This is a genomic window from Parabacteroides sp. 20_3 (assembly GCF_964238835.1).
Lineage (GTDB): Bacteria > Bacteroidota > Bacteroidia > Bacteroidales > Tannerellaceae > Parabacteroides > Parabacteroides distasonis.
In genome coordinates this window covers 115,344-173,014 of record NZ_CAXSNO010000004.1, presented here as the reverse complement: position 1 = coordinate 173,014, position 57,671 = coordinate 115,344, and the positions used below count along the sequence as shown (strand labels likewise).

General features: G+C 43.6%; 60 protein-coding genes and 2 pseudogenes (2 of these 62 cut by a window edge). 49 read left to right on the top strand and 13 right to left on the bottom strand.

What is annotated here, in order from left to right; all coding sequences use genetic code 11:
• The 7 genes and pseudogenes from ltrA (ACESPU_RS09845) to ACESPU_RS09815 all read right to left on the bottom strand — a co-directional run.
• Window positions 1-478: the 5' portion of a group II intron reverse transcriptase/maturase gene (gene ltrA, locus ACESPU_RS09845; protein ID WP_008777829.1), read on the bottom strand. 1,178 nt of this gene lie to the left of the window's left edge; the window shows 478 of its 1,656 coding nt (coding positions 1-478); it begins with the start codon at window positions 476-478; its stop codon lies off the left edge, out of view.
• A 630-nt stretch (window positions 479-1,108) separates the two neighbouring features.
• Window positions 1,109-3,133, bottom strand: a pseudogene (locus ACESPU_RS09840) (TraG family conjugative transposon ATPase); the annotation flags it as partial.
• Window positions 3,130-3,462 (bottom strand): DUF4133 domain-containing protein, encoded by a 333-nt coding sequence (locus tag ACESPU_RS09835; RefSeq protein ID WP_008777826.1) that lies wholly within the window; start codon window positions 3,460-3,462, stop codon window positions 3,130-3,132. The pseudogene ACESPU_RS09840 and the gene ACESPU_RS09835, both read right to left, overlap by 4 nt.
• A gap of 1 nt (window position 3,463) precedes the next feature.
• Window positions 3,464-3,685 (bottom strand): DUF4134 family protein, encoded by a 222-nt coding sequence (locus ACESPU_RS09830; protein ID WP_050776220.1) that lies wholly within the window; start codon window positions 3,683-3,685, stop codon window positions 3,464-3,466.
• On the bottom strand, window positions 3,682-5,349 hold the full coding sequence (gene ltrA / locus ACESPU_RS09825; protein ID WP_008777825.1) for a group II intron reverse transcriptase/maturase: 1,668 nt from the start codon (window positions 5,347-5,349) through the stop codon (window positions 3,682-3,684). Before ltrA (ACESPU_RS09825) ends, ACESPU_RS09830 begins: the two co-directional genes overlap by 4 nt.
• Before the next feature lie 630 nt (window positions 5,350-5,979).
• A pseudogene (locus ACESPU_RS09820) lies at window positions 5,980-6,174 on the bottom strand (DUF4134 family protein); the annotation flags it as partial.
• Between the two features lie 198 nt (window positions 6,175-6,372).
• The gene (locus tag ACESPU_RS09815) at window positions 6,373-6,570 is read right to left on the bottom strand and encodes a hypothetical protein (RefSeq protein ID WP_117616063.1); all 198 of its coding nucleotides are present in this window, start codon (window positions 6,568-6,570) and stop codon (window positions 6,373-6,375) included.
• Between the two features lie 15 nt (window positions 6,571-6,585).
• On the opposite strand from ACESPU_RS09815, the gene ACESPU_RS09810 reads away from it, so the two are divergent.
• Both ACESPU_RS09810 and ACESPU_RS09805 read left to right on the top strand, forming a co-directional pair.
• Entirely contained in the window at window positions 6,586-7,101 is a 516-nt protein-coding gene (locus ACESPU_RS09810; RefSeq protein ID WP_008777822.1) for an SLOG family protein, read from the top strand.
• A 253-nt stretch (window positions 7,102-7,354) separates the two neighbouring features.
• Complete coding sequence (locus ACESPU_RS09805; protein ID WP_008777821.1) at window positions 7,355-7,858, top strand: hypothetical protein; 504 nt, start codon at window positions 7,355-7,357, stop codon at window positions 7,856-7,858.
• A 116-nt stretch (window positions 7,859-7,974) separates the two neighbouring features.
• On the opposite strand, the gene ACESPU_RS09800 is transcribed toward ACESPU_RS09805, so the two are convergent.
• The 5 genes from ACESPU_RS09800 to ACESPU_RS09780 all read right to left on the bottom strand — a co-directional run bounded on the left by ACESPU_RS09800 (window position 7,975) and on the right by ACESPU_RS09780 (window position 10,768).
• Window positions 7,975-8,301 carry a hypothetical protein gene (locus ACESPU_RS09800; protein ID WP_008777820.1) on the bottom strand — a complete coding sequence of 109 codons (327 nt, stop codon included), beginning with the start codon at window positions 8,299-8,301 and terminating at the stop codon, window positions 7,975-7,977.
• Between the two features lie 229 nt (window positions 8,302-8,530).
• Window positions 8,531-8,665: a hypothetical protein gene (locus ACESPU_RS09795; protein ID WP_256163387.1), complete on the bottom strand. Its 135-nt coding sequence runs from the start codon at window positions 8,663-8,665 to the stop codon at window positions 8,531-8,533.
• 132 nt (window positions 8,666-8,797) lie between these two features.
• Window positions 8,798-9,586 carry a DUF4122 family protein gene (locus tag ACESPU_RS09790; protein ID WP_008777818.1) on the bottom strand — a complete coding sequence of 263 codons (789 nt, stop codon included), beginning with the start codon at window positions 9,584-9,586 and terminating at the stop codon, window positions 8,798-8,800.
• Between the two features lie 2 nt (window positions 9,587-9,588).
• Entirely contained in the window at window positions 9,589-10,008 is a 420-nt protein-coding gene (locus ACESPU_RS09785) for a DUF3408 domain-containing protein (RefSeq protein WP_008777817.1), read from the bottom strand.
• A 7-nt stretch (window positions 10,009-10,015) separates the two neighbouring features.
• Window positions 10,016-10,768, bottom strand: a complete 753-nt coding sequence (locus tag ACESPU_RS09780) for a ParA family protein (RefSeq protein ID WP_005644302.1) — start codon at window positions 10,766-10,768, stop codon at window positions 10,016-10,018.
• A 608-nt stretch (window positions 10,769-11,376) separates the two neighbouring features.
• On the opposite strand from ACESPU_RS09780, the gene mobA reads away from it, so the two are divergent.
• The 8 genes from mobA (at window position 11,377) to ACESPU_RS09740 (ending at window position 17,279) form a co-directional block, all read left to right on the top strand.
• On the top strand, window positions 11,377-11,835 hold the full coding sequence (gene mobA / locus ACESPU_RS09775) for a conjugal transfer protein MobA (RefSeq protein ID WP_005644301.1): 459 nt from the start codon (window positions 11,377-11,379) through the stop codon (window positions 11,833-11,835).
• 1 nt (window position 11,836) lies between these two features.
• The gene (gene mobB, locus ACESPU_RS09770) at window positions 11,837-13,090 is read left to right on the top strand and encodes a conjugal transfer protein MobB (RefSeq protein WP_008777815.1); all 1,254 of its coding nucleotides are present in this window, start codon (window positions 11,837-11,839) and stop codon (window positions 13,088-13,090) included.
• 34 nt (window positions 13,091-13,124) lie between these two features.
• Window positions 13,125-15,152, top strand: coding sequence for a conjugal transfer protein MobC (mobC, locus tag ACESPU_RS09765; protein WP_008777814.1), 2,028 nt, complete (start codon window positions 13,125-13,127; stop codon window positions 15,150-15,152).
• Window positions 15,153-15,375: 223 nt separating this feature from the next.
• On the top strand, window positions 15,376-15,912 hold the full coding sequence (locus ACESPU_RS09760) for a DUF4326 domain-containing protein (protein ID WP_008777813.1): 537 nt from the start codon (window positions 15,376-15,378) through the stop codon (window positions 15,910-15,912).
• Window positions 15,913-15,936: 24 nt separating this feature from the next.
• Window positions 15,937-16,203 (top strand): hypothetical protein, encoded by a 267-nt coding sequence (locus ACESPU_RS09755; protein WP_008777812.1) that lies wholly within the window; start codon window positions 15,937-15,939, stop codon window positions 16,201-16,203.
• 10 nt (window positions 16,204-16,213) lie between these two features.
• On the top strand, window positions 16,214-16,468 hold the full coding sequence (locus tag ACESPU_RS09750) for a hypothetical protein (RefSeq protein ID WP_008777811.1): 255 nt from the start codon (window positions 16,214-16,216) through the stop codon (window positions 16,466-16,468).
• 11 nt (window positions 16,469-16,479) lie between these two features.
• The gene (locus tag ACESPU_RS09745) at window positions 16,480-16,977 is read left to right on the top strand and encodes a hypothetical protein (protein ID WP_008777810.1); all 498 of its coding nucleotides are present in this window, start codon (window positions 16,480-16,482) and stop codon (window positions 16,975-16,977) included.
• Between the two features lie 11 nt (window positions 16,978-16,988).
• Window positions 16,989-17,279, top strand: coding sequence for a DUF4120 family protein (locus ACESPU_RS09740; RefSeq protein WP_005644280.1), 291 nt, complete (start codon window positions 16,989-16,991; stop codon window positions 17,277-17,279).
• A 186-nt stretch (window positions 17,280-17,465) separates the two neighbouring features.
• Here ACESPU_RS09740 and ACESPU_RS09735 read toward each other — a convergent pair whose 3' ends face one another.
• Entirely contained in the window at window positions 17,466-18,722 is a 1,257-nt protein-coding gene (locus tag ACESPU_RS09735; RefSeq protein WP_005644277.1) for an ATP-binding protein, read from the bottom strand.
• 946 nt (window positions 18,723-19,668) lie between these two features.
• On the opposite strand from ACESPU_RS09735, the gene ACESPU_RS09730 reads away from it, so the two are divergent.
• The 39 genes from ACESPU_RS09730 to ACESPU_RS09540 all read left to right on the top strand — a co-directional run.
• Window positions 19,669-21,429 carry a DUF3945 domain-containing protein gene (locus ACESPU_RS09730; protein ID WP_008777808.1) on the top strand — a complete coding sequence of 587 codons (1,761 nt, stop codon included), beginning with the start codon at window positions 19,669-19,671 and terminating at the stop codon, window positions 21,427-21,429.
• A 42-nt stretch (window positions 21,430-21,471) separates the two neighbouring features.
• Complete coding sequence (locus ACESPU_RS09725) at window positions 21,472-21,738, top strand: DUF4099 domain-containing protein (protein WP_008777807.1); 267 nt, start codon at window positions 21,472-21,474, stop codon at window positions 21,736-21,738.
• Between the two features lie 98 nt (window positions 21,739-21,836).
• Window positions 21,837-23,933: a type IA DNA topoisomerase gene (locus ACESPU_RS09720; RefSeq protein ID WP_008777806.1), complete on the top strand. Its 2,097-nt coding sequence runs from the start codon at window positions 21,837-21,839 to the stop codon at window positions 23,931-23,933.
• 197 nt (window positions 23,934-24,130) lie between these two features.
• Window positions 24,131-24,367: a hypothetical protein gene (locus ACESPU_RS09715; protein ID WP_172718843.1), complete on the top strand. Its 237-nt coding sequence runs from the start codon at window positions 24,131-24,133 to the stop codon at window positions 24,365-24,367.
• A 112-nt stretch (window positions 24,368-24,479) separates the two neighbouring features.
• Window positions 24,480-24,701 carry a hypothetical protein gene (locus tag ACESPU_RS09710; protein WP_154395218.1) on the top strand — a complete coding sequence of 74 codons (222 nt, stop codon included), beginning with the start codon at window positions 24,480-24,482 and terminating at the stop codon, window positions 24,699-24,701.
• A 49-nt stretch (window positions 24,702-24,750) separates the two neighbouring features.
• Window positions 24,751-24,969: a hypothetical protein gene (locus tag ACESPU_RS09705; RefSeq protein ID WP_034530139.1), complete on the top strand. Its 219-nt coding sequence runs from the start codon at window positions 24,751-24,753 to the stop codon at window positions 24,967-24,969.
• 37 nt (window positions 24,970-25,006) lie between these two features.
• Window positions 25,007-25,954: a PRTRC system protein E gene (locus ACESPU_RS09700; protein WP_008777803.1), complete on the top strand. Its 948-nt coding sequence runs from the start codon at window positions 25,007-25,009 to the stop codon at window positions 25,952-25,954.
• A 4-nt stretch (window positions 25,955-25,958) separates the two neighbouring features.
• The gene (locus tag ACESPU_RS09695; protein ID WP_005644262.1) at window positions 25,959-26,180 is read left to right on the top strand and encodes a PRTRC system protein C; all 222 of its coding nucleotides are present in this window, start codon (window positions 25,959-25,961) and stop codon (window positions 26,178-26,180) included.
• A 37-nt stretch (window positions 26,181-26,217) separates the two neighbouring features.
• Complete coding sequence (locus tag ACESPU_RS09690; protein WP_008777795.1) at window positions 26,218-27,300, top strand: hypothetical protein; 1,083 nt, start codon at window positions 26,218-26,220, stop codon at window positions 27,298-27,300.
• Window positions 27,301-27,305: 5 nt separating this feature from the next.
• A complete protein-coding gene (locus ACESPU_RS09685; protein WP_034530108.1) occupies window positions 27,306-28,007 on the top strand; it encodes a prokaryotic E2 ligase family D protein in 702 nt (233 codons plus the stop codon).
• On the top strand, window positions 28,004-28,792 hold the full coding sequence (locus tag ACESPU_RS09680) for a PRTRC system ThiF family protein (RefSeq protein ID WP_008777793.1): 789 nt from the start codon (window positions 28,004-28,006) through the stop codon (window positions 28,790-28,792). Before ACESPU_RS09685 ends, ACESPU_RS09680 begins: the two co-directional genes overlap by 4 nt.
• Window positions 28,793-29,119: 327 nt before the next feature.
• Window positions 29,120-30,328, top strand: coding sequence for a tyrosine-type recombinase/integrase (locus tag ACESPU_RS09675; protein ID WP_368314165.1), 1,209 nt, complete (start codon window positions 29,120-29,122; stop codon window positions 30,326-30,328).
• Window positions 30,329-30,786: 458 nt separating this feature from the next.
• The gene (locus tag ACESPU_RS09670) at window positions 30,787-31,323 is read left to right on the top strand and encodes a UpxY family transcription antiterminator (RefSeq protein WP_008777791.1); all 537 of its coding nucleotides are present in this window, start codon (window positions 30,787-30,789) and stop codon (window positions 31,321-31,323) included.
• 10 nt (window positions 31,324-31,333) lie between these two features.
• Entirely contained in the window at window positions 31,334-32,479 is a 1,146-nt protein-coding gene (locus ACESPU_RS09665) for an MraY family glycosyltransferase (RefSeq protein ID WP_008777790.1), read from the top strand.
• A 12-nt stretch (window positions 32,480-32,491) separates the two neighbouring features.
• A complete protein-coding gene (locus ACESPU_RS09660) occupies window positions 32,492-33,289 on the top strand; it encodes a polysaccharide biosynthesis/export family protein (protein WP_008777789.1) in 798 nt (265 codons plus the stop codon).
• 9 nt (window positions 33,290-33,298) lie between these two features.
• Window positions 33,299-35,695 (top strand): polysaccharide biosynthesis tyrosine autokinase, encoded by a 2,397-nt coding sequence (locus tag ACESPU_RS09655; RefSeq protein ID WP_008777788.1) that lies wholly within the window; start codon window positions 33,299-33,301, stop codon window positions 35,693-35,695.
• Between the two features lie 2 nt (window positions 35,696-35,697).
• A complete protein-coding gene (locus tag ACESPU_RS09650; RefSeq protein WP_008777787.1) occupies window positions 35,698-36,414 on the top strand; it encodes a tyrosine-protein phosphatase in 717 nt (238 codons plus the stop codon).
• A gap of 117 nt (window positions 36,415-36,531) precedes the next feature.
• Entirely contained in the window at window positions 36,532-37,071 is a 540-nt protein-coding gene (locus ACESPU_RS09645) for a hypothetical protein (RefSeq protein WP_008777786.1), read from the top strand.
• Between the two features lie 741 nt (window positions 37,072-37,812).
• Complete coding sequence (locus ACESPU_RS09640; RefSeq protein WP_034530103.1) at window positions 37,813-38,418, top strand: hypothetical protein; 606 nt, start codon at window positions 37,813-37,815, stop codon at window positions 38,416-38,418.
• A 51-nt stretch (window positions 38,419-38,469) separates the two neighbouring features.
• On the top strand, window positions 38,470-39,243 hold the full coding sequence (locus ACESPU_RS09635; protein ID WP_008777784.1) for a transferase: 774 nt from the start codon (window positions 38,470-38,472) through the stop codon (window positions 39,241-39,243).
• A gap of 22 nt (window positions 39,244-39,265) precedes the next feature.
• Window positions 39,266-40,702, top strand: coding sequence for a lipopolysaccharide biosynthesis protein (locus ACESPU_RS09630; protein ID WP_008777783.1), 1,437 nt, complete (start codon window positions 39,266-39,268; stop codon window positions 40,700-40,702).
• A gap of 2 nt (window positions 40,703-40,704) precedes the next feature.
• The gene (locus ACESPU_RS09625; RefSeq protein ID WP_008777782.1) at window positions 40,705-42,036 is read left to right on the top strand and encodes a hypothetical protein; all 1,332 of its coding nucleotides are present in this window, start codon (window positions 40,705-40,707) and stop codon (window positions 42,034-42,036) included.
• An 8-nt stretch (window positions 42,037-42,044) separates the two neighbouring features.
• On the top strand, window positions 42,045-43,103 hold the full coding sequence (locus ACESPU_RS09620; protein ID WP_227201772.1) for an alpha-1,2-fucosyltransferase: 1,059 nt from the start codon (window positions 42,045-42,047) through the stop codon (window positions 43,101-43,103).
• Between the two features lie 3 nt (window positions 43,104-43,106).
• On the top strand, window positions 43,107-43,814 hold the full coding sequence (locus ACESPU_RS09615; RefSeq protein WP_008777780.1) for an acyltransferase: 708 nt from the start codon (window positions 43,107-43,109) through the stop codon (window positions 43,812-43,814).
• Window positions 43,815-43,937: 123 nt separating this feature from the next.
• Window positions 43,938-44,765: an acyltransferase gene (locus tag ACESPU_RS09610; protein WP_077154668.1), complete on the top strand. Its 828-nt coding sequence runs from the start codon at window positions 43,938-43,940 to the stop codon at window positions 44,763-44,765.
• Window positions 44,765-45,343 carry an acyltransferase family protein gene (locus ACESPU_RS09605; RefSeq protein WP_234163524.1) on the top strand — a complete coding sequence of 193 codons (579 nt, stop codon included), beginning with the start codon at window positions 44,765-44,767 and terminating at the stop codon, window positions 45,341-45,343. Before ACESPU_RS09610 ends, ACESPU_RS09605 begins: the two co-directional genes overlap by 1 nt.
• Window positions 45,344-45,691: 348 nt before the next feature.
• The gene (locus tag ACESPU_RS09600) at window positions 45,692-46,600 is read left to right on the top strand and encodes a hypothetical protein (protein WP_008777777.1); all 909 of its coding nucleotides are present in this window, start codon (window positions 45,692-45,694) and stop codon (window positions 46,598-46,600) included.
• 1 nt (window position 46,601) lies between these two features.
• A complete protein-coding gene (locus ACESPU_RS09595) occupies window positions 46,602-47,561 on the top strand; it encodes a glycosyltransferase family 2 protein (RefSeq protein ID WP_008777776.1) in 960 nt (319 codons plus the stop codon).
• Window positions 47,561-48,610, top strand: coding sequence for a glycosyltransferase family 4 protein (locus tag ACESPU_RS09590; protein ID WP_008777775.1), 1,050 nt, complete (start codon window positions 47,561-47,563; stop codon window positions 48,608-48,610). The genes ACESPU_RS09595 and ACESPU_RS09590 overlap by 1 nt, the downstream gene beginning before the upstream one ends.
• A gap of 3 nt (window positions 48,611-48,613) precedes the next feature.
• A complete protein-coding gene (locus tag ACESPU_RS09585; protein ID WP_083714656.1) occupies window positions 48,614-49,312 on the top strand; it encodes an acyltransferase in 699 nt (232 codons plus the stop codon).
• A 293-nt stretch (window positions 49,313-49,605) separates the two neighbouring features.
• Window positions 49,606-50,340 carry a hypothetical protein gene (locus ACESPU_RS09580; protein ID WP_008777774.1) on the top strand — a complete coding sequence of 245 codons (735 nt, stop codon included), beginning with the start codon at window positions 49,606-49,608 and terminating at the stop codon, window positions 50,338-50,340.
• Window positions 50,337-51,461, top strand: a complete 1,125-nt coding sequence (locus ACESPU_RS09575; RefSeq protein ID WP_008777773.1) for a glycosyltransferase — start codon at window positions 50,337-50,339, stop codon at window positions 51,459-51,461. Before ACESPU_RS09580 ends, ACESPU_RS09575 begins: the two co-directional genes overlap by 4 nt.
• Complete coding sequence (locus ACESPU_RS09570; RefSeq protein WP_122334752.1) at window positions 51,458-51,988, top strand: DapH/DapD/GlmU-related protein; 531 nt, start codon at window positions 51,458-51,460, stop codon at window positions 51,986-51,988. The genes ACESPU_RS09575 and ACESPU_RS09570 overlap by 4 nt, the downstream gene beginning before the upstream one ends.
• Window positions 51,985-53,151 carry a glycosyltransferase family 4 protein gene (locus tag ACESPU_RS09565; RefSeq protein WP_008777771.1) on the top strand — a complete coding sequence of 389 codons (1,167 nt, stop codon included), beginning with the start codon at window positions 51,985-51,987 and terminating at the stop codon, window positions 53,149-53,151. The genes ACESPU_RS09570 and ACESPU_RS09565 overlap by 4 nt, the downstream gene beginning before the upstream one ends.
• The gene (locus ACESPU_RS09560) at window positions 53,144-53,782 is read left to right on the top strand and encodes a hypothetical protein (protein ID WP_008777770.1); all 639 of its coding nucleotides are present in this window, start codon (window positions 53,144-53,146) and stop codon (window positions 53,780-53,782) included. The genes ACESPU_RS09565 and ACESPU_RS09560 overlap by 8 nt, the downstream gene beginning before the upstream one ends.
• Before the next feature lie 15 nt (window positions 53,783-53,797).
• On the top strand, window positions 53,798-54,715 hold the full coding sequence (locus tag ACESPU_RS09555; RefSeq protein WP_034530098.1) for a glycosyltransferase family 2 protein: 918 nt from the start codon (window positions 53,798-53,800) through the stop codon (window positions 54,713-54,715).
• A 242-nt stretch (window positions 54,716-54,957) separates the two neighbouring features.
• Window positions 54,958-55,728 carry a glycosyltransferase family 2 protein gene (locus tag ACESPU_RS09550; RefSeq protein WP_008777768.1) on the top strand — a complete coding sequence of 257 codons (771 nt, stop codon included), beginning with the start codon at window positions 54,958-54,960 and terminating at the stop codon, window positions 55,726-55,728.
• Entirely contained in the window at window positions 55,725-56,813 is a 1,089-nt protein-coding gene (gmd, locus tag ACESPU_RS09545) for a GDP-mannose 4,6-dehydratase (protein ID WP_008777767.1), read from the top strand. The genes ACESPU_RS09550 and gmd overlap by 4 nt, the downstream gene beginning before the upstream one ends.
• Window positions 56,810-57,671, top strand: the 5' portion of a protein-coding gene (locus ACESPU_RS09540; RefSeq protein WP_008777766.1) for a GDP-L-fucose synthase. 83 nt of this gene lie beyond the right edge of the window; 862 of the gene's 945 nt are visible here — the first part of the coding sequence; the start codon lies at window positions 56,810-56,812; its stop codon lies beyond the right edge, outside the window. Before gmd ends, ACESPU_RS09540 begins: the two co-directional genes overlap by 4 nt.

The window sequence follows — 57,671 nt, the reverse complement described above, 5'->3', positions numbered from 1 at the left end:
CTTTACGGAAACCGTAGGAATTACTGTCCGCAGTTGTTTCCGATACTGGTTCCAGCGCAAGCAGATACAAAGCCTGCATTGCCCTGTCTTTCATCGTTGGAATACCTAAAGGGCGTAACTTACCATTGCTCTTTTTGATATTGACCCTCTTTAATGGCTGGGGTTTGTAGCCTCCTCTTTTCAGTTCGCCGATTGCCTTGAATCTGGCTTTGGGAGTTGACCATTTTACCTTGTCAACGCCTGCGGTGTCACTGCCTCTGTTTGATGTAACACGTTTTACGGCTAAAGCCTTAGCGTAAAACGAGTGCGTTAGCACCCACTGCAAAGCTTTTACTCTGCCGTGTTTGCCAGCCTTTTGAGCTTTTACAATACGCGCTTGTAGCTTATTAACCGCCATTTCACACTTGTTCCAGTCTATGCTTTCCCAAGTGTTCCATTTCCGGTCAGTAGATGCACACGATGTTTGAATTTCGTTCATTTGCTTTTCTCCTTTCATAAGTTCCATAAGTTTCTTGTAAAACAACCACCATGCGGAAGTCTGCCCACTTTCGTGTGAGGTGATGTTTCAACCTCTATCCGTCCCGTTACAGGATGGCGTTCGCTTTTTCCACATTCCTCTGCCCGCACTCCATTCGGCTTCACTTACGGTCTGCTTACCTGCTGTTACACAGGAGAAGTACGGGTTTACCATGTTTCTTGTATATGACAAATGAATGGGTTAGAATCCGTCTATCCGCCGACAGTCTTTATATCCGTGTAATTCCATGCTGGAGGGAATTATCTGACTGCGTCCCTTTTGGGTTAGAGCCCAGTATCATTGGCGGCTCATTCGAAGTTACGACGTTTATCAACGGTTCACATTACATTATTCATACCATTCAGCCTAGCTCCCATGCCATTCGATACTAACGGCAGTTGTCATCCCCTCGCGGTTCAGACTTCTCCTTTAGGAAGGGCTACGTTGTTGGTTCTGTTGACGCACGAGTTCATTACTTAATGTCGCACGTTCCCATAGGCTACTGTTGACGGAACAACAGGTTTAATCATTCTATTTCCAACTCGTGGAATTGAACGTCAAACAATCATATACAAAACTTACATGTCACAGCCAGCACTCTTCGATAAGGATTATTTTCCGGATACCTTTCAACTTGCGCATCTTGCTGATAAAAGTCTCCATGATGATGATGGTGACAATCGGAAGTAGCACCTTGTTGTCACGGATATTGTCCAGCTCGAAGACAATAAACCGTTTGCCAAGCAAATCAAGCTGTCTGTCGGAATTCAACAGGAAGTCATACTCGCCACCCTTGTAATAAGGTTCCAGCACATTCAGGAATCCCCACACGTCAAAATCCTTCTCACGGGTTCGCTTCTCTTTCAGGATATCCTGATACTCGTCACGGATAAACTCATAGAAGGTATCGAAGGAGGGTTTTATGCTGCTGTCCCTGCGGATTTTCTCCAGAAAAAGATTGACCGCATTAGATAGTGCCACCTCCTCGGCACGTGTCGGCGGCTCGTCGTCACGCTTCCACAGGGTAAGGATAAGCGTCTTGATGGACTCTTTCTTCTCGATGTCGAAAATTCCGTCTTCCACATAGAAAGGATTGAAGGCGATGGGATTATCCTCCTCGTAGGTGAAATAAATCCCGTCCTCGCCGTGTGTCCTCGCGTGGATCAGGTTGCACAGCCCCTGGTAGGAGTTGCCCGTATCCACCAATAGCACGTGTGTCCCTTGCTCGTAATATTGCCTCACCATATGGTTGGTAAAGAAGGACTTGCCCGAGCCGGACGGGCCGAGGATAAATTTGTTCCTGTTCGTGATGGTGCCGTTCTTCATCGGCAGGTCGGAAATGTCCAGATGGACCGGCTTTCCGGTCAGGCGGTCCACCATACGGATGCCGAACGGAGAGAGCGAATCCTTATAGGAGGTTTCCCCGATGAACAGGCATAGGGCCTGCTCAATAAAGGTGTGGAAACTCTCCTCGGACGGGAAATCTCCGGCATTGCCGGGTATTGCCGCCCAGAACAGAGTCGGCACATCCACCGTGTTGTGACGCGGTTTCGCTTCCATCAACGCCAGCTGGCTACCTACATCGTTCTTGATGCGCTTCAACTTTTCCCGGTCATCGCTCCAGGCCATGACATTGCAGTGTGCGCGGATGGAGGTCAGCCCCTTGCTGTGCGCCTCGTTCAGGTACTCTTCAATCCATTCGCGGTTGATCTGGTTGGAACGGCTGTAACGGGAAAGCGAATGCATGTTCCGTGCAGTCTGCTCGAATTTCCTGAGAATTTCCGCCGAATCATCAATGAAGAGGTACTGGTTCACCACATGGTTGCAGGTAAGCAGAATGCCTATCGGTGCGGCAAAGGACAGCCGACAGTCGCTCCGGTCTGTCGAGAGCCTTTCATACCGGCAGTCGGTTGACACGTTCGACGGCAGGTCTTCCGGATCGGAAAGCGTATGAAGGCACAGGTAGTTGTCGCCCACCTTCATTTCCCCGGCACCGAGTGACAGATCCTGCAAGCAGGTAGCATCTTCCTGCGACATGGAAAAATACTTCTCGATGATGCCGGCGGAATTTTTGCTCCCGATGATTTCCTCATCCGTCAGGCGGATGATACGTAGCAGGCCGCTGTCGTTCACGATGCGTTCGAATTGTCCGCAACACTCCATGAACCGGGTGACGGTTTCCTTGTCCTGCATTTCCTTGGGGATAATGAATCCCCTTGTAAGTGCATTGAAACTGCTGGTTGTCCGGCTGTGCTCCTTCGTGGTTTTCGTAAGGAACAGGTAACAGGTATGCTGCAAATACGGCCGCTCGTTGAAATGGCGTTCGAAACTGCGGCTCAGAAAGCTCAGGTCTTCCTTGCAAATATCCGGTTTATATCCCTCTTCGATGAAGAAGTCCTGCTTGTGTACGATGCTGTAGTTCGGCAAGACCTTTACCGCTTTTGCCCAGGTGGAGTGCATGGACTCGTACTCGGCACGTGTCAGCGTGAACAGTTCCGGCAGTTCCACCCGGTATGCTACGGTGATGTCCGCATCCTTGCTGATGATGCAGCCGTTCTCCACGGCCAACAGTGGGAACTTGCTTTCCAGCGTGGCTGTTTTCATTACGTTTTTCATGCTTTTCTGTTTTTAATGGTTGGAGAAAACAACCGGAGGAACTTTCTCCGGCTGATGATGTAGCGGGGATGGCTGCGCAGCGCATGGAGTTTCATAAGGCCCCATTCACCGTATTTCGAATTCATCCTGAAAGTGACCCAGACCAGCACCGATGCGGAAACGACCCCGAAACCGATGCAGACCCACTGGTCGATACCTGCCATGTACATGACGACGAAGATTACGAACAACGCGAGCAATCCTCCCGCAAAGATGAACAGGTACTGGCTCTTGAGTCCCTTGAACTCCGGGCTGCGCCCAATCCCCTTGTTGACATTGAATTCCGCCATATTACAGGAAGAATGAGCGTAAGATGGTGGCGGCGACAATCAGGAAGATACACGCACCGAACCAGCTGGCGGCAGTCTTTGAGGTATCCGGGTCGCCTGACGAGTCGAGTAGGTCAGCCCCATTGCTGGGGCTTTCCCCTCTAAGAACCGTACGTGATACTTTCGCATCATACGGCTCAAGCAACACACGTAAATGATGTTGATATTCATTCAAGTGTCTCATTTCCTACCAATTTTTAGTTTAGACATTTTTGTTTTGCAAGATGTATGGACAAGTTTGTAATCCTTTTTGCCCCCGATGATACTTTCGGTTATGCTCCAAGGTCTCTCCCTGTCTATACGTTCACCACAGAAAGGGCATGTTCTGTTCTGCCTTGTCCAAATCCTCACGAGGCTTTCTCTGCCCTTGAGCGTTTGCTTCATACGATAGGTCTCACGCCATTCGTAGTAGGATTTATCGGCAGGGTCATAGGGATTTGCGTAGTGTCTGACCTTGGCGAACTTTTCATGATGAATGTCAGGAAGATATGCTAATGTGATTTGACGCATCTTCGAGCGTTCCTCCATATCTGCCATAAAACGCCATTTCCGTCCGTTTACGGTCTTGAAATACTTATCCTTAATCCAACCCTTACTCTTGTTTGAATGTCTGCGTCTTGCCCATTGCCATAGTTTTCGATGAATTTCCCAATCCACCCGATGAAATGTCTCTGCGGACGTACCATATTTATAGTAGTTGCCCCAGCCCGTTATAATCGGGTTCAACATTTTGATGAGTGAATGCTGTTTGGCAGTCTTGTTGCTTTCTATCACCTTGCGGATTTTGTCGCAGAAGCGTTTCTTGGCATCGCTTGACGGCTGTGTGAGCAGTGTGTTGTTGGGGAACTTGCGGATATTGAAACCGAGGAAGTCAAAACCCTCACTGATATGTGTGATTTTCGTCTTTTCTTCCGACAGTGTCAATCCACGCTCCGCCATGAAATTGCGCACAAGTGGCAGGATGACCGTTTCAATGGTCTCTCTGTCCTTTGCCGTTACGATGAAGTCGTCTGCATAGCGTATCAGATGTATTTTGGGAACGATTTTCTTGTAGTTCACCTGATATTTTCTGACACAATTTTCCAAAAGCGATTGTAAGCCGTCAAGAACCATGTTTGCGAGGGTCGGTGAAATGATGCCTCCTTGTGGCGTACCCTCTTCCGTGGGGAAAAGTTCACCATTGAATACGAACCCGCATTTGAGCCATTTTCGCAGTATCTCCTTGTCCGTTGGGACATTATTGAGAAGCCACTCGTGGCTGATGTGGTCGAAGCAGCCTTTGATGTCTCCCTCGAGTATCCATTCGGGCGCACACGTCCGAGAGAGCAGGATGAAGCATTGCTCTATGGCATCATGAGTGCATCTGTGCTTGCGGAAACCGTATGAGTGGGTGTCACCCGTGGTCTCTGCAATCGGGTCGAGTGCCATGAGATAGAGAGCCTGCATAGCCCTGTCTTTCATTGTCGGTATGCCCAAGGGGCGTAGTTTGCCGTTTTTCTTCTCGATGTTCACCCTGCGTAGTGGTTGCGGTTGGTAACCACGGCGTTTGAGTGAACCGATGGCTTTGGCTTTCGCAAGCGGTGATGACCATACAGCCTTGTCAACGCCTGCGGTGTCTTTACCTTTGTTGGTAGTAACTCGCTTTACAGCCAATGCCTTGGCGTAGAACGAGTGGGTAAGCGTCCATTGCAAGGCTTTCACCTTGTTATGTCTGCCTTCCCTCTGAGCCTTTACAATACGTGCTTGCAGCTTTTGAACATACATCTCCGCCCGTGTCCAGTCGATTTCCGACCAGAGTGTGTGGAGGTTTCTGTTTTCAGGCGCACACAATTCTTTCGTCTTGTTCATTTGCATTCCTTGCTTTAAAAGTTCTGTAAACTATTTTGTAAAGTGTTACCATACAGAAGTCTGCCCACTTTCGTGTCGGATGATGTCGCCCTTGCCACACGTGACCGAGGCTCAATCCGTATCCGTTCCATTACAGAACGGCATTCGCTTTTTCCGCTTTCCTATACCCGCACCCCATGTAGGCTCACCTTACGGTTTGCTTACCCATTAAGATGGGAGAGATACGGGCTTACCGTGTTTTACATAAGTGACAAATAAGCGGGTTAGGTCCTGTCTATTCCACCGGCAGTGCTTCATGTCCGTGTGTCCCCAAAATTCAAGGGAACAGCCGACTGCTTACCTTTTTGGTTCGAGCCTGTCAATACCTTTGGCTCGTTGTACTTTACGATGTTTATCGGACAGTTCACTTTCGTTGACCATACCGCTAAGCCAAGCTCCTCGTGCTGAATGGTATTATCAGCCGTTGACCTCCCCTCGCGGTTCAGTCTCCTCCTTTCGGAAAGGCTACCTTGTCGGGACAGCTTCGTACAAAGGAATTACTCCCTATGCACGTGTCCGTAGGCTACTCCAGACGGAACTGGAGGTGTAATCAGAATGTTACACAATCACTTACGCAACTTCACGTCGCACGAACTTGGAATAGACCTTCACGCCTCCGATAAGGCCGATAACGGCACCGATGGCGTAAATCAGCTTGGTGCCGGGATCGAAATACGAAGTGACCATATTGGTAGCTTCCGTAATTCCACCGATACCGTTGCCCTGGGCAAATGCCCCCATTGAAACCAGCAGCGTCATGGCTGCCAAAAAGAATCTTTTTTTCATGTGTCGAAACTTTTAATTAGTGAGACAAAAAATGATTTCGACTGCGAATATATAGTGCTTAATTTATTGATTTACAAACTGTACGATATGTGACACCGTATGACATCACGTTACATCGGCAGGGAATTTTCAACCATTCAAAAAGGGTTTTCCCGGCAATATGAAACAGTAAAAACAGGATAAGGAGAAAGCGGCATTTCATTTCTTCCGGCAAAGGTAGCCCCGTGTCCTGAGAAGCCCGGCAAGGCGGCCCTGCGGGCTGGTTGCCGTGAAATAATCATCCTCGCTGCGCTTGCGGTATTTTTTCACGGCAAGCCTTGCGGGATTCCGGACCGGGGCGGAAAAGCCTTCAGGAAATAAAATACCGTTCGGTTTGAATGGATATATGTAAAACAAAAAACAGAAGATAACATGGAAACAAGAAACAATCAGACAGTGGCTTTCACGGGACACCGTAAGGAACGTATTCTGCAAGGGTTCGGAAACGATCCCCGGATACTTGCACAAATCAGGGAAGCTGTGGCTGGAATGGTAACAGAACTGTACGGGCAGGGATACAAGGAATACTACACCGGGATGGCCAGCGGATTTGATATGACTGCTGCGGAGGCGGTCTTGCAGGTCAGGGAGAGATACGAAGGTATCAAGCTCATAGCGGCAGTACCTTTTCGGAAACAGCCCTTGTGGTTTGAAGCGGAAGACCGGCTGTTGTATGCCCGTCTGTTGGAAAGGATGGACCGGGTGGTCATGGTTTCCGAGAATTACCACAAGGGCTGTTACCTGCGCAGGGATGAATACATGGTACGTAAGGCGGATGTTATCGTTGCCTATTGGGACCTCGTACCGAAAGGGGGAACATTCTACACGGTAAGCAAGGCGTTGGAATGCGGCAAGCCGGTCATCAACATCCACGAAAGGCTGAGATAGTGGGAACCGGGTTGTGACATTTACATAACTTATGCAAATCCACATGAACCGGGAACAAGCCGGAATGGACAAACAGGATATATTAAGAAACTATAACTTGAATGTCCGGACAAAACCGGTATCTTTGTCTTTATGAATCAATCCGGTAGCCCGGCTTTATGTATCGCGAGGCAGTATCCGATATCCGGAAGCGGCTCCTGATGATGTGTACAGCCCGTATCTTGAATAATAATATTGAAAAAAACTATGAACCATGAATGAAAACTGGCCTGAAATTGTGGAGGATTTGTCACCTTGTCTTAGACCGGGAGCGATAAAAGGAGATTATCTGCGGGATGTAGGGTATTGCCTGAGATATCTCGGATGGAAAAAGACCAACGGGACAATGGTGTTCCGGGACATGTGGCATTCAGGTGGGGATGACTCCGGACATCCCGATATACTGCTCTGTAAAAAAGAGAAGGACGGCACTTGTCTGCCGGTTCTTCCTGTTGTAGTAGAGTTGCCTGACAGTGAACCGTCCGGACGGCTGGCGTTGTCAATGCGGCAGTTAAAGCTTGATATCGGATTATATATAGGAAAAAATATCCGGTTGTATTATCAGACTCCCGGTTGTAAGGATGAACCGGTCTGCGCATTTGTGGCGGACTTTCAGAAAGATGACATGAACGGAAGTGCGATTTGCGACCTGCTTCTTTATGAGAACTTCAGTCCGGAAAAGATGAACGGTTTTGTAATGGATGCCATACATGGGTAATAAGAAAAACTTTATACCGGCACTTGTGCATTAATGCTCCCGCTTCATTCCCCATACCAAAAGCCATTTTTATTCAATGGAAGATAATAAAAATGGCTTTTGATATAAACAGAATTTTAAATTATATCAGAACCCGTTTCCTGCTGCATCTTACGCTCCTTCTTTTTCTCTTTTTGCAGCTTTTTCTTAGCCTCCATTTCCGCCATGATCTGTTTCAGAGGCTTGACCGTTTCCGGTTCCTCACGTTTGAACCGCTTGAAATAGATACTTTCGATAAACTGTGGAAGCGGAGCTTTCCAGACCTCTTGCCTGTGGTTGTCTATCTTGCCGAGCTTGTCGGGATTCAGACCCAATTCACGGGCCATCTGCACCTGCCTGTCTGAAAGGCGGTGACGCTTCTGCGCCACCAGCCATTTTTCTAATATCGCTTTTGTCACTGCCATCGTTCATTTTTTTGCAAAGATAGAATTTTGCATTGATTTCTCTTAAATACTTGTTTGTCAGCATTACCTTATAGTCCATAATATATAAGTGCCAATATTGGCAGAAATTTAATATGACGATGGAAATAAAAAGAGACAGTTGGGATATATATAAATTTCCAAAAACAGGAAAAGGCACACCGATATCACATCGACATGCCTTCTGAAAAATATGACAACAAAGAAGCAATTAAACAAATTCATTTATATCGAATGCCCCTGTCTCATTTTTTGTATTATCCATTTCTGAAATTTGTGAGTCATCACAAAGCATACTATCAATAAGATTTCCTATCTTCTTTTTAATAGCGGTTTCTTTCCGCATAATTCTGATGATTTCTTCTTCAGATAGATAGATGTGGGGCACGAATTGCAGGATTTCTTTTTATGCCAAAAGATTCTGCTTCTGACTTCGGCATTGCTTGTTGTTTTTTGTTTTTCACATTCGATTCCATATTTACATGTATTTATTCCAATCAATTCTAATCTGTTCCAAAGATTGTTTTGGCGCCTCTTTTCCATTTGGCATATTTTCCTTAAGCAGTTTTTCCAATTGGCTTTGAGTACTCAATTCGGTTGCAAAGAACCTGAACAGGTCTGTATCCTGAAGTTGGTACAGGGTTTCGGCTGCATTTCGGATTTTCTTTCTGTCATCCGTCCCCAAAATAAGTACATCAGCGACATTGTTCAATTCTTCAAAAGTCAGTGCCCTTGAAAAATCCGGGTCAGGAACACACCCGTCATTTGACATAAGTTCCCGTTTTTCCGATTCTGTCAGTCCCTTTTGTGAAGAGAAACCATCTATCACATCATCCGGATCTATATCCTCATCTTCCTCTATAGGCTCTTTCTTCATAGGTTCAGAACGTGTGGGAGTTTTTCTCGCCATGTCCGGGTCTTCAAGATAGACTATTTTTGTCTTTCCGATTACTTCATTGTACTCGTCCAGTGGATTCGGCTGCGTTTCGGTTTTCTCTTCATGCCCGACTTTAAGGATATCCTTCTCCGCTTGTGCAATCCACGCTTCAGCCTTGTCCAGTCTTGCCCTATACCGGGCTTTCCTTGCTTTTTCCGCCATCCGCTTTTTGCGTGATTTCCATAACCGGATACGTGCAATACGCATATGACGAAGCTGACTATCCCAAAAATTATAAACTCTCGGACTGAAAATGAACATCCATACCTTATATAATATGTAGGTTGCCGACATGGCTTTTACTGAAAAATAAATTAATGTTGTTTCCATGACTATTGAATTTTAGGGGGTGAAAAACGGTCTTTATACATTCGGGTGATTTCCTCGATGTTGAGTTCTATATGCTCAGCGATGATGTTACTGATATAGCTCGCAATACTTACTTCGGGAGCTATCACATGGAGATAATTCTTTATCTCGTCGTACAGCTTGCGGTTCAGGTACACCTGGATGCGTCCTGGCATGGGGGTATTCACCAGATACTTCTGACGAAAGTTACTGTCACATTCGGGCATATTGCAAGGTTTGGGATTTTTCCGGGCAGTTCCTTTTTCCGTATCCTGCCTTTCATTGTTTTCCTCTTCCGGAACCTCAACCACTATGATATCCTCGTTCTCGATGGCATCAGGAATGTCACCGACCATATACCCCCTGATTTTTTCTTCATTCACTTTTACAATTTTCTTTGCCATATCTCAATTACAGGTTAAATTTTACAATCAGTTCGTTTGCCAATTCCTGCAATCCGCTGCCTTTAAGCTGTCCTGCCGGCGGTGGAAGGAGCGAGCAGCGGAAATAGGTACGTGTCCGCGATGAGAGTTCCTTGTCATAGCGACAGAGATCGGGAATCATTGAATCCAGAATTTTCAACCCCTGTTTCTTCATCAGTGCCATATAATTGTCAAGCACTTCGGTATTGCTTCTTTTCTTTACCTTGGTCCAGAACAGGAACACGTCTTTCAAGGGAATGTTCTTCCGGTTTTCCGCACATTTCATAACACTTTTGGCAAAGACAAAACTGCTGTCCATAACGAAATTGTCAGCGGCAATGGGGGTCAATACATAATCCACATTGAAAATGGTCTGCAAAACGCCGGATATGTCCATAGACCCCGGCAAATCTATGAAAACGATATCAAAATCTGCTTTTGCCGCCAACTCTCCGGCCACCTGGCGTGCATTCTCCGGCTTTGCCTGCCTGATAGGATAAATCCTGCATCCCCTGAGCCTCTGTTCCTCCAGCAACACCATGTACTTCTTGTTTATCTCCACCATCTCCATGTCCCGTTCCCTCAGATTGAACAGGCTGCGCTGGGTGGCGTCACAATCAACGATAGCCACATTCTTGCCCATCGAATAATTCAGGAGACTGGCAAGTGTTACCAACATTGTACTTTTGCCGACCCCACCTTTCTGGTTGCTGACCGCAACGAATAACGGATTCTTCTTCATAACTGAACTTTTTTAATGGTTTATTACACTATTGTTTTACTTGTCTGTTGTTTGCTTTGTGACAAGGTTTGTTAGTGATATGGTTACTTTGTGCTCACCAACCGGCAAACCGACCAACCGATAGTTATCTGCCCCAACAAAGCAAGTAAACAATCACTGCCCACCTGTTGCAACAAGTGTTTTCGCTAACCGACAATACAACGGACAGCCACTTGATTATTGGTTTGTTTTACCGTTCACGCTGCAAATAAAAGGGTATTTTTTCATACCTGCACTATGTTTTAAGGGAGGTGACGACCTGTGTCATCATTTGTCATCACGTTACATATAACCCGCTATTTTACAATAGGATAAACCGCCATAACTTTGCACCGGCAACGGAACGGATACCGCTGCGGAGGTTTCCCGAAGCCGAAGAATGAGGCTGAAGGTCAAAACTTAATTTGACGAAGGAAAATTCATGTTCAAGCGAACATAGCAAGTTGTGTTTTGAGGCACCCGAAATAAATTCGGGCACTCAAAACAACTTGCCGCTCGCCCGACGGCTCGGGAGGGATTCACTCCAAAGTCGTGAATCCGGGACGGAAAATCAGAAACAGGAAACATCAATGCGTATGGAAGAAAACAGAAAGAAAAAATCGACAAAAGGTGTGGGGCGGAAGCCAAAATCCGACCCTGCCGTGCACCGTTATGTCGTACGGTTGAACTCGGAAGAGAACGGGCGTTTCAACATCCAGTTCCAGAAATCCGGATTGAAAGAGCATTCAAAATTTATCAAGGCGATGCTTTTCGGACACGAAATCAAGGTGGTTAAAATCGACAAGGCAACGATGGACTACTACATCCGCCTGACCAATTTCTACCACCAGTTCCAGGGTATCGGCAACAATTACAACCAGACGGTCAAGGCGGTCAAGACCAATTTCGGGGAAAAACGGGCATATGCCCTGCTCCGAAATCTAGAAAAGGCGACCATAGACCTGGTAGTGCTGAGCAAGCGGATTATTATGCTTACCCACGAGTTTGAAGAAGCCTACCTTATCAAAAGGAAAAGGGAGGAAGGATGATATGGTGGCGAAAATCAACAGAGGCGTTTCCCTTTACGGGGCAATCGTCTATAACCAGCAGAAAGTGGATGATGCCACGGCACGTATCATTTACGGGAACCGCATGATTACCGATGTCACGGGCAATCCTGAACAGGTCATGCGGCAGACGATATGGGCGTTCGAGAATTACCTGCTTGCCAACAAGAACACGGAGAAGCCCGTACTGCACATCTCGTTAAACCCCTCATTGGATGACCGGCTGACAGACAGCCAATTTGCCGACCTCGCCAAAGAGTATATGCAGAAGATGGGATATGGCGACCAGCCCTACATCGTATATGTACACGAGGACATCGGCCGCCGGCACATCCATATCGTATCCACCTGCGTGAACGAGAAAGGGGAAAAGATTGACGATGCCTACGAGTGGAACCGCTCGATGAAAGCCTGCCGGGAACTGGAACGGAAGTTCGGCCTGAAACAGGTGGAAGACAAGCGGAAGGAACTGCTGGAACCGTATCTCAAAAAAGCGGACTACCAAAGCGGTGACGTGAAGAAACAAGTATCCAATATCGTCAAGAGCGTATTCGGTACCTACCGTTACCAGTCTTTCGGAGAATACAGCGCGTTGCTTTCCTGTTTCAATATCGAGGCGAAGCAAGTGAAAGGCGAATTTGGTGAAGTACCCTATAACGGTATCGTCTATACCATGACAGATGATACGGGAAAACCGGTATGCACACCCATCAAGTCTTCCCTTATCGGTAAACGCTACGGTTACGAAGGGTTGGAAAAACGTATCGGTTACAACGCCCGCGAGTATAAAGCAAAAAAATGGCAACCGAAGATACGGAACGAGATTGCCCTTGCCATGCACGGCTGCCGTGGCAACAGAGAGGAATTTGTCCGTCTGCTTGCCAACAAAGGCATAGACGCGGTGTTCCGTGAAAACGATGAAGGACGCATCTATGGAGCGACCTTCATCGACCACAAGAACCGCGAGGTCTATAACGGCTCCCGACTTGGCAAGGAGTTCTCGGCGAATGCCTTTGAACGGCTCTTCAATAATCCTGACAACATCCCCAATGTGGATGCCCACATGCCGGACATCGGTCTGCAAAGCGGATTCTCCTCCGATATGGAAAGCGCCATCGAACAGGCTTTCGGTATATTCGCCATGGAGCAGAACGGTCCCGACCCACAGGAAGAGGCTCTTGCCCGAAGACTGCAACGTAAAAAGAAGAAGAAACGCCGCTCACGCGGAATTTCCTAATTACCGATTTTTCTAATATTAAAATTAGTTCATTATGCAACAGGAAGATGATTTGAGAGGACTGGCCAAAGTCATGGAATTCATGAGAGCTATCTCCATTGTGTTTATTGTCATTCACGTGTACTGGTTCTGCTACCGGTCATTTGTGGATATGGGTATAAATATAGGTGTGGTCGACAGGATACTGCTCAATTTCCAACGGACGGCAGGACTGTTCAGCAACTTGCTTATAACGAAAGTATTTGCCGTCATATTCCTTGCCCTCTCATGCCTGGGTACCCAAGGAGTGAAAAATCAGGAGATGACATGGGGCAGGATATACGCCGCTTTCCTTTCGGGATTGGTGCTGTTTTTCATGAACTGGTGGATGCTTGACCTGCCATTCTGCCCGACGGCCAACGCTGTCATATATACGGTAACACTTACCGCAGGATATATCCTTCTCTTGATGTCGGGTATGTGGATCAGTCGTATGCTGAAACACAACCTTATGGAAGATGTCTTCAATACTGCCAACGAGAGTTTCATGCAGGAAACAAGGCTTATGGAGAACGAGTATTCCGTCAACTTGCCCACGAAGTTTGTCTATCAGGGCAAGGAATGGGACGGATGGATCAACGTTGTAAACGTTTTTCGTGCGTCCATCGTACTGGGAACGCCCGGTTCGGGGAAAAGCTATGCAGTGGTAAACAATTACATAAAACAGCAGATTGAGAAATCCTTTGCCATGTATATTTATGATTACAAATTTCCGGATTTGTCCGAGATTGCATACAACCATTTGCTTAAGCACAAGGAGCATTACAAGGTAAGACCGGAGTTCTATGTCATTAATTTTGACGATCCGAGGCGCAGCCACCGCTGTAATCCTATCAATCCCAAGTTCATGGCGGATATTTCCGATGCTTATGAAAGTGCCTACACGATAATGCTCAATTTGAACAAGACCTGGATACAGAAGCAGGGTGATTTTTTCGTGGAATCACCGATTATCCTGCTCGCGGCAATCATCTGGTATCTGCGAATTTACAAGGACGGCAAGTATTGCACCTTCCCTCACACGATAGAATTCCTTAACAAGCCGTATGCTGATATTTTCACGATTCTCACCTCTTACCCGTCCCTCGAAAACTATCTTTCCCCCTTTATGGATGCCTGGCAGGGCGGAGCACAAGATCAGTTGCAGGGCCAGATAGCGAGTGCTAAAATCCCGCTTTCGAGGATGATTTCACCGCAGCTTTATTGGGTCATGACAGGCGATGACTTCACGTTGGATTTGAATAATCCTGAACATCCGAAAATCCTATGTGTGGGAAATAATCCGGACAGGCAGAATATCTACTCGGCGGCTCTCGGTCTGTATAATTCCCGTATAGTGAAACTGGTAAACAAGAAAGGACAGTTGAAATCCTCCATCATCATAGATGAGCTACCCACGATATATTTTCGGGGTATTGACAATCTGATAGCCACCGCCCGAAGCAACAAGGTGACAGTCTGTCTCGGCTTCCAGGATTTCTCCCAGCTGACCCGTGACTACGGTGAAAAAGAGGCGAAGGTAATCCAAAATACGGTCGGCAATATATTCAGCGGCCAGGTGGTAGGTGAAACCGCAAAGAGCCTTTCCGAGCGGTTCGGTAAAATCCTGCAACAAAGGCAATCCATCTCCATCAACCGGCAGGATACATCCACCTCCATCAACACGCAGTTGGATTCTCTGATACCGGCATCCAAAATAGCCAATCTTTCGCAGGGAACATTCGTGGGCAGCGTGGCGGACAATTTCGGAGAAGAGATAGAACAGAAGATTTTCCATGCGCGGATTATTGTCGACAGTGAAAAAGTGGCGGCGGAAACAAAAGCCTACAAGAAGATACCCGTCATCAACGAGTTCAAGGACGAGGACGGCAACGACATCATGCAGCAACAGATAGACCGCAACTATTCACGCATCAAGGCTGACGTACTGCAGATCATTGAGGAAGAGATGGCAAGGATAGCCAATGATCCGGATCTGAAACACCTGATTCCGCAGAAGAAAGATGATAAAAAAAACGAATAGAACAAGTCCGCTTTTTTATTTCAGCCTGCAAAGGTAGTCCCGTGCCCGCCTGGATTGAGCAAGGCCAAGCCCTTACGGGTTTCCGGAAAAATCTTCCGCGCTCCGCTTGCGGTATTTTTCCGGAAAGCCTTGCACAATCCGGCACGGGACAGTGATGCAGGCAAGAAATAAAATATCGGCTCACGAGCCGGTGAATGTTTAACTGAATAAAAGAAATATGGCTATGGGCAGAACAAGAGTGGTCAATATCCGCAAGGAAACCTGTGACGTGTACATTGGCAGGGCTGGATATGGCAAGGACGGTTATTTCGGGAATCCGTTCAGACTGGAAGCAACGATGGCAAAAGGCAGTACGCTTGGCCGATACAGGAAATACTTTTATCATCGCCTGAGTACGGATAAAGAGTTCCGCAAGCGGATCGGGAATTTGCAGGGCAAGACATTGGGATGTTTCTGCAAACCGGATCCTTGTCATGGGGACATCATTAAAGAATACCTGGACTGGATGGCTGAAAATGCGAATGAAGCAATCGTCATCGGGCAAATCCATTGGAAAGGATGTGTCTATCCCGTCAGGGAAATAGATGCCGGCAACCATATATTCAGGGTGTCAGTGGAGAGCCTGCGGAATGAACTGGCAAACGATATGCGTAACAGTATATATGAGGCAATGGAAGCCAGCGAAGAGATTGACGGTTACTGTACGGATGAAGAGTTGTGTACGCTGTCAGATACCGATTTGTATAAAATGTATTGTTGAACGAATTATAATGACAAATGAATTATGAGGAAAAGAAGCAATTTCACACCGATGAATAGATTCCATGAGATTATCGACCATTACGGTCTGAAACTGATGGAAGTAGGTGTCAATCACCTGAGAATATTCTCCGAAGGACGGAAACTTTTTGATTATTATCCGCTCCGGATGAAACTCTTCGACTACCGGCAATGGCAACAATTGACTTACCCGTCTTTCCTTAACGGTACGGACAAATGGGAAACGGAACTTGACGGCATCATCCAAAGACTGCTGGTATCACCGCAATAAACTTGAAAGTATGAAGGAAAACAATAATATGCCGCTCGTTTGGAACAACATTCCCGAATGGGCGATTTTTGCATTGGAGTACGGCATTGAAGAAGAATTGTTCCTTACCGATGAAGACAAGAATCTGATAACCCGATTCATCGGTGAAAATTTTCCGAACGGATATACCATGTCGGTGGATTGGGAAGCATACAGAGAGTTTGATGCTTACCCGGCCTTTGGGAAACCATGTAAAACGTATGAAGTGACTTTTATAACAGCATAAACCGATTTGAAATGAAAAAGATAATATTGAGTGAATACAATGCCATCCCGGAAAATTACCGTGGAATCTGGACTGTAGAACGTTGGGACTTGCCGGATTGGGCGGAAATACGAGAAAAATATATCGGCAAGCGCACCATGATGGTCAATGACAATGGCACGTGTCTGTTGGTTGAAGGAATAGGCTTTGAAATTGTGGATGACAGTACATGGAAAAAGCCCGATGAAGTCAGACAGGAAATAGGAGGTCTTTATCTGAAGTTCTACAGTGAGCAAGGATGTGAACCTCATTATGCGGACTGTGTCATCAGATGGTGTGACACACTGGAAACAGTAGAAGTAAGGATCGCTTTGGCTATGGATTCCGACACGGAAAAGGATGACGAGATATTCTTCTACTGCAATAGTCTGGAAGACTTGAAATCATTGACGGACAAAGATGGGGAGGATTTTACTGTTGCCGGATGCCTCGATTTCGGAATATACGAAGAATTGCTACAAACAACTTAAAATTACCGGATATGAAAATCAAATGTCAGGAACACTACGACAAGGTGGCGGAATACGCCAAAAGTATTGGTGACACAACCTTTCAGAATTGCATTGAACGCCTCAAACAATGGGAGAAGAACTCTGGCGGCAGGTATGAAATTGAACTATATTACGATTTCGCTCCGTATTCATTCGGATTTGCGGAAAGGACACCGGATGGAAGAAACGGCATTGTGGGTGGATTGCTCTACCACGGCAGACCGGATGAGTCTTTTGCCGTAATGATGGAACCATTTCACGGCTGGAGCATACATACATAAAATTTTTATACCACAAGTTAATCTGCAATTGCGTGAAAAACGGTGCAGGTAAAGTCAAAACTCCCTTTCTGATAAAACCACCCCTGTTACAGCTATTTGTAGCAGGGGTAGATTTATATTTTGGGTGCATTATGCACATTGTCCTTACTATTTTTACACACTATTATGCTACATATTATGGTGGATTCATAATAGATTTCCTTCTGTATCTTTAAGGAAATCTATTATATTAATGATTGATATGCCATCTGTATTCACATGAGAAGGGGTCAAACCTCCCACAATGACTATTTTAGGGAATCCATCTTTGATATGACGAAGGGAATTGGTTTCCTGGTCAATTTTTTCTTGAGTGGGCATATCAAGTGCTGATTGTATGTACACACGTTTATCCCCACTATTGCAAATGAAATCAACTTCCAGTAGTTTTCGCATTTTCTTTCCATCATCATTTGTTATTCTCACTTCCACTTGCCCTACATCAATCGAATACCCTCTGATACGCAGTTCGTTATATATGATATTTTCCATAAGATGACCCCCATCAATTTGACGGTAATTCAGACGGGCATTACGTAGTCCGACATCTTCAAAATAATATTTTGAAGGCGTGTTGATGTAATGCTTTCCTTTGATGTCATATCGAATGGCTTTTTCCAACATAAAGGCATCTTGTAACATTCCAAGATAACTCTGTATGGTTGTATCTGAAATACTATGACCTTTTACGGACTTGAATGTATTTTCAAGGTTTGTCGGATTGGTCAGGCAGCCTATATTGGAAGCAATAATATCTATAAGTTCACTCAAATCATCATCGTTTCTAATATTGTAACGCTCTTTTATATCGCGTATATAAGTTCCTTGAAACAAGGATTTTAGATAATTTTCTTTTTCTGTTTTCTTTGAAAAAGATACGACTTGTGGCATTCCTCCATAAATCATATAATCCTGTAGGGCAGAAAGTTCATTTGTGTACTGTCCTGCCTTGAGAAATTCCGAAAAACTCAGTGGATGGACTCTGATTTCATACCCTCGACCACGAAATTCTGTTTTTACATCACTGGACAACATTCGGCTATTGCTTCCTGTCACATATACGTCTGTATTTTTAATTTTCAGATAGCTGTTGAGTACATCTTCAAACTCAGGAACAAGTTGTATTTCATCCAATAGTATGTAATACATATCGTTATCTGTGATATGTCCATCGATGTGATCCAATAATCTGTCCGGCTCTCTGAGGTGTTTATTACGTCGGTCTTCCAAATCAACTTGAATAATGTGCTCTTCATTCACACCGTTTTCAAGTAATGATTGTTTGAATAATTCAAATAGAAGATAAGATTTTCCACAACGGCGTACACCGGTAATAATCTTAATCATTCCGTTGTGCATTACACTTCTTAGCTCTTGCAAATATTTATCCCTTGGTATAATCATGTTGCAAAAGTAGTGAAAATTATCAGTATTACGGTTATTCTATTGGAGAAAAATGGGTAAAAGACCAATTTTCTCCAATAGAAGGCGGATATAAGCGAATCCATGTTCATTATTTGCTCGCATTCATTAAAAATGAACATCCATAGATGAGTGAACAAAAACATTTTTTCATGTATTATCGTTCTGCAAGAGTAATCATTTTCTGATTACTTCTGCGAAATGATTGCAATTTTCTTGGGCTAAAGGTACATTTTTCCATATTCCTCTATAAAAATCCATCATAAGCCACGCTTCACTTGTCAAGTCCCTTTAAGAAGATAACTCGGAGGGACGATACCTTCTACGTTCAGGCCTGCGGTTTTCGGGCAAAAAATTCCCTTCGGTAATTTTTCACCCGAAAAAACGTTCCGGTATCGCCGTCCGAGTTGGAGAAACGTTCCGGGACTTAGCAAGCGAAGCGACCTACGACGCATAGGACAAAACCAAGATACAATCCGGCGGCGGTATTTTGCCGACACCTGATGTCCTAATGGATTATGCTGTCAACATCAACCGCACGTAAATTCTCATCCAGTCCTATGGAGTAACAGAAGGAAGCGGGGACTAAAGACAGCTCGCTCTCCACTCTGCATAATACAGTTTCTCTTTATCGGCTTCGTGTCGTTTGCGGCTTTTCCACCCTTTCCCATTTTCCCGTTCCGCCTTTTTTGTTTTTGGCTTTCCCTTCGCGTATTTCTCTCTCTTCTTTTATCGGACCCGGTACGTTTCTCACACTTTTATCCTTGATTCTTCCGTTTTTCCGCCTTGCGTTTTCTCCCTCTGCGGTGAAACGTGATGACATCCGATGAAACAGATAGTACAACGCATTGAGACATAGTGATTTATCAAATTTATGACTATATATTTGCGGTGACAACAACAGTTATAAACCCTAAAAATTACAGTTATGGCAAAGAAAAATGTAAGGGACGAACCCCCAAAAACGCAAGTCACCGAGAACGCCCAGCTGAGCGACATCGTGTTTATCCTCGACAAGATGGAACTGCTTCTACAGGCAATATCCGACATCGACAAGAACGGCAGGTACAAGACGGTTCCGGCAGACAAAAAACACCGGAACTCTTTCCTGAAAATTGACCGATATGCCAGCATGTTCGAGAATTTTCTGAAGAACTTTTGGAGCCAGTTGAAAGACCCGACTCGTTTCGGCATCCTTTCCGTCAAGGAGAATGCGCTGGACAACCCGGAAGTCAGACAGGCAATTGAGGATCTTGCCGCAGGCAGAAAATCAGACGCGGTGGAGGAATTTCTAAAGAAATACGAGATTGTTCCCCGCTCCAAAGAAAACCAAAGTATAAACCATCAAAATCAAGAAGAAATGGCAAAAAAAACTGAGACACAGCAACAGGCCGCTCCGGAAACCGCGCAGCAGCCGAAATACCGCTACAATGAATCCATGATCAACTGGGAGGAACTGAAGAAATACGGGCTGTCCCGCGAGTATCTTCAGGAACGCGGACTCCTTGACCAGATGCTCAGGGGCTACAAGACCAACCAGGTCGTGCCCATCAGCATGAATTTCGGTTCTGCCGTATTGCGTACCGACGCACGGCTGTCACTCCAGCAGTCCGTGGGAGGTCCCATCGTGCTGGGCATCCACGGTATCCGGCAGAAACCCGAACTCGACCGCCCGTACTTCGGGCATATCTTCTCCGAGGAGGACAAGAAGAACCTGCTTGAAACAGGCAATATGGGACGTGTCGTGGAACTGAAAGGACGGGGCGGTGAATACATCCCCTCTTTTGTCAGCATTGACAAGCTCACCAATGAGGTGGTCGCCATGCGTGCGGAAAATGTCTTCATCCCGAAGGAGATTAAAGGCGTAAAGCTTACCGAGCAGGAGCAGAACGACCTGCGCGAAGGCAAGAAGGTGTTCATCGAGGGTATGATTTCCAACAACGGAAAGGAGTTCGACGCCCACATCCAGATCAACGCCGAGCGCAGGGGCATCGAATATATCTTCGATAACGACAAGCTCTTCAACCGCCAGTCATTGGGTGGCGTGGAACTGACCAAACAGCAGGTTGAAGACCTGAATGCCGGAAAGGCCATTTTCGTGGAGGGAATGGAGCGTAAGGACGGGGAGAGATTCTCCTCCTATGTCAAGCTGGACGAGGTGACGGGCAGGCCCGCCTATACCCGCTACAATCCCGACTCCCCGGAGGGCGCACGGGAAATTTATATCCCGAACGAGATCAATGGCGTGAAAATCACCGCCGAGGAGCAGCAACAACTACGGGAGGGCAGGACCATCTTCCTCAATGACATGGTGAACCGCAAGGGCGAGGAGTTCTCCTCGTTCATCAAGGCGGACCTGGAAACCGGACGGCTCAGTTATTCACGCACTCCGGACGGTTTCGAGCAGCGTGCGGAATTCAAGATTCCGGATAAGGTGTGGGATGTGGAGCTTACCCGCAAGCAGCGTTCCGACCTGCAGAGTGGCAAGGCTGTTTTGGTGGAGGGTATCAAGGGATATGACGGCAAGACCATCTCCCAGTATGTCAAGGCGAACTTCAACCAGGGCAGGCTGGACTTCTACAACGAGAACCCCGACCGCAAGCGTGACGCCTCGCAACGAAATGTCGTGGCTGAAACACAGAGACAGGAACAGGGCAGCCGGAAATCCAAAGGCGCAAGTATAGCATGATGCATGAATCAAATGAATGTGGAATCCTAAAAGAAAAGAAATATGGAAATGAACAAGGAAAACAACACGCCTTTCAAGGTAGAGGACGTAAACTGGGAGGAACTGGCAGGTATCGGCATATTGAAAGACGAGCTGGAAATGTCGGGAGAACTCGACACGTTGCTCAAGGGGGAGAAAACGAATGTGATACGGCTCAGCCTGGTGCTGCTTGGTGTGGACGTGGTGATGGACGCCACGCTACAGCTGGTGCGCAAGGACGGCGGACCGCTGCTCGAAATCCTCGGCATCAAACCCATCGGACAACAGTAGCCCCTCCTTATATATAATATGTAAACTGAATGTATAACCGCCGTTTTCCGTTCCACCACACACCGGCAAGCGGGAAACGGCTTGACTTTATCCGAATCATGATAGCAATCATAGCAGAAAAACCGAGTGTCGGTCAGGACATAGCCCGTGTGGTCGGGGCTACAGAAAAAAAGGACGGCTACATAGTGGGAAACGGTTACATGGTGACATGGGCACTGGGACATCTGGTGTCACTGGCCTTACCGGATGCATACGGCTACACGAGAACCGCCGCCGAAGACCTTCCGATGATTCCCGATCCGTTCCGTCTTGTCGTGCGGCAGGTACGCACTGACAGGGGGATGGTGACGGACATCGCAGCCGGCAGGCAGCTCAAGGTCATCAGCGAAGTGCTCACCGGATGCGAGAGCATCATCGTGGCGACCGATGCCGGACGTGAGGGGGAACTCATCTTCCGGTGGATATATTCTTATTTGGGCTGTACCAAGCCGTTCAAACGGTTGTGGATCTCCTCGCTTACCGACGAGGCCATCCGTGAGGGAATGGCAAGCCTCAAGGAAGGAACTGGATATGACAGCCTGTATGCAGCCGCGGACAGCAGGGCGAAGGCGGATTGGCTGGTGGGCATGAATGCCAGCCGCGCATTGGCGGCAGCCTCCGGTTCGGTGAACAACTCCATCGGACGGGTACAGACACCGACCCTTGCCATGATATGCGCACGCTTCAAGGAGAACCGTAACTTCGTCTCCACACCATACTGGCAGTTGCATATAGTGCTGAAAAGGGACAACGGGCACCGGCAGTTCATCCACACGAAGGAGTTCAAGGACAAGAATATGGCGGAAGCGGCATACAAGAGTATTACCCCCAGATCGGTGGTAACAATCACTAAAGTGAAGCGAGGGAAGGTATTCCAGCAGGCTCCGCTCCTGTACGATTTGACAGCCCTCCAGAAGGACTGTAATATTCATTACGATCTTCCGGTGGACAAGACCCTTGCCATCACACAGTCCCTGTACGAGAAAAAACTGGTTTCATATCCGAGGACAGGCAGCAGGTATATTCCGCAGGATGTCATGGCGCACATTCCGGTATTGTTGGAAAAGATAACAGCCATGCCGGAGTTCCGTGAGTACAGAAGGAGCTTAGACCTTTCCGCCCTGAATACACGAAGCGTGGATGCCGCAAAAGTGACCGACCACCATGCGCTGATTATCACCGGTATCGTCCCTGAGGGATTGTCCGAGGCGGAATCCACGGTTTATACTCTGATAGCCGGCAGAATGCTGGAAGCCTTCTCTCCCCCTTGCGAGAAAGAACTGCTGCTCATGGAGTGCGTATGCGGGGGACTGGACTTCCGCTCCCGTTCCACTGTCATCGCCAATCCGGGCTGGCGGGCGGTGTTCTCCCGAAAGGAGGACCGGGAAAAGGACGAGCCGGAAAGAGACGAAGGCACAGCATCTTTTACAGAGGGTGAGGAAATACCGGTCATGGGACATGGACTGTCACAGAAAAAAACATTGCCCAAACCTCTCTATACGGAAGCCACCCTGCTCACGGCCATGGAGAACTGCGGCAAGGAAATCACTAACGGACAGGCACGCGAAGCGGTGAAGGATACGGGTATCGGTACGCCTGCCACCCGTGCCGCCATCATCACGACCCTGCTCAAACGTGACTACATCGAGCGTTCCGGCAAGAACATCCGTCCGACGGAAAAGGGGCTTTACCTCTATGAATCGGTAAAGGACATGATGGTGGCTGACGCGGAGCTGACCGGCATATGGGAAAAGGCGCTGGAACAGATAGAGTGGCGTACCCTCGATCCGGAAAGCTTCATGCTCTCCATCAGGGAATACACGGGAAAAGTTACCGGCGAGATACTGCGTCTCAAATTTCCGGAGCCGTCATCATGCGTCCTTGCCTGCCCCAAGTGCAAGACCGGCAACGTGGTGGTGAAGTCCAAAGTCGCAAAATGCGACCGTGAAGGATGCGGACTGCTGGTGTTCCGCCGTTTTCTGAACAAGGAACTGACGGACCAGCATCTCGAACAGCTTTTCTCTTCCGGCTCCACCCGGCTGATCAAGGGCTTCAAGGGCAAGAAAGGGGTGCCTTTCGACGCGACGGTCATCTTTGACGAAAGTTTTAACCTGAAACTTTCTTTCCCAAAATCCAAGGGCGGGAAAGGTAAATGATACCGTCATCCCAATTCCGGGGCAAAGGTAGCGGAACCGCCCGTTGCCACCTGCAAGGTCGGGCCTTGCAGGTTTCGGGGAAAATCATCCTCGCCATGCTCCGGTATTTTCCCCGAAAACCTTGCCTGTGGAGGCGGTCCGCATACTGGCCCCTGAAATTGGAAATGGCATGTTTCACCTTTTAATAGCAAATGATCATGAAAGCAAAGGAATGTATCGAAAAACCGAGAACCGGCAAATGGATAAAAAGAATGGCACTGGCCGCCGCAGCCTTCATAGTGTTCAGTTATCTCTATTCAAGAGGAATTTCGCCGGTATGGACGGCAGTCGCCATCGTCTGTTTCAGGGGATTCTTCAGGTTCCTCTATAAAATCGCCTGCCTTCTGGTAGCGGCGGCGATACTTTTCTGCATCCTCAGTTGCCTGGTATTCTGATTCCACCGGCAACAATATCGGGAAATGAAACAAATGCTGCATATAAACCACTGTAATACCTTGCAGAACAGGGCTGTCCCCACGAACGGCCCTGTTTTGTATTCCACACTTTATGAGGACAAGGGTAACGGGAACAGGGACGGAAAGGAAAGAGGGCATATACAGCCATTGGCAGACCGGGAACTACAGGGCAAAGTTGGCAAACGCTTCTTTTCGGACGGCAAGGCCGGGACCCTTCGGGTTTCGCGGAAAAATCATCCTCGCCCGGAGGGCTTGCGGTATTTTTCCCGAAAGCCTTGCCTTTCCGGAAGCGTCTGCCGTAAAGCCCTTGTAGTTCAACGGGCTGCCAAAGCCCGAGTATCCACAATTAAAATGATAAAGCTATGAATCAAGCAATCATCTCAAGACCGCCGACGGCACCGGTACAGATACCAATGCCGATACCGGCAAGAAGAAAGTACCATACCCCGGAACCGACCGTCAAATTCCCTCCACGGGAAAAGGGCGGACCCGTACACATCTCCACACTGCTGGACCCGATACTGGAGATAAGCAGTCATCCTGACCGGAACAGGCTGCTGGTGGAGTTCTTCAACAGATAGAAAGAATACGGTTATTCACACTTTAATCCATATAATTATGTTTTTTACAGCAATCAACCAGATGATGACAGAAGGAGTCGACCTGACACTCGTCATCCGTAAAGCGAACGGACAAATGGCGGTATCCGTACTGCCGAAGTCAAACGGGCTGAAAGACGAAGCCCAGAACCACATTATCCCGTTGACCCTCAAGGGAGTTCCGCAGGAACTGGATACCGGATTCCTGCAAGCCGTCGCCCGGCCGGTGCAGAAAGCCACGGGACTGATCACCAACATGGCGCAGTTCGAGGCACAGACGGAAAAGGCCGCTTCCGAGAGCAAGGTGGCGAAGGATGCAAAGGCCAAGGAGACGAAAGAGGAGAAAGAGAAACGGGAGAAGTACGAGAAGCATCTCAAGAAAGCTGAGGAACTGATTGCCGCGGGAAACCATAAGGATGCAGTGACGGCTCTCGGACAGGCCCGACTTTATGCCAAGCCGCAGGACCAGAAGAAGATTGACGAGATGCTGGAGCAGCAGAAAAAGGCCATGAACCGGGGAAGCCTGTTCGAGCTGATGGAAGAACTGCCTGCACCGCAACAGCTCCGGTCACAACCACCGGCAGCAACGGCACAACAGCCGCAGCCTGCACCGCACTGTCCGCCGCAATCCCAGGCATCAGGACCAGCGGGCGGACAAATTCCTAACAAGCAGCAGACAATGTGGCCGCCACAGCAGCCTGCGCAAAGGCCTGCACCGCATCAGGCTCCCCCACAGCCGCAATATGCCGGGCAACGGCCGATGAGCCACCAGCTCCCTCCACAGCATGCATACGCGGAACAACAGATTTCATACCGGCAGGAACGGGAGCAAAATCCCGAAGACCTCTATCCGTACTATCAGAGGGGACAGGAAGTCCCTACCTACCGCCCGGAAGATTATGAGGAATATCCCGATTTCCCGCAATCTATGTTAGAACCCAATGTCTCACATTATCAAAGCATTTAATATTATGGCATTAGAAATCAAGGGAATGACACGTTCATTCACATTCAAGAAAGGCAACGGGATGGTCACACTCGATGACCCGAACACGTCGGACAGCCCCGAAATGGTCATGAACTACTACTCGAACTTCTATCCGGAACTGACCACGGCGACGGTGCACGGGCCGGTCATCAAGGAAGACAAGGCGGTGTATGAATTCAAAACTACCATCGGGACAAAAGGATAAAAGCAATGGGAAAGGACAATAAAAAACAGAAGAAATCATGTGTACCATTGGACGAACAGCAGGTGGAACGGCTTGCAAGGCTCATCATCGGACAGACCGTACGCAATATCCGTTACGGTACGGACAGGAAAGAAAGGATTACGGCACCGAGGGGTGCCGTTCCTCTTTTCTGAACACCACGTTTCAGCCAAAACCTTTGCCGAGTCTTGTCGTGGAAGATTCCGACGGGAAAAGGCACAATCTCATCACGCGGGACAACTACGGGTTCCTGCGTGACTCCTTCTTCAGATATGCCTATCTGATGGAGAAGGAGGCGGTACATACCCCGGGCCGGACGTTCGGGGAAGGGATCGCAAGGCTGCACGAGGAGATGGATGCCCTTGTCGGTGAGGGGCTGAACGTCAATATCGAAGAGCAAGACGGACGGTTGCTGTTCAAGCTCTGGAAAGCCCATCATTGGGGAAAACTGACACTGTATTATTTCCCGATGAAGTTCGTGGAGGCTCTCGGATCGGAATTGAGACGTATCTCCATCACGTTCATCCATGAATTGATGAAGGCAAACGGAATACAGACCGTTCTGGATGAGGACGACACGGAATATGTCCTGACCTGGATTTCAGAGGAAGTACCGGAAGAGACTCCGGAGGAAAGGAAAAAACGACTGAGACTCCTGCGCTCCTACGAGAACGGCAGAATAAAGAGGCTGCTCCAAAGGGTGGAATGCAAGTGTTACTACAAGAACCTGCCGAAGGCACTTGACAGGTATAAAGCCCGGAACGACTACGAACGGTCACTGGTCTCCGCCATGAAGGAGGGGCTGCAATTCCTGTCACCGGAACGTGGCATCATGGAATACAGCTACGATCCCTTTTATGAGAAAGAACCGGAGTTCCACCCCATGTACCTCTACCAACAGATACGTGTGATCTATGACAGTTACGATATGGTGACGGATTACCTCGTGGATTGTTACAATTCCCACAGTAGGGAGACTTACGACATCATACCGGTTACGACACTCGACCTGTCTCCCGAAACGGAAAAGCTGTTCCGCATGGATGACTATCCGGAACGCTTCTTCAAATGGGCGGACAAATTCATCAACATAATAATTTGAACACTATGATGGAAACAAACGAACTTACAAGGACTTTGAAGAACCTGCTTATCCCCAAGGCGGCACTGATTGCCTACGCCTCGGAGGATAACAAGAACTTTTTTTTGGAGATACGGGACATAGATGATCGGGGGAATATGGCGGAAGGCAGGCCTGTGACCCTGGAATTCATGAACGGGCTTGTAAAGGGATATTCGGAAAGGCATAGCAGCACGCCTTACGGAAAAGTACCGTCCAGCCTGATCTATTGCGATTCACGCAAGGGCCGCGAGCGGTATGTATGGTACAATCCCCCGCATAAGCGGATGATGTTCTTCAGCTCCGACCTCAAAATAGAAAATGCGGAATACAACCTGCCGGGAGTGATTTACGAGGCGGGGGAACATGGGATGAGGATATATGCTTACAAGGATGACATGCCCGGCAAGGATACGATGCTATATGTCGCGCCGTTCTTCAACGTGACCGGCTCCAGCGTATGCCTGGGCTCTGCCAATATAGACTTGCCAAAGGACCTGACATACGAAAGCCTGCTGCAATACTGGGAAAAGAAATTCTGGCTGACGGAGTTTTCGCACTTGGGAGGCAACGGAAATCCGACCCGGTCGAACCTTGTGCTAGTAACGAAAGCGGCCAGGAACAAACCATTCGACCTCAAAGAGTTGAAACCGTTGAACAATATGAAACTTAAAGACATACTGACATGAAAAGAGTACATTATACCGACAGTTACCTGATGAGTCCGCAGCATCCGGTAACGGTAAACCTGATCGGAGCGGGAGGAACCGGGTCGCAGGTACTCACCTGCCTGGCACGTCTTGACACAGCTCTGAGGGGACTCGGACACCCGGGACTGTTCGTTACACTGTATGACCCCGACACCGTGACGGAAGCCAACATCGGTCGCCAGCTTTTCGGACCGTCCGACCTGGGACAGAACAAGGCACAATGCCTCGTCACCCGGATAAACAACTTTTTCGGGAATGACTGGAAGGCGCAAGCGGACATCTATCCGGCAGTATTGAAGGATACCAGACGGGACAACCTGGCCAATATCACGATTACCTGTACCGATAACATCAAGTCACGGATCGACTTGTGGAATCTGTTGAGGGCTTTGCCGCAACCGACATACTGCACTTACGAGACCCCCTTGTACTGGATGGATTTCGGAAACACGCAGACCACGGGGCAAGTCGTGCTGGGTACCGTACCGAAGAAAATCAAACAGCCGACGTCCAAACTTTATGAAACCGTCAATTCGCTAAAAGTCATCACCCGCATGGTGAAATACGCGAGAGTGAAGGAAACCGATTCCGGCCCGAGTTGTTCGCTGGCTGAAGCGTTGGAAAGACAGGACCTGTTTATTAACTCCACACTGGCACAACTCGGATGCGGCATCCTATGGAAGATGTTCCGAAACGGAGTGATCGAGCATAACGGATTGTACCTGAACCTGGACACGATGAAAGTGAACCCGATAATCATATAGACAGGTCAGCAGTTATAAATTCTTTCGCTTGAATGGAAAGAGTTCAGGAAACAGCCTCTCCATTTTGAGTTTTCCATTTTCTATATGGCAAGATATTCTTTGCATTGGCTCTGACACTCCGTTTCAAGTCTTCACGCAATATACAGAACGCGGTCTTTTACTTTATCATATTATGTCATATTACTCAATACAATGCTTTAGATAAAAATAATTAAAGCGTCTTTTATCAATCAAGAATAGTTTAGCTGGAGATATACATAACAGCTTGAAGTTTTTTGAATTACTTCCTGTTTTTATTCCATATGTTAAACTAATAATTGATTGTTTATGACTAGTGTAAAAGTAAAATTCAGTCCTTCATCCGTTATCCTTAAAGAGGGAACGGTTCATTATCAAATAATTCATCATTGTAAAGTACGGCATATCCGCACCGGTTACAAACTGTTTCCAAGTGAGTGGATTTCTGCTTCCGGTGAAATCAATGTCTCGGCAGGAAGTGGAGAAGGCCGAAAAAGCTATCTTGCCGCATTAAAAAATCAAATTGATAAAGACCTTTTCCGAATAAAGAAATGCATCAACCGATTGAATCAGGAAGACACTCCTTTCACTGTGGACCGTATAATAGAACTTTACACTGCTCCTGAAGGGAATTGCACTTTCCTTTTATATGGAAAAGAACTGCTGGTAGAATTGAGGCAGATAGGTAAGGTACGCACAGCCGGCACCTATCAGAATGCCTTGAACAGTTTTGAGCGGTTTCGGGGACACCGGGGCGATATCCCATTGGATGAACTGGATTCCAATCAGATGATAACCTATGAAAGCTGGCTCAAAGGAACCGGTGTCTGTCCGAATACCAGTTCGTATTATATGCGTAACCTCAGGGCCATTTATAACCGGGCCGTGAGTGAAGGGCTTGTTGTTCAACGAAATCCCTTCAAGCATGTCTATACCGGCATAGACAAAACAAAGAAACGGGCGGTTTCCCTCAGCGTGATTCAAAGAATACGGGATTTAGATCTTAATAAAAAGTCTCTCATTTTTGCCAGGGACATCTTTATGTTCAGTTTTTATACACGTGGAATGTCCTTTGTGGATATGGCATTCCTGAAAAAGAAAGACCTCCAGAATGGAATCCTGACCTATCGGAGAAAAAAAACCGATCAGCAATTGTTTATCAAATGGGAAAAGCCAATGCAGGAACTTATTGATAAATACAATACCTCTGAAACTTCCTACCTGCTACCAATTATTCAGAACAATGGTGTGGACGAATGGCATCAATACCAAAATGAAGCGCACCGTATCAACAGAAATTTGAAACACATTGGCAAACAAATAGGTTTAGGTATTCCACTTACCACCTATGTTGCGCGCCATGCTTGGGCCAGCATCGCTCAAAGTAAAAATGTTTCTTTGCCTGTTATCAGTGAGGCACTGGGACATGATTCGGAGCAAACCACCCGAATTTATCTTGCCTCTTTAGACACATCTATTGTAGACAAGGCGAATAGTCTCATTTTGATGTCTATATAAATACCGAAAAAGGTACATATCTTCTTAAGAGAAGTACATCTATATAATGAACTTGAAAGAGTAGCGATAGTCACTTTATCTTCTTAAGAGAAGTATATTTCGTTTGCAAAAGTACGAAAAAATCTAAAAATCAAGGCATAAAGTGAACTTTTTTTACTACTTATTTTTAAGAATCTTCAACATAATGCGTAAAATGAAAAACAATCATCCCCATATATCCTCTAACATGACTTTGTTTATCAAGTTATTATCGCTTTATAACTAAAAGATGTACTTCTCTTAAGAAGAGTAGTATGTTTTAGTATAAGTGAATACTTGCCTTCTAGAATAGCGATGCAAGGGATGATTAAAGGAACAAAAGATTCCTACTTTTGGAAAGTATTATATAACTGCTTGATTATTAGTAAATAGATCGATCAAGCAGGATTGGTAATATTTGCCTAAACTAAAGCATTTCGATGGAAAATACTGAATACGCACAATGGTATGTCATGCGTGATTTGAAACGGTGCAATGCTAAAAAGCCGGCATACAAACAATTGCAAGAAGCGGGTGTAAAGGTATTTGTCCCCTTGAAGTGGCAAATCATTTTGCAAAAGGATAAAAAGGTACGTGAGAAAGTTCCGGTCATTCAAGATTTGCTCTTTGTTTATGATTCCCGTCGGCATTTGGACTCCATTGTGGAAAGAACCAAAACGCTTCAATACCGTTGGTTGCGGAATACGTTCCGGGAACCTATGACTGTGTCTGATTTGGAAATGGACAGATTCATACAAGCCGTCAGCAGTTCCGATTCACCCAAATATTATTTGCCGGAAGAGATAACCCCTCAGATGTGCGGACGTAAAATTCGGATTATCGGAGGCTCTCTCAATGGATATGAGGGCTGTTTGCTTAAAATACGAGGCAGCAAGATAAAACGCTTGCTTGTCGAATTAAAGGGTTATCTCGCTGTTGCGGTGGAGGTTCTTCCTGAATATATTCAATTTGTCTGATACGATATTTATGACTGTTGTTTCGAATGTAATGGACAATCCCAGTGCCTTTTGGGTTGTCAATTCCTTATTTGTATTCGCCTTGAGCGTATTTTGTGCCGGCGTCTTGATTCCACAAATCTTGTTGATATCATTTCGTAAGCGTCTGTTTGATGTGCCTGATGAACGGAAGATCCATCAGGGGGTAGTACCCCGTTTAGGAGGGATAGCCTTCAAACCGGTTGTCTTTTTCTCGGTGGCACTTGCTTTGGGACTCAATATGTTGTTGGGGTACGGTCAGCTTCTTGGTAATATCGGCAGTGAAAGCCGCCCGTTGGCATTCGGCTTCTGTACCATTATAATGCTTTATCTGGTTGGGATGGCTGATGACCTGATTGGTATCCGTTACCGTGCCAAGTTCGCCATACAGATTATTTGCGGATTACTGGTCATTGCAGGCGGGCTGTGGATCAATAACCTGCACGGTTTGCTGTTTATTCACGCTCTTCCTGAATGGATTGGATACCCCATTACCTTATTCGCCGTGGTATTTATTATCAATGCCATCAATCTGATAGATGGGATAGACGGATTGGCTTCCGGATTGTGTGGAGTAGCTATGCTTTTTTATGGTTTGGTGTTTTTTATAATAGGTGAATACATTTATGCCCTGCTCGCTTTTGCGACACTTGGAGTGCTCGTCCCCTTTTTCTATTATAACGTATTTGGAGATCCTGCCAAAAAGAACAAAATATTCATGGGTGATACCGGCAGCTTGACGATTGGTATGATGACTTGCATTTTAAGTCTGAAACTGCTTGACGGGTTTCCGGTAAATCACTCTATGCAACAGCCTAATGCTTTCTTTTTAGCCTATTCACCGCTTATCATTCCCTGTTTTGATGTGGTACGGGTTTATTTGCACCGTGTGCGAAACGGAAAGAATCCCTTTTTGCCAGATAAGAACCATATCCATCACAAAATGCTTGCTGTTGGCATGAGACAGCGTACAGTTATGATTGCCATTGTACTGGTATCTGTCTGTTTTACACTGTGCAATATTCTGCTTTCACGTTATATAAATGTAACCTTGCTTTTAATACTGGACATCTTTATATGGATCTTGGGTAATCTATGGTTAACCCGTAGAATCCATATAGCTCATTCGAAACTATAGTTTTATATCAATATGAATTTTTGCAAAAATTTAATTGGGGCAATATTACTCCTGTTTTTAGGAGCTTGCTCAACTTCAAAAGAAGTCACTTATTTTCAAGATTTACGTCCGGGCGAAAGCGAATTGGCGCTTACCGCTCCGGTAGAGATTAAGATTCAACCGAAAGACAAATTGTCTATTTTAGTCAACAGCCAGGATTTGCGCCTGACCAACCTGTTTAACTTGCCGATTGTTTCTCAACAGATCGGCATGGAGGGCTCTTCCGGTTCTAATCGTGGTGTGTCCGGTTATACGGTAGATTCCAAAGGGAACATTGACTTTCCCGTATTGGGAGAAATTCACATAGCCGGTATGACCCGTGAAGAGGTGGCTGCCTATATTAAGAAAGAGCTACAGTCGCATGATTTGATTAAAGACCCTGTCGTTACGGTGGAATATATGAATCTCAGCGTAGCCGTAATGGGTGAAGTGAACAATCCCGGCCGTTTTAGTATCGACAAGGATAACCTTACAATCCTGGATGCCTTAAGCCAAGCGGGAGACCTCACTATTTACGGAAAGAGAGAAAAGGTATTAGTATTACGTAAAGAAGAAGGAAAACAGCGGGTTTATGGTGTCAATCTCTGTTCGGCTGAGCATCTTTATACTTCACCTGCCTATTATCTGCAACAGAATGATGTGGTATATGTGGAGCCTAATGCCACCAAAGCCCGTCAGTCTACCGTAAACGGGAACAATGTGCGCAGCACCTCTTTCTGGATTTCCCTGGCTTCTTTATTGACCTCCATCGCTGTACTTATCGCTAAATAAAAAAGAGAAATGGCTACTATTCAGAATAAATCAACAGTACAAAATACGCAGGATTTCATTACCATACAGGATTTGTTTTACCTCTGTCTCGACAAATGGCACTGGTTTGCCATTTCATTGGCCTTATGTTTGGGGGTTGCGACCTTTTATCTGTTGAGAACCCCATCGGTATATGTCAGAACTGCCTCTATTTTGATTAAGGACGATTCCAAAGGGAAATCTTCTTCTACGGATATGGAGTCTTTTTCCGATCTGGGACTGTTTACGACCAACACCAATGTCTATAACGAGATGGGAACTTTGAAGTCTCCCGACATCATGCGTGAAGTGGTGTCTCGATTGCATTTGGAAATGAATTATCAGACAGACGGACGTTTTCATAAACAGACTGTGTATGGAAACCAACTTCCTGTCCAGGTGGTGATTCCTAATCTTTCCGAGAATGAATCCGCAACTTTCGAACTGCATCTGGCAAAGGATGGTGCAGTGGAATTATCCTCTTTTACACGGAATGGAACAGAAATAGAAAATGATGGTTTTGTGAAAGGCAATTTGAATGACAGTATTCAAAGCCCCCTAGGCCCTATTGTCGTTATTCCATCGGCTGCTTATTCAGATAAAACGGTAAGCACAATTTATGTAACCCGCCAGTCTTTGTCTGCGGCATCAGCTGGCTGTTCAGCTCGCTTGAATATATCCCAGAACGATGAGAAGTCCAATATCATCACGTTGTCTTTTCAGGATGTGTCCACCCAACGGGCGGAAGATGTGCTCAATACCCTTATATCCGTTTACAATGAGAACTGGGTAAGGGACAAGAATCAGATAGCGGTCAGTACCTCCATGTTCATCAATGAGCGTTTGGGTGTGATAGAGGGTGAGCTTGGCAATGTGGATGATGATATATCTTCTTTCAAAAGTGAGCATTTGCTGCCGGATGTACAGGCGGCGGCAAATATGTATATGACTCAAGCCAATGAAGCCAATGCCGCAATTCGTGAATTGAACAACCAGGCATATATGGCCCGATACATAAAGAACTATTTGACCAATGAAAACAATAAACATCAGTTACTCCCTGCCAATTCCGGCATTGAAAATGCAAGCCTTGCCACACAACTGAATGAATATAATACCAAGTTATTGGAGCGCAATAGCTTGGTGTCTCACAGTAGTGCCAAGAACCCCTTAGTCAGGGAAATGGACAAGTCGTTGGATGATATGCGAAGCGCTTTGATCACTTCCATTGACAACCAAATGGTAGCTTTGCGTGCACAAATCAGAAGTTTGGAGGCCATTGGGGGACAGGCAACTTCGCAGATTGCCTCCAACCCGAAGCAGTCCAAATACCTGCTTAGCGTGGAACGCCAACAAAAGGTGAAGGAGTCACTTTACCTATATCTGTTACAAAAACGTGAGGAGAACGAGCTTTCTCAGGCATTTACGGCCTACAATACCCGTATTATAACAAAACCTGGAGGAAGCATGATTCCTACCGCTCCCGTAAAGAAGAACATTTTCCTGGTGGCTTTTGCCTTGGGTATATTGATACCGGTAGTCATCATCTTCATTCGTGAGAACATGAATACCCGTGTTCGTGGAAGAAAGGACTTGGATGGCCTAAGTGTTCCCTTTATCGGAGAGATTCCTTTGTCTATACGTGGTAAGAAAAGAGTAAAATCATATGAGGCACATACCATTGTGGTTAAAGAAGGAAGCCGTGATATTATGAATGAGGCTTTTCGTGTCTTGCGTACCAATCTGGAATTCATGATTGGCAAAGATCAATCCTCCAATGTGATTGTAGTTACCTCGTTCAATCCGGGCAGTGGAAAATCGTTCTTGACCATGAACATAGCCATAAGTCTTGCCATCAAAAATAAAAAAGTATTGGTTATTGACGGCGACCTTCGCCATGCCTCTGCTTCAGCTTATATCCATTCGCCCAAAATTGGTTTGAGTAATTATTTAGGAGGACAGATCGACAAACTTTCGGATATTATTGTTACGAACGAGCAGCACCCTTCATTCAGTTTCATCCCCGTCGGCACTATCCCCCCCAACCCGACCGAACTGTTGTTCGATGACCGTCTACAGAAAGCAATCCATACCTTAAAGCAGCAATATGATGTTGTATTGATAGACTGCCCGCCAGTTGAATTGGTGGCCGATACGCAAATCATAGAGAAACTGGCCGACCGTACCGTTTTTGTGGTACGTGCAGGCTTGCTGGAACGCAGCATGCTTCCGGAGTTGGAAAACATCTATCGAGAAAAGAAATACAAGAATATGTCTGTAATCCTCAATGGGACGGAAGGCTCTGGCGGACGTTATGGTTATCGTTACGGCTATCAGTATGGTTATGGAAGCGGTTCTTATTATGGAAACAATGACAGGTCCAAGTAATCATGTGGTTGTTTCATAAAACAACAGTCCTTTCTCGAAGTGGCTTACTCAAAGGTATGGTGGATTGCCATAGTCACCTGCTTCCCGGAGTAGACGACGGTGTACAATCTATGGAAGAGTCTCTGCAAATTTTGCGGGAAATGGAGCAACAAGGGATTCGTAGAGTATGGCTCACACCCCACATCATGGAAGACATCCCCAACGAGACCCTTGCGCTGCAGCGTAAGTTCCGGGAACTGTTGCAGCAGTACCGTGGCGCGGTGGAGCTGAAGCTTGCTGCGGAATATATGCTTGATAATCTTTTTGAAGAGCGATTGGAGAAAGAGGATTTGCTTCTTTTGGAAGAAGGAAAACGTTTTTTGTTGGTGGAGACCTCCTACTTCAACCCTCCGATGGATCTTTTGTCCGTTCTGCAACGCATTCAAAAGAAAGGTTATTATCCTTTGCTGGCACATCCGGAACGGTATGAATATATGCAGAAGGAAGACTATAATACTTTGAAAGAGGAACATATTTCGTTTCAGTTGAATCTGCCGTCACTGGCAGGTATGTATGGAAAGCATGTACAGAAAAAGGCGGAAGATTTGTTAAAAGCCGGAATGTATGATAGGATGGGGGGAGATACACATTCTTGTCATCGTTATCAGCAAATGCTTTTCTCTTCAATAAAACATAACCAGACAAAGCTCTTGGACGGGGTGAATGCTAATACATTATAATTCATGAAAAGAATTCCTAATTATATCGATTCCCATGATTTACCCAGTTTCAAGAAGATTCTCGGCGATGGTTCGGACTATGGCACTGTGGGAAGATAATTTTTTATGTAGAAGATTATGATAAATCAAGAAACTAAAACACGCATACAAAAATACTTTGACGAAGCGTGTAAGGAACTTCATATTGACAGTTCTTTGTACACCTTACGTTTTTGCATAGATGACGGCAGATTCCCTTCTGCATTTAACTCTGCAGAATGGGGTGGAAACACCTTGTATATTAATGAAGAATGGGTAGAACTATGCTTGCGAAGTGATTGCGAGTTTGATTTGAGATACATCCTCAGCCATGAAGCTCGTCATCTTTACCAACATCAAGTGATAGCAGATTTCAAGCAAAGAGGAAAATCAAGCGAACTTCCTGCTGTCATCAATCAATGGGAATATGAATTTCTGCACTATATCAGAAACGAGGGCGATGAAGATAGTATGGACAAGAATACAAACCAACAGGTTGAAATAGACGCTAATGCCTTTGCCAATTGTATGCTTATCAAAAATGGTTTGGGGGCAAGAATCAAATCTGGTCAAGAAAAAATCATGGAAAAGGCTATCAAGGCATTGGCGAAAAAGATGTGGAATATTAAAATTGCTTGATGCATACGTATGCTTCAAAATTAGTAGATAATATCACTAGTGTCTCTTAAAAAAATGCAAAACATCTCAATATGGCTCATTATGATGTAAAATCCAATTCCAACTGACCGTCATTTTTATAAAGAATGTCGTATTCAGCATAGCTAAATAAATCCTTGATATTGTCTTTCACAAGTATAGAACTACCAAGGTCCTCATTACTTCATAAATGTCCCTATTGAGTTTTAATACACTCTCAATAATGGCTACCAAACAATAAATAATGATAGCCACATATATTTGTATTCTGACTGTATTCTCAGAGTTTCCCCAAAAGGATTTTACTCGAAGATGCTGCTATCCAACTGGGTATGGACTTTGATACCAGACTTTGTGCTCCTGAATCGGGTTCAATCATACAATGACAGGCACAAGTCTATTGCTGTTGAATCAAAAGCATAAAAAGTTCCGTTCAAATCGAACTCCTTGTCAATTCGCTTTTGTTGAGCCATGTTTACCATGTGATAGGCAAAAGCTTCAAAAAGAAGATAATCTCTTAGCATATCGCTCAAAATAGCGTTTTAGAAGGAATGAAGTCATTTGATTGAAAACATATTTCTTAATATTCATAGCTATTGCAATTTGGCTCAGTCCCTAAGATAGCTGATTCAAATGTGCGACAAGCATTTTTTGAAAATAAATATTGTAATTCAAATAATTAACGTATCTCTTTACAATTATTAAGAGACACTAGTGATTCTCATGAATATTTTTGAAATAGAAAGAAGTAAAAGAGACGCCGACTTTATAAAGCAGAATGGGGAACTGGAGTTGGAAGTTGCAGCCGACATTATCGAGACATACAAAGATGTCCCGTATGTTGGTTCTCTCCTTAAATTTGGGAAGGTTTTTATCAACGTCAAAGACTGGTGTTTTACGAAGAAACTGGCCAAATTTCTCATAGTGTCAGAAGACATTGACGATAAAATCAAGAATCAGTTCTATTCTAGCCTGAGTCAAGAAAATTATAAACACATCTCTGCATATTTGATTCACCTGCTTAGCACAGAAGAAAACAAGGCGATGATTATGGGCAGCATCTACAAGGCAAGATTAATGAATAGAATCAATAATAACGAGATGCTCAGGCTCTGTTCTGTCGTAGCCAGAGCATTCTTGCCTGACCTCAAAAGTCTTCCTGACTACTTGGAGGAGAATACAAACATTTCTATAGAAGCCCAATCAATCATTAATCTTGGGCTTATAGATAATTTTCTCGGCGGTGAATGGACTAATCATAAAAGTTGCTGCTTGAATGGTACTGGAAAACTTTTCCATGACATATTGAGCGAGTCTGGTTGGCTGTAAAATAACTAATGTAAAAAAATAAGTAGATTAATTTTAACTTCCATATTGGTTATGATTGAAAAAATTCTGTCAATTCTTTTAGATGAAGACAAGGCTAAAGGAATCCATTATCTTTTTAGATACAGAAAGCATGTTGATTTCCTGAAAACAATATATACTAATTTTAAGTATTTCCCTATTTCTGATGCTTTAAAATTTCCTATTGTGATTGGCAAGAACACGGATATTAAACTGGGGTCAATAAAGTTTAACTGCCCTATAAAACCTTCTCTTGTCCGATTGGGAACACAGCCTATCCCTGTAATTGAGGATGGATTTTCAAGATTAGTTGTCAAAAATAGCGGAACAATCGAAATAGGTGGTCTTTTTATATGCCAAACGGGGGTAAAAATATTAATTAGAGAAGGTGCTGTTTTTTCGGTAGCTGATAAAGTGAAATTTGGCCATCTAAGTAAAGTCGTATGTCACAAGAAAATATCCATAGGAAATGATTTTAGAATGTCTTGGGAGTGCCAGATATTTGACACCGATTTTCATTTTGTCTATAATACAGAAAAAAACAAGTATTATCCCCGGTTAAAACCTGTTATTATCGGAAACGATGTATTTGTGGGTAATCGTTCTACAATCGGTAAAGGAACGATCTTACCAAATGGTTCGATTGTGTCATGTAACTCAAATGTTTCAGGTGACTTTTCTATAAATGGTGATAACATTCTCATTAAAGGGAATCCTGCTGTGTTCGTGAAAAACAATTTAATAATGGGTAGTAATAGCTTTTATCCGGAAAAGGAAGAAATAGTCGCTCAAATGTTAAACGAATAATGATTCAAATAATCCATTCACAATGAGCAGCATCAAGAAAGATCTAGCCAAAAATACTATTTGGAATAGTGTAGAGCGCTTCTCTAATATGGGTATTCAACTATTGTGTACCTTTATTTTGGCAAGATATCTCACACCTTCTGACTATGGTATAATTGGTATGCTTGCAGTATTTAATGCCGTTGCAAATAGCTTTATAGATTCAGGCTTTGGTCTTTCTCTAATCAGAGAAAAAATGGTATCTCGAGAGGATTATTCTACAATACTTTATTTTAATGTTGTATTGTCTATGTTTTTTTACATAGCACTATACTTATGTTCGGGGTTAATCGCGGATTTTTATAATCAACCAATCCTTGTTGATCTGAGTAAGGTAGTGTTCCTAATGTTACCGTTTCAGGCTGTAGGACTTGTTCAGAATACTATATTGCAAAAAGAGCTAAAATTCAAAAAACTATGTATTATCTCTATATCATCATCTATAATTTCTGCAATTGTTGCTATTATTTTTGCATATATTTATGAGAATGTGTGGGCTTTAGCAATCCAAATGGTATTGAGTCAGTTCCTGCGATCGTTGTTTCTGTGGATATCAACAGATTTTGTACCTATATTAAAATTCTCAAAGGTCAGTTTTGCTAAATATTTTGCTTTTTCTAAGGATATTCTTATCTCTGGACTTATAGGAAATATTATTGGTAATATACAGTCCATTTTAATAGGGAAATATTATTCTGCTTCAGATTTAGGGTTTTACTCTCAAGCTGACAGAATAAAAACCATAGCCTCTACATCAACTACAGGGGTTATACAAAATGTAACATATCCAACATTAGCAAAAGTCTACAATGATGGAGGAGATTTAAAAGGAGCATATAAAAAAGTAATAATGATAACAATCCTTTTTGTCGGTTCTGTAATGTCGCTATTAATGGGTATATCCTCAGATTTGTTTGGAATATTGATGGGTTCTCAATGGCGTGAGGCCGGCGTGTATTTTTTGTTGTTAGGTATAAGTGGATTGCTCTTTCCACTGCATAGTGTTAATCAAAATATTTTACTTGTAAAAGGAGAGTCAAAAAAAATACTTTATCTGGAAATCAGCAGGAGATGCATTATGTTGATTATCGTATTCATTACAATACATTTCAACGTCTATCTATTTGCCGCAGGTTTATCTATATATTCTTTTCTACTTCTTTTCCTCAACCTTTCGGTATGTGGAAAGCCCATCGGTTATGGTATATGGAGTCAGTTAAGGGATGTTTCTCCTACTTTATTGAAACAGATTTTTGTAACTCTGCTTTGCCTTGTCGTTTCAAATTTTATGGAGGATATAAATATCTATTTTAGAGTAGTCGTTACATTGCTTTTGGGCTGTTCACTTCTATTATTACTTTTTGTGAGAGACCCTTATTTTAAAATGGGTATAAAGCTGCTTCCAATAAAACGTAAGTAATTATGCTGGGATTGGTTGTATTATTAATTGCGCTCCTTCTGCATTTTACCGGTTATAGAAGATATAGCCTATTGCTGTTTGTATTCATGGCTTTGCGTTACATGAAAATTGTACCAATGGCAGTTATGGCCGTAAATGGTATTGATTTAGCTATTGTCTATATGATAATAGTAACTGTAAGTCAACGTATCCAAACGCTTGCTTTTACAGAAGATTCTAAATTGTTATTCTGTATCAGCCGACTCTCCCTTTTCCTAATTATATCTTTTGCAGTGGGAATGATATATTATGGTCTTACTCCTTTTCAATCCTTTATGGGATGCCGCCAATTGTGGCTGTTTCCGGCATATTTTTTTCTAAGAGACGTACCAAAAGATGATATCATTTGGCTTTTTAAGGCATTATATTATATTACTCTTATTCATGCATTGTTATACATAATACAGTGTTCAACAGGTTTGCCTGTATTAGGAGTGGCAACACCGGAGTATGATCGAATCACTCATACGCTTAGATATAACAATCATCCTGTTTACATGACCTTGTTTTTCTATCTGTCTTTATTATTTCCCAACTACATAGGAAAACAAATCTCCAAGTTTTCAGCAATAGTATTTGCTGCCGCAGTCTTTATTACAATGACAAGAACCATTATGGTGTTTGTTGTCTTATTTACATTTCTTGGAATATTTTTAAGTGGTAAAAAATCTACAATACTAAAGTTTTCAATAATTGGTGCTATTCTTTTTATCCCATTGTCAGATGCATTGCTATCAAGATTTGGTGAAAAAGCTGGTACAAAAGGTGATATTTTTGCATTTATTCATGGGCGGTTTATAGATTATGCACACACGGGTAAAGCGCATGATGATGTTGGGACATTAACATATCGTTTTGCTTGGGTTTATGAGAGGGCAGAATATATGTTGACAAACGGTATTGTTGAATCGGTTTTTGGATTGGGTTTCCTGCCTCCATCAGAACCGGAAGTCGCAAAACGGCTATATAATTTCAAAATAGGTCTTGTTGACCAGAACAAGATTATTAGTCCAACATTTACACCGGACATAGGATATGGTAATATCATTGCGCAATATGGTTTTCTGGGTGCATTCTTTTTTATCTCTCTTTGGGTTAGGCTCGTAAAAATTCATTTTGAAAATAGAGAATATCACCCAATCACATTTTGCATGTATTTATATCTATTGACTCTATTCGCATTGAGTATCTCTGGACCAGGAATATCATATCAAGATATGCTTATACTACCATTTTTATCCTCTAATTTGGCACTAATGCCATCGACAAATGAAAAATCTATCAAAAATTATTAGTAGCAGCTATGATAATAATCCACATAGAATCTGGTCTGGGCAACCAGATGCTTTCCTATTGTGAATATCTTTCACTGAAATATGCCAATCCGAATCAGGAGTTTTTTGCAGAAACGATAGTTTTTGAAATTCCTGAGTGTAACGAGGTCATTTGCCAATGGAACGGTTATGAACTTGAGAAGATTTTTGGTATCAAAGAACCAAAGAACATCAAGTCTCTCTTTTCGGACGACGAGTGGACTCAGATAATATCAGAAATTCGTGCAACAAAATTCTGGATTCACAACTGGAATTATCCCGTTGTATTCACGGAGGTTCTGAATCGTCATGGTCTTCAACTTGAAAATGTTCGTGGCGACTTTGATCCTAACCATAATATTATTACAGGTACGGAAGACCAGCATAAAACGTGGAAGGACAGACTCAGAGAGTCATATATTGGAAATACAGTAAAGCGCGTACTTCAGTCTCTCAACGAAGAGAAATACGCTTATGCAAACGATTCTCGTGACAAACTGTTCTGTCATACAGATAGCGATATTTTCACTGGCCAGTGGTTAAAATTTAGCAATCGTGGAAATGATATCCATTTGATTGAGGCTCAGATACGAGAGTCATTCAGGTTTCCCGAGATAGTAGATGAACAGAACCTACAGATGGTTGAATACCTCAAAACCGTCAATTCTGTAGCTATTCATGCTCGTAGAGGTGATGCACTTGGCGGGCTTGCATGGTGTTATAAGTATGGTTATTTCAAGCGTGCTGTAAAATACATCCGAAAGCATGTAGATAATCCGGAATTTGTATTCTTCACCAATCCAGGTAGCGTGGAATGGTGCAGAGATAACGCTAAGTTATTCGGCCTTGACATACGTAAGGACACCATCAAGTTTGTTGACTGGAATAAGGGCGAAGACAGTTTCCGTGATATGCAGCTTATGGCCATGTGCAAGCATAATATTATAGTTCCAAGTTCTTTTGGGTGGTGGGGTACTTTCTTCAACACCAATCCAAATAAGATCACTATTTCTCCTTCTATTACAATTAACACCACAAATCATTGTTAAGATATGGCTGATTCTCGCTTCGTGAAATTGTTATCCATCCCTAAATCAATTTACGTTTCTGTCAAACTATTGGGCTGGGGGGGGGTAAAATATGCTCTCAAACTTCCTATATTCGTAAGATATAACTGTGTACTTAATTGTCTTGATGGAAAGGTGATAGTTAAGAAAACTCCAATCACACCCAAAATGTTGAGCATAGGCTTTTCATCAACTGGTATATTTGACAAGAAGTATTCTCGAACAATATTAGAGATAGCTGGTTTAATAGAACTCGAAGGACCTGTATGTTTTGGACAAGGCACAAGACTTAGTGTAGGCAAAACAGGAACATTATCGCTTGGAGCAGGTTTTTCAAGTACTGCGGAAAGCACATTTGTATGTGTCAACAAAATGCACATGGGTGTTGGTACGGCTATTGGCTGGAGTGCAATGGTAATGGATACAGACTGGCATTCCGTTATGAATACAGAAACAGGAGAATTATATCAAGCCGCTGGCGAGGTCTATATTGGTGACTATTGTTGGATAGGAACTCGTAGTTTAGTTCTCAAGAATACATTGATACCAAATGGTTGTATTCTTGCTGCTAATTCAACTGCAAATAAAAAGTATAACACCCCCAATACGTTGTTAGCAGGTACTCCTGCTATTGAAAAGAAACATAATGTAATAAAGTCAACTAATGGAGACATCCAATTTATTGAAAAATGAAACGTTACGAGCATATTGACATTTCTAAGGGTATAGGTATCCTACTAGTCGTATTCTTTCACCTACCAGGTGTTAACAGATTAATATATTTTAACAATTGGGGGGTGGATTACAACCTTTTATATGCCACTATTCTTTACCCTGAGTGGATTGTTCTTTAAAGCCGATAAACCACTGAAGCGTATAAAGAGGTTAATGGTTCCATACATCTCATTCTACATAATCGGGTATGCTTTTGAGGCAGCCAAGACCATTACCAAACACGGACAGCTTGATTTAATGGATTTCTTTGACCCCCTTTTAGGAGCAACACATGGGTATGCAAATACACCTGTATGGTTCTTGCTTTCATTAGCAGAAATCTCATTAATAGGCTATGTGCTGTTGCGGTATCTTCCTAACCTATTTGCATTTGTCGTAAGTATGGTATTAGGAATAGTAGGATACTATTGTGGAAAGTATAATGTGTTACAGCCATATTACGTGAATGTATCATTAATGTGTATACCCTTTTTCCTTGGAGGATCCTTTTTTAAGGACTTTCTCTTGAAAAAGCAAAAATATCCTTTTGTGGGTATTGGGTTACTGCTGATATCGTGGTTTCTTTATTTACCCAATACACCGTCATGTAATGTCAGTCAATGCTATATTTCATGCTCAATGTTTCAGTTTGCTTTGGTTTCCTCTTTAGCCACTATCGGTATTGTGCTTCTTTCCGGTGACATTGCCAAATATACGAAGTTTACATCTAATGCATTCTGCCATTATGGAGCAAACTCATTAATCGTTCTCTGTACTCACATGTTGTTTGTTAATATACCTGTGTTTGTTAATAAGGTCTTGCATATAAATTCATTATCCATCATCATTGGATTTTTCATTTTACTTTTTGTTGAGATACCTGTAATCAAAGTTATCAATCAAAGATTCAAAATACTCATTTCAAAATAATGTCTGAAAAAGTAAGATACGATAACATTGACGTTGCTCGTGGATTAGCAATGCTTGTCATCATTCAGTGGCATGTTGTGGGCATGCATACAACATGGACAGATGGTTGGGTAATGCCCATCTTCTTTATCATTATGGGCGTATTCTACAAGCAGGAGTCTTCTTTCAAGGTGATGGCTATAAAGAAACTCAACACCATTGTGATCCCAATGGCTTTTTTCTCAGTTCCGATGTTTATCATAAGCATATTTGAGAAAGGCTTTATGACCACATTGTTGAAAGTTGCAAATCCATATAGTATGATTCATGGCGTTTCGTGGTTCTTTATATGCACATTGTGGTGTTATGTCATCAACTATATTCTACATAAATACATACATAATAGCAAACTGTTGTTCCTTGCAATGATAGTTTTGTCCGCTGTGAGCTATTATATCACCAGTACGTATTCTTTTCATGGCCACAAACTTGTACTTCCTCTATTTTGTAGTACAGCATTAACAGCCATGGGTTATCTAGCAATAGGTGAGTTTGTTAGGAAGTATTTCCTATATAGGGGGGGGATTCTATCTTGCTGATAATTACCGGTTTATGTATTGTCGTAATAATTCCGTCTGGTATTCAAGATAACTACTGGAATCATTATGAAGATAATTGGTTGAAACTGTTATTAGTTGGTGCAATAGAAAGTTTGGCTTTGATCCAGTTTTGTTCTTATCTTCCTAAACAGTTGGCAATCATCGGAAAATTTTCGCTTTTGATATTACTAATACACCCTTATATTGTTTTGGCAATTTCGCCATTGCATTTAAATATATGGTTATCATACGGAATCGTCACACTAACAACCATCCTTGTTTCGTTTCTTTTATTTAAATATTTGCCACAGATATGTGGCTTCAAACCATTGATAAAACTATCATAGTATGATTCATATTATTATTTTCTCGTTCAATCGCGCTTTGCAGCTTGAGGCATTACTATCAAGTATCCAATGCCATTGGCAGAAGACGAACTATAAGCTCTCCGTGCTTTACAATACCAGTGGTGATGATTTCCAGAAGGGTTATGATATCCTTCAAAAGGAATATCCAGCATATGAGTTTATTAAGGAAACACGTAAGACTTCTGGCTATCACGTCTCGGATTACATGACCCCATACAATCTGAAAAAACTATTGAAGTATCACCACATACGTAAGCAAAAATCCAACTTTCGCGATTTGCTTAATAACATGTTGGCTACTTCCAGTTGTGAATACACCATGTACCTGACCGATGATTCTGCATTCATCCGTGACGTTGAACTGTCAAAGAATGACCTTGCATTCATTGAACAGAATCCGGATATAAATCAGATTTCACTTCGTTTAGGCAAGAACATTACAGAACGTCCAGCAAGTATCCCTGTTAATAACGGTAAGCTTGAATGGGATTTTCATAATCACCGCGATGCTCGCAGTTGGGGTTATAACTTCTCTGTTGACGCACATATCTATAGCACCAAGCTGTGCTTGAAGTTGCAGTCAAAAATCATCTATGCCAACCCCACTACACTTGAAGCAAATATAGTTCATTATGTCATGCCTCGAAACCTGATGGATCATGGCTTGACATACGAGTATCCTTTCATTCTAAGTTTCCCAATCAATATGGTACAGGAGATTGCCGACAATGAATCCATGGGCATATCTATAGAGGACTTAAACAATTATTATCTCGAAGGCAAACGATTGGAATATATCGTGCCTGATGAGATCCTCGAATTCCAACAATATCCCGAGACTGTTTATCTATGCAAGAATGGTCAGAAGGAACTGCTAAAATTGAAATAGTATGAAATATTCAATAATAACCCCTGTCTATAATCGAGCTGATTGTGTCGCGAGATGCTTAGATAGCGTGATTCGCAACCTCCAATGGGGTGTGGAACTGGAGCATATTGTTGTGGATGATGGTTCTCATGATGAGACTCCGAAGATTGTGCAAAACTATGCTGATAAACACCCACATATTAAGTTCATCCCATTTTCACAGAATCGAGGTACCAATGCGGCCCGTAATGCAGCTATTGCAGCGGCTACTGGTGAGTATTGTATCATCTTGGATAGTGATGACTATTTTGTGGATGAGGCAATCAATTTTATAAATTCTATTGCTAGCAATCAAAAGTATATGCACTATTGCTTTGCCGCAGATGATATGGTTGAATACTACCAGAGTTGTTCGTTGCTGATGGGTAAGCAAAAGGCTGAGCTAACTTTCGAGAACTTTCTATTTGAGGAGGTTACTGGAGACTTTGTTCATTGCATCAAGACGGAAACTTTACAGAAATACCCTTTTGATGAAGATTTGAGAATATACGAAGGAGTGTTCTTCAAGCGTTTCTATCGTGAGGCTCAGAAGATTCTTTATACAAATAGAATTGTTACAATTCGCGAAAGAAATCGTACTGATAGCGTAACCAGAAACGTTCTTCGAAATGATAGAAAACAGATTGCAAAGGGGCTTCTTTCTAAACAACTGCTTGTTGAGTGGTATGGTGAGGAACTCTCGCAAAAGCCCAAAGGAGTATCGATTCTTAGAAATGCTTATAAAGTTATGCTGGATTGCAATCTTCTGATTGGTAATTATAAAGATGCAATGGTATGTAAACAAAAACTAGTATCTATTGGAGGTAAGGTTCCTACACATTTGAGATTCGTATATACATTCAATTTGGGTGGTTTGTATTTTTATGCCGGTTGTATTTATGTGTATGTCAGATATTATTTATTAAGATCAAATATAAAATAATGAAAATCGTACATGTTACTTGGATGTTTACATTCGGAGGTATTGAGACCATGTTGGTAAACATCTGTAATGAACAGATAAAGTTGGGGCATGATGTGCATCTGATTGTTATGGAGGACTCTACGGTTGAGAGCACGCTCTATGACAGTCTTGACAAGCGAATAAAGCTCCATTATGGCCATCGCAAGAATGGTGCTAACCTTTTATTGCCGATGTTGCGACTGAATTATCTCCTGTACGAGTTGCATCCCAATGTAATTCATATTCATAGTTCGTCTATGTATAAGTTAATACTTGCACCCTGGCATAAGAAGATTACTAATGCTACATTACATGCACTCCCCAAACCGAAGAATACCCAAAGTATAGATCTTGTACCTCGTGTGTTTGCTATCTCTGATTCCGTTCGACGAGCCCTTCTTGCATATAATGGAACGGAGAGTATCTGTAATCCCAATGGTATTCGTCCGGAACTTATCAAACAACGGCAATCGGGTGATTGGAAAGATATGTTGCAGATAGTACAGGTTGGACGTCTTGACCATGATGACAAAGGACAACATATCTTGATACAGGCTGGTGCAGAACTTTTGAAACGTGGTTACCATAACTTTATGATCAATTTTATAGGCGATGGATCTTCACGCCCATATCTTGAAGGTATGGTGCAAAAGTCTGGCTTAGGACAGAATGTAACCTTCCATGGCATGAAATCCCAATCGTATATCTTTGAGCATGTATGTGATTATGATGTATTCGTTCAGCCAAGCATACGTGAGGGGTTCGGAAATACTGTAGCCGAAGCAATGGCTGCAAAAGTGGCTGTGGTGGTATCTTCCGGCCAAGGCCCTGAAGAGGTTATTGATTATGGTAAGTACGGCTATGTGTTCAAGAATGGCAATCCTATTGATTGTGCAGATAAACTGGAGGTATTTCTGAAACATGAAAACGATCAGCAGCAGGTAGAAGCTGCTTACAAGCGAGTGCTGGACCTGTATGATATCAAAGTTACCGTAAAAACTTATCTTGATAAATACAAGAGAAGATAAGCCATGGAGTATATGACTTTTGAGCATGCCATTCAAACAGGCATTCCTTCCCCTGTTTTGGTTACCCCCCATCACAGTCAAGCTAAGGGTAAAGACTTGTCACTTGAACTGTTAAAGTTCGTGGCTATGATATTGATTATAAATGTGCATAGTTACATGATGTATCCACCCAAATACGAAATGTTTGCTACTGGCGGTACGATTGGTGATGCACTATTCATGTTTTGTTCTGGATACACATTGTTTCTTGGCAGAATAGACCGATTCGACAATTGGTATAAGAGGCGTATTAATAGAATATACCCCAGTGTATTTGCTTGGGCGATATTCTCGTTCTATTGTTTTGCAGATGACATGAACATTGGACAAATTGTTGGAGGTGCCAGTAGATGGTTTATCCCTTGCATTATGATGTATTATGTACTGCTGTACTTTGTTCGTAAATATCTGATGCGTTTTAAGTGGTGGGTATTTGTTGTGGCTTGCATAATACCGATAGTGAGGTTTGTAATGTATGAAGACATAGGCAGTTATCACATGTATAGAAACCATACCTTTAGATTCTTTTATTGGTTTCCATTTATGCTGATGGGAGCATACATAGGTTCGAAGAATGTAATTCTGAAACAGAAGGTTTGGCGCGATGCTATTATGACTTTAGTGTGTACCGGGTTACACTTGGGCCTTGTTGGCGTGTACTAAAAAAGAAAATCTCTGCCCTTACCAGATGTTATCGTTAGTGCCCTTAATGGGCACATGTATCTATTTGTACAATCTGTTTCAGGCGGATATATTTAAACTACTGATGAAGTCTAATGTTGGGTATGGTATTCAGGCTATTGCTGCATTGTGTTTGGAATCATACATTGTTCAGTATGTATTGTTTACAGATAAAATAAATTACCTGTTCCCGTTGAATATTATCATCTTGGTTGTTGAGGTTATTCTATTGGCATACGCCGTGAGGACATTAGGTAGAACATTTAAGCAACTATTTGAAAAAGAAGATTTCAGATGGAAGGAAATCTTTAGACTGGTTTAATGAAATAATTCAAGATATGCGTAGTTATTCAATTAATTGGGGCAAATTTCTGTTTTTCAGATGGTTCCCCGTTAGCTGGACATTGCAGGCGGTACATGTCCTGGACAGGAAAGAAAGAGCTTTTCGTATAGGATTGGAGCTGATACCCGTTGCAGTAATAGTGACATTGGCTTCAGTTTGTATTTATTCGTGGTGGGTGGCCTTGGCTCTATTTGTAGTGCTACATACGTTATTCTGGCTGTTTGATTCTACATGGCTGGTAGGGTTCCGTGAAGTCTATACCGGTTTCAAAGGTAAGGGCATACAGTCAGTAATAGATTATGTAGATTGGGCTGTTGAGGAACTGAAAGATTGTGATAACATCGGTGCTGTTACTATATACGGAAGTATCTGCCGACACATGTACCATGACCGTAGTGATTTTGACCTGCGCATTGTACAGGATTATTCAAGCTTGAAAACGTATTTAATAGGTATCAAATTGAGGGCTGTCGGTATCTGGAAGTACAAAATTCCAATGGATTTGAAGATTGTTGACAGCCAGGATTATCTGCGTAAGGAGATGCGCGAGGATGAGCATCCAATAATAGCATATAATAAGTATGACAGTTTTTATGATATGAAAGGTGATTCATACGAAGCCTTGAAAGCAAATCCTTTAACATATAGAAAAGATTATAAAGGATGAAAGTTTTAAACGTCATTTGGGCATTTGGTACGGGTGGTATAGGCAAGTTGTTTCTGACCTATGCTGCACTGGGAGAATATGACCTCGAATTGCAGATTTCTTCTGTGTGCATTGACCTACAGAATTGTGAGTATGACCGAAAACCTCTGACTGAGGCCGGAATACGGGTAATCGCCATAAAAAACAGAAAAGATATGAGTTGGGTGAAACGTTTGGGCGGCATTGCCCGCGAAGTAAAGCCTGATGTTGTGTTCTGTCATGGTTTTAACGGGCCTGTGATCATCAAGCTGGTAGCATGTTTGGAGCGGTCTCTTCGGGTGCCGATGGTATGTACTTACCATGGTCTGTACAATCCTCCGACTGAGGGCAGGCGGTATATTGCAGACGCCATTAATAAATTGCAAGCCTGGATGTATAAAAGATTTGCACGAACGGTGGTTCTGGTGGCGGAATATAGCGGACTGTACCTGTTGGAGCGCAAAGTGCCCAAAAGCAAACTGGAAGTGGTGTATAATGGTATTGTGGAAAACGAGCCTGCCCTAGAACCTGTTGTGCTAAAATCCGATGGGGTCAGCATCGGAATGGCCGGACGACTGGACGCTATCAAGGGATTGAATTTCTTAATAAAAGCTATTCCGGAAGTCAGGAAGCGTGTGGATGAAAAATTCCACATCTATATCATTGGTGACGGTCCAGAGGAGGAGGCTTTGCGCAATTTGGCAAGAGAACTTGGAGTTGAGGAGTTAATCTGTTTCGAGGGGTATCAGGATAATGTACCTGCTTGGTTAAAAGCATGGGACATATTCTGTCTGCCTTCTCTTCAAGAAAATCATTCCATTGCATTACTGGAAGCAATGCGGGCAGGAAAGGCTATTGTATGTACCTCTGTAGGTGGCAACCCTGAAACGGTCGAGGATGGGAAGGAAGCTCTTGTTGTGCCGGCGAGGAATTCGGAAGCTATTGCTGATGCTCTTGTGAAACTTATCGAATCGGAATCCCTACGAAAGAAGATGGGACATGATGCACGTGAAAGATTCCTCAGAAACTTTACGGAGGATATAATGAAAAAGAAGTTGTGTGAGGTATTAAAGAATGCAACAATAAATCAAAACAAAATATGATGAGAAAGTTTTGGCTGGTCTTGTTTTATGGTTTCGCAAACCATTTGCCAGATTCGTACACTCCTGTATTGGGGGGGGTAAGTAATCGAATCCGTATTTTCCTGTGCAAGCGCATATTTAAGGAGTGCGGGAAAGTATCAACAATAAACAGAAATATTTATTTTGGGAACGGAAAGGATATCGTGATAGGTGATTATAGTGGTATTGGTGCCAATTGTAGCATCCCCAATGACATCCATATAGGTAAATATGTAATGATGGGGCCGTTCCTGTATTGCATTACTTTTGGACATGAGGTGTCTGATACATCAACCCCGATGTGCTTCCAAGGTCACGTGGAAAAAACCAAGGACTCGAACATCGTCATAGGAGACGATGTGTGGATTGGAGCAAATGTCATCATTTCGAAACGTAGGCACATTGGTACTGGATCTATTTTGGCTGCCGGTGCCGTTGTAACGCATGATGTTCCCGATTACGCCATTGTAGGAGGTAATCCTGCAAATGTAATCAGAATGAGAAAATGAAAATTATATTCTTTACGATTGACTGTTTTAAGGGAAGGGAACATCTCATGCCTTGGCGAACAATATTGGAGGTTGCCAAGGTGATGGTGGAATACGGCTATGAGGCAAGCATTTTGAATGCTTGCAGCAACAGTGAGGATGTCATTGATTATGATTGGGCAGGAAGCGATTCGTCGAAACCTGTCCATGTGTGTTCCGTGATAAAGAATAATGAGGCAATCTTTGTCCAATGCACGGAACTAAAACCGGAGATACTTTTCATCCCTTTTACTTTTCGTGATGGGCTGACACCAGCCAAGTGGATTGCTCAAATCAACTGCAAGAAGATTGGTTACATGACAGGAGGGGTGTATGACCTGAAGAGTGGAATGCTGCTGAAGAAGAACGGTGGTTTAGCCGCTGCAAAGCCTTACCTGATGGAGGCTATAACGTCCAAGTGCATTTTTGCTCATACATTGAAAAATATTGGTGTGAGCCATGTGATTGGTTTGACCGATGTGAGTGCCAAAGCAGTGAAGAGAGGCGGCTTTAAAAATGTGACAACCATATACCCTGGCAAGGATTCGTTTGATGAAATTGTACCAGACAACAGTGTCTTGGATAAATATGATTTGAAGGGAAGAAAATGGCTACTATTTAGTGGCGCTCCTGCACCTACTCGTGGGGCAGAGGTGTTGCTGGAGGCTTTAGACAGCGTGAAGGATGATGGTGTCCGGCTTGTCATGTTGATGCGTACGGATGTGGGTTCCCAATATAAGCGGTTTGAAAAGACATTGTCCGGACTGAAACATCCGGAACGAGTAAAGATTATCAAGGATAGACTGACGAGAGAACAGCTTAGGGCTTTTTTTGGCTCTGCTTGGTATGCAATTCTGCCTTTCATCGTGATTCCAAGTGAGGTGCCTTTGACATATTTTGAGTTGCTGAGTTGCGGTACACCTGTAATCACCTTTGTCAATGGAGGTACTACGGAATATCTTAAGTATGGACTGCTGACTGCTGATAAGTCAATCAAAGGATTGGCCATTACAATCGAAAAGGCTTGGAGCGATGTTGCTTTGAGAAATTCAAGGTCTGATAAGGGTAAAATAATAATGAATGCGCATCCTACATGGAGTCAAGTGGGGATGGAATGGATTAACTTATTGAAACAAAATGACTAAATACATCATCATATCAGGCGTGGATGGCAGTGGAAAAACTACAGTCATCGAAGGTGTGCGTGCCCAATTGGAAGCAGAAGGTAAGACTGTTGGATATATTTGGATGCGTTATCATCATAAATTGATAAAAATAATGCATGCCATAGCTAAACTTACAGGATTAAGTAAAAAGGAGAATACCGCAATGGGAGAAATGTGGTTGCACTATTTCTATAAAAGCCCTTTGTTTTGCTGGTTCTACTTATATAGTTCTTATATAGATAGTTGGTTAGCTCGCAAAAAACCAACTAAGTTAAGAACTGATTATGTAATCTGTGACAGATGGGTAAATGACATAATCATTGATATGGGAAGTGAAACTCATAACCTCGACATACTTGACGGCAAATGGTATAAATTATACCAACGGCTTTTGCCTAATGATAGCTTTCAGTTTGTGATAAGCCGTAATCGAGAAGATGTTTTGAATTGCAGAATTGAAAACACCTTTAATGAGGCTTTTGATTATCGGTTTAGGTTATATCAAAAGATAGCTCAAAAGCCAGAAGTCATAAAAATAGATAATACAGGAAGTATCGAAAAAAGCGTTTCCCTGGTTATAGAATCCATAAGAACAAAAGAAAAATTGTAACATGTAAATGTAGTTATGTTGAATAAGACATTGGATATTACGGTAATTATCCTCACCTATAATGAGGAAATACATATCCGTAGGTGCTTGGAGAATGTAACACCTTTTGCCAAGAAGGTATTTGTGGTTGACTCGCCTTCAACTGACAGGACAGTAGAGATTTGCCGGGAGTTTGAGAATGTGGAGGTAGTGGTACATAAGTATCCGGGTAATCAAGCCGAACAGTTCAACTGGGCGTTGGATACATTGCAGATAGAGACCGAATGGATTCTTCGTCTGGATGCGGATGAGTATTTGTTACCCGAATTGGTTGAAGAATTAAAAGAGAGATTACCTGTAATGCCGGAGGGCGTTTCAGCCCTCTCTCTCTCTCTCGCGCGCGCTTATTGTGGTAAGATCTTACATCATGGCATTGTAAATAATGTCAAGATCGTGCGTGTTTTCCGGAAAGGAATGGCTCGTTATGAGCAGCGGTTGATGGATGAGCATTTGGAGATATTGGACGGCGAGACGGCAGAATTGAAACATCAATTTGTGGATGACAACCGAATGACTTTCGGGCAGTTTACAGATAAGCATAATAATTATGCTTCGCGGGAAGCGGCTTTGTTGCTGGATGCAGAGTTTCATTTGACGGGTTCTCAAATCGTATCACAAGATCATGGGAAAGAGGTTGAACGAAAGCGGGCACAGAAAAACCGATATGCGAAGATGCCTTTATTTTGGAGGGCTTTCGGCTACTTTGTTTATCGTTATATCATAAAGTTGGGGTTCTTAGATGGCAAGGAAGGATTCCTCTGGGACTTCTTGCAAGGTTGGTGGTACCGTACTTTGGTGGATGCTAAGATCTTTGAAATAAAAAGAGCTTGTGGAAATGACAAGAAAAAGATATGCCAATATTTGAAAGATCATTATGGCATATCTTTGGAGTAATATAGATTTATAACTCCTGCCGTTGCAGGAAATCGAGCAAATGAATGTGGTGGATTCCTTCGTAATTGCTGCCTATCGTCCATTCATCAAGGCTGACGACATATTTGGGGCAGTTTCATGTATTCTATTATTAAGTATGATTTATAAATTATGGCAAATATACCGACATTGTTAGTTATACTTAACAATATAGAAGAGAGAACGCATAGAAGCCCAAAACATAACATTACATTATAACTTACATGAAAGTATCAGTTATTACCGCTACATGGAACAGCGGTAAAACACTTTGCACGACCTTGGATAGTGTACTCAGCCAAAGTTATCCCGACATAGAGCATATCATTGTGGACGGGGGAAGTACAGACAATACGATGGAAATAGTCCGGGAGTATGAACCTCGTTATAATGGACGATTGCGGTTTATAAGTGAACCGGACAAAGGTCTTTATGATGCTATGAACAAGGGGATTCGGATGTCCACGGGGGAGGTGGTTGGTATCTTGAATTCGGATGATTTTTATACTTCTTCGGATGTAGTGGAAAAATTAGAGAAAGAGCTTGCTACCAACCGAGTGGATGCAGTATATGGAGATATTCATTTCGTGGATGGCAATGACTTGGGTAAATGTGTCCGTTATTATTCGTCAAGACTTTTCCACCGTAGCTGGATGCGACTTGGCTTTATGCCTGCACACCCAAGTTTCTACTGCCGCAAAATTATATATGATAAGTATGGTGGCTTTGATTTGTCTTATAAGATTGCTTCCGACTTTGAATGTCTTTTACGGTTTATTTTCGTACATAAAATACAGACAACATATATCCCAATGGATTTTGTAACCATGCGCACAGGAGGGACTTCCACCAGTGGCTTTGCCAGCCATAAACAAATTATATCCGATCATCAAAAAGCATTCAAACGTAATGGCATATACAGTAATGCCTTTTTGGAATCATTGAGGTATATTTATAAAATTCATGAAGTATTACTAACAAAAATAACAAGATGAAAACAGCTTTAATCACCGGAATTACCGGGCAAGACGGTTCGTTTCTTGCAGAATTTCTATTGGACAAAGGATATGATGTTCATGGTATCATCCGTCGTTCATCAGTTGATTATCGGGAGCGTATTGCTCATTTAGAGGGGAAACCTCATTTTCACTTGCACTATGCGGATATGGGGGACTCTATGTCTTTAGTGAAATTAGTAGGTAAAGTACAGCCTACTGAGATTTACAATTTGGCTGCTCAAAGCCATGTACAGGTGTCGTTTGATGCACCTGAATTTACAGCTGATGTGGACGCTGTAGGAGTACTCCGCATATTGGAGGCGGTTCGTACCAATCATCTGGAGAAAACCTGTAAGATTTATCAGGCTTCAACTTCCGAACTTTATGGCAAGGTAGAAGAAGTTCCTCAAAATGAAAATACACCGTTTCATCCTTACAGCCCTTATGCCGTAGCCAAACTCTACGGCTATTGGATTGTGAAAGAGTACCGCGAGGCTTATAATATGTTCTGTTGTTCGGGTATCCTGTTCAACCACGAATCGGAACGCAGAGGCGAAACCTTTGTAACGCGCAAGATTACATTGGCTGCTGCCCGTATTGCTCAAGGGAAGCAGGATTGTCTGTATCTGGGTAATTTGGATTCCTTACGTGATTGGGGATATGCTAAAGATTATGTGGAATGTATGTGGTTGATTCTTCAACAGGACAAACCGCAGGATTTCGTCATTGCAACAGGTGTACAGCACACTGTTCGCGAATTTGCTACATTGGCATTCCACTATGCCGGCATTGAACTGCGTTGGGAAGGTGAAGGTATAGATGAGAAAGGTATTGATGCAAAGACCGGAAAGGTACTGGTAGCTGTCAGTGAGGATTTCTATCGTCCTACGGATGTTGTCAACCTATGGGGTGATCCTACGAAAGCTAAGAATGAATTGGGATGGAATCCGCAATCCACCTCCTTTGAAGAGTTGGTGAAAATTATGGTGTCTCATGATATGCAAAAAGTGGCTGCGGAACATGTGGCCAACGTAATGCGTACCAACTTGGCCGAATATCTGGAGAAAGGAATTGTAAAATGATGGATAAGAACGCAAAAATATATGTAGCAGGACACCGTGGGATGGTGGGTTCTGCCATTGTCCGTGAGTTACATCGGCAAGGGTATATGAATATTACCACTCGTACTCATGCAGAATTGGATTTGACACGGCAAGAAGCTGTGGAAAAGTTTTTTGCGGAAGAAAAACCGGAATATGTCTTTTTGGCTGCTGCCAAAGTAGGTGGTATCATTGCCAACCAATCTGCATTGGCTGATTTCATGTATGACAACATGATACTGGAGATGAACGTGATTCACGCAGCTTGGAAGAACGGCTGTAAAAAATTGGAGTTCTTAGGTTCTTCATGTATTTACCCACGTTTGGCCCCTCAGCCTATGCCTGAATCTTGTTTGCTAACATCAGAATTGGAGAAAACGAATGAAGCGTATGCCTTGGCCAAAATATCGGGTTTGAAATATTGCGAATTTTTGAATCGGCAGTATGGTACGGATTTCATTAGTGTGATGCCAACAAATCTGTATGGACCCAATGATAATTATCATCTTGAACATAGTCATGTACTTCCTGCTTTGATCCGCCGTTTCCATGAGGCGAAAGAGGCGGGTCTGGATGAAGTGACTTGCTGGGGTGACGGCAGCCCGCTCCGGGAGTTTCTATATGTAGATGATTTGGCTAATCTGTGCGTGTTCTTGATGAACAACTATTCGGGGAATGAAACTGTGAATGCAGGAACCGGTAAAGAATTGACCATTAAAGATCTTACAGAATTGGTGGCTAAGGTTGTAGGATTTACAGGCGAAATCAAATGGGATACCTCACGTCCGAATGGCACACCCCGAAAGCTTTTGGATGTATCGAAAGCAACGGCTTTGGGGT

Coding starts and splice junctions, on each gene's coding strand:
- ACESPU_RS09830 (WP_050776220.1), bottom strand. CDS start 3,685: ATGAGACACTTGAATGAATATCAACATCATTTACGTGTGTTGCTTGAG.
- ACESPU_RS09675 (WP_368314165.1), top strand. CDS start 29,120: ATGACTAGTGTAAAAGTAAAATTCAGTCCTTCATCCGTTATCCTTAAA.
- ACESPU_RS09710 (WP_154395218.1), top strand. CDS start 24,480: ATGAGGACAAGGGTAACGGGAACAGGGACGGAAAGGAAAGAGGGCATA.
- ACESPU_RS09700 (WP_008777803.1), top strand. CDS start 25,007: ATGTTTTTTACAGCAATCAACCAGATGATGACAGAAGGAGTCGACCTG.
- ACESPU_RS09630 (WP_008777783.1), top strand. CDS start 39,266: ATGAGCAGCATCAAGAAAGATCTAGCCAAAAATACTATTTGGAATAGT.
- ACESPU_RS09605 (WP_234163524.1), top strand. CDS start 44,765: ATGTCTGAAAAAGTAAGATACGATAACATTGACGTTGCTCGTGGATTA.
- ACESPU_RS09570 (WP_122334752.1), top strand. CDS start 51,458: ATGATGAGAAAGTTTTGGCTGGTCTTGTTTTATGGTTTCGCAAACCAT.
- ACESPU_RS09660 (WP_008777789.1), top strand. CDS start 32,492: ATGAATTTTTGCAAAAATTTAATTGGGGCAATATTACTCCTGTTTTTA.
- ACESPU_RS09615 (WP_008777780.1), top strand. CDS start 43,107: ATGGCTGATTCTCGCTTCGTGAAATTGTTATCCATCCCTAAATCAATT.
- mobC (WP_008777814.1), top strand. CDS start 13,125: ATGCAACAGGAAGATGATTTGAGAGGACTGGCCAAAGTCATGGAATTC.
- ACESPU_RS09750 (WP_008777811.1), top strand. CDS start 16,214: ATGAAGGAAAACAATAATATGCCGCTCGTTTGGAACAACATTCCCGAA.
- mobA (WP_005644301.1), top strand. CDS start 11,377: ATGCGTATGGAAGAAAACAGAAAGAAAAAATCGACAAAAGGTGTGGGG.
- ACESPU_RS09715 (WP_172718843.1), top strand. CDS start 24,131: ATGAAAGCAAAGGAATGTATCGAAAAACCGAGAACCGGCAAATGGATA.
- ACESPU_RS09810 (WP_008777822.1), top strand. CDS start 6,586: ATGGAAACAAGAAACAATCAGACAGTGGCTTTCACGGGACACCGTAAG.
- ACESPU_RS09560 (WP_008777770.1), top strand. CDS start 53,144: ATGACTAAATACATCATCATATCAGGCGTGGATGGCAGTGGAAAAACT.
- ACESPU_RS09835 (WP_008777826.1), bottom strand. CDS start 3,462: ATGGCGGAATTCAATGTCAACAAGGGGATTGGGCGCAGCCCGGAGTTC.
- ACESPU_RS09705 (WP_034530139.1), top strand. CDS start 24,751: ATGAATCAAGCAATCATCTCAAGACCGCCGACGGCACCGGTACAGATA.
- ACESPU_RS09655 (WP_008777788.1), top strand. CDS start 33,299: ATGGCTACTATTCAGAATAAATCAACAGTACAAAATACGCAGGATTTC.
- ACESPU_RS09740 (WP_005644280.1), top strand. CDS start 16,989: ATGAAAATCAAATGTCAGGAACACTACGACAAGGTGGCGGAATACGCC.
- ACESPU_RS09730 (WP_008777808.1), top strand. CDS start 19,669: ATGGCAAAGAAAAATGTAAGGGACGAACCCCCAAAAACGCAAGTCACC.
- ACESPU_RS09725 (WP_008777807.1), top strand. CDS start 21,472: ATGGAAATGAACAAGGAAAACAACACGCCTTTCAAGGTAGAGGACGTA.
- ACESPU_RS09595 (WP_008777776.1), top strand. CDS start 46,602: ATGAAATATTCAATAATAACCCCTGTCTATAATCGAGCTGATTGTGTC.
- ACESPU_RS09600 (WP_008777777.1), top strand. CDS start 45,692: ATGATTCATATTATTATTTTCTCGTTCAATCGCGCTTTGCAGCTTGAG.
- ACESPU_RS09665 (WP_008777790.1), top strand. CDS start 31,334: ATGACTGTTGTTTCGAATGTAATGGACAATCCCAGTGCCTTTTGGGTT.
- ACESPU_RS09795 (WP_256163387.1), bottom strand. CDS start 8,665: ATGCGGAAAGAAACCGCTATTAAAAAGAAGATAGGAAATCTTATTGAT.
- ACESPU_RS09745 (WP_008777810.1), top strand. CDS start 16,480: ATGAAAAAGATAATATTGAGTGAATACAATGCCATCCCGGAAAATTAC.
- mobB (WP_008777815.1), top strand. CDS start 11,837: ATGGTGGCGAAAATCAACAGAGGCGTTTCCCTTTACGGGGCAATCGTC.
- ACESPU_RS09565 (WP_008777771.1), top strand. CDS start 51,985: ATGAAAATTATATTCTTTACGATTGACTGTTTTAAGGGAAGGGAACAT.
- ACESPU_RS09650 (WP_008777787.1), top strand. CDS start 35,698: ATGTGGTTGTTTCATAAAACAACAGTCCTTTCTCGAAGTGGCTTACTC.
- ACESPU_RS09685 (WP_034530108.1), top strand. CDS start 27,306: ATGATGGAAACAAACGAACTTACAAGGACTTTGAAGAACCTGCTTATC.
- ltrA (WP_008777825.1), bottom strand. CDS start 5,349: ATGAACAAGACGAAAGAATTGTGTGCGCCTGAAAACAGAAACCTCCAC.
- ACESPU_RS09620 (WP_227201772.1), top strand. CDS start 42,045: ATGATAATAATCCACATAGAATCTGGTCTGGGCAACCAGATGCTTTCC.
- ACESPU_RS09550 (WP_008777768.1), top strand. CDS start 54,958: ATGAAAGTATCAGTTATTACCGCTACATGGAACAGCGGTAAAACACTT.
- ACESPU_RS09805 (WP_008777821.1), top strand. CDS start 7,355: ATGAATGAAAACTGGCCTGAAATTGTGGAGGATTTGTCACCTTGTCTT.
- ACESPU_RS09625 (WP_008777782.1), top strand. CDS start 40,705: ATGCTGGGATTGGTTGTATTATTAATTGCGCTCCTTCTGCATTTTACC.
- ACESPU_RS09790 (WP_008777818.1), bottom strand. CDS start 9,586: ATGGAAACAACATTAATTTATTTTTCAGTAAAAGCCATGTCGGCAACC.
- ACESPU_RS09695 (WP_005644262.1), top strand. CDS start 25,959: ATGGCATTAGAAATCAAGGGAATGACACGTTCATTCACATTCAAGAAA.
- ACESPU_RS09680 (WP_008777793.1), top strand. CDS start 28,004: ATGAAAAGAGTACATTATACCGACAGTTACCTGATGAGTCCGCAGCAT.
- ACESPU_RS09610 (WP_077154668.1), top strand. CDS start 43,938: ATGCCACTATTCTTTACCCTGAGTGGATTGTTCTTTAAAGCCGATAAA.
- ACESPU_RS09585 (WP_083714656.1), top strand. CDS start 48,614: ATGGAGTATATGACTTTTGAGCATGCCATTCAAACAGGCATTCCTTCC.
- ACESPU_RS09780 (WP_005644302.1), bottom strand. CDS start 10,768: ATGAAGAAGAATCCGTTATTCGTTGCGGTCAGCAACCAGAAAGGTGGG.
- ACESPU_RS09760 (WP_008777813.1), top strand. CDS start 15,376: ATGGGCAGAACAAGAGTGGTCAATATCCGCAAGGAAACCTGTGACGTG.
- ACESPU_RS09590 (WP_008777775.1), top strand. CDS start 47,561: ATGAAAATCGTACATGTTACTTGGATGTTTACATTCGGAGGTATTGAG.
- gmd (WP_008777767.1), top strand. CDS start 55,725: ATGAAAACAGCTTTAATCACCGGAATTACCGGGCAAGACGGTTCGTTT.
- ACESPU_RS09690 (WP_008777795.1), top strand. CDS start 26,218: ATGTGTACCATTGGACGAACAGCAGGTGGAACGGCTTGCAAGGCTCAT.
- ACESPU_RS09645 (WP_008777786.1), top strand. CDS start 36,532: ATGATAAATCAAGAAACTAAAACACGCATACAAAAATACTTTGACGAA.
- ACESPU_RS09575 (WP_008777773.1), top strand. CDS start 50,337: ATGAAAGTTTTAAACGTCATTTGGGCATTTGGTACGGGTGGTATAGGC.
- ACESPU_RS09720 (WP_008777806.1), top strand. CDS start 21,837: ATGATAGCAATCATAGCAGAAAAACCGAGTGTCGGTCAGGACATAGCC.
- ACESPU_RS09635 (WP_008777784.1), top strand. CDS start 38,470: ATGATTGAAAAAATTCTGTCAATTCTTTTAGATGAAGACAAGGCTAAA.
- ACESPU_RS09555 (WP_034530098.1), top strand. CDS start 53,798: ATGTTGAATAAGACATTGGATATTACGGTAATTATCCTCACCTATAAT.
- ACESPU_RS09800 (WP_008777820.1), bottom strand. CDS start 8,301: ATGGCAGTGACAAAAGCGATATTAGAAAAATGGCTGGTGGCGCAGAAG.
- ACESPU_RS09785 (WP_008777817.1), bottom strand. CDS start 10,008: ATGGCAAAGAAAATTGTAAAAGTGAATGAAGAAAAAATCAGGGGGTAT.
- ACESPU_RS09670 (WP_008777791.1), top strand. CDS start 30,787: ATGGAAAATACTGAATACGCACAATGGTATGTCATGCGTGATTTGAAA.
- ACESPU_RS09755 (WP_008777812.1), top strand. CDS start 15,937: ATGAGGAAAAGAAGCAATTTCACACCGATGAATAGATTCCATGAGATT.
- ACESPU_RS09735 (WP_005644277.1), bottom strand. CDS start 18,722: ATGATTATACCAAGGGATAAATATTTGCAAGAGCTAAGAAGTGTAATG.
- ACESPU_RS09640 (WP_034530103.1), top strand. CDS start 37,813: ATGAATATTTTTGAAATAGAAAGAAGTAAAAGAGACGCCGACTTTATA.